This window comes from Arthrobacter sp. 01N444 (genome assembly GCF_056399305.1).
On record NZ_JBFTRB010000021.1, the window covers coordinates 1 to 57340 of the forward strand.

Below are 57340 nucleotides of genomic sequence, written 5' to 3' on the forward strand. Positions count from 1 at the left end.
CGGGGCATCACCGCCAACACCGAACACCTTCGCCTCACCGTGGAACAATCCATCGGCCTCGTCACCGCCCTGAACCCGCAACTGGGCTACGCCACAGCCACGGCCATCGCCCAGGAAGCCCTCGCCACCGGCAAGGGCGTCGCGGAACTCGTGCTCGAACACGGCCTGCTCACCGACGAGCAGCTCACCGAGCTCCTCAGCCCGCACCGCCTGGCCAACCTCACCCAATAGCCTCCGCAGACCGACGACCCCGCCCGACCAGGGAGCAAGGGGCACGCCGTCGTGCCCAAAATCCCGACCGACTACAGAGAAAACGGAACTCGATGACGAGGACCGTTCCAGCACCGGGCCACCAACCCGGCCTCTACCCAAGGACTGACTATGAAAAACAAATCAACGATGTGGATCCTGGCAGCGCTCCTGTTCGGAATCCTCAGCGGTCTGCTCTTCCACTGGCTGCTGCCGGTGGACACACGCGAATCCGTCGTGGCGGTCCTCGACACCGTGACGCACATGTTCCTGAACCTCATCAAAATGATCATTGCCCCTCTGATCTTCGCCACCCTCGTCTCCGGCATCGCAGGAGCAGCCAAATCCGCCGGGGTGGGCAAGCTCTTTGGCCGCTCAATGATCTGGTTCCTGACCGCCTCCGTCCTGGTGGGCGCGTTCGGCTTCATCACGGCCCATGTACTCAACGTCGGTGACGGGCTCCACCTGATGCCGGGAGGCGACGCGGGGATGGAAACGAAGCCCCTCGATTACCAGGCGTTCATCACCCACATCATCCCCACGAGCGTCTTCGCCGCACTGACCGAAAACAACCCCCTTCAGATCCTCGTATTCGGCGCCCTCTTCGGCATCGCCCTGCTGAACCTCCGGAAGAAGGGCCGCTCCTCCATAGCCGATGCCATCGACGAACTGATGGGCGTCATGCTGAAGGTCACCGGGTATGTGATGCTGGCGGCACCCGTCGGCGTTTTCGCCGGCATCGCAGCGGCCTTCACCTCCCAAGGTCTCGATGCGTTTGCCACCTACGCGTCGTTCATCGGCGGGTTCTATGTGTCTCTCTCGGCCCTGTGGGTCATCATGGTCGGCGTCGCCGTCGCCTTCCTCGGACGGGCCGCCTTCCGACTGGTACGGATAGTGCGCGAACCCATGGTCATCGCGTTCGCCACCTCCAGCAGTGAAGCCGCCCTGCCCAAGCTCATTGAAGGCCTGACCAAGTTCGGCATCGAGAAGCGCACCACCGGTTTCGTGCTGCCCCTGGGTTACTCGTTCAACGTGGACGGTTCCATGATGTACATGACCTTCGCGTCGGTCTTCCTGATCAACGCCTACGGCATCGACATGGACCTTGGCCAGCAGATCGCGATGACCGCAATGCTCCTGCTCAGCAGCAAGGGCATGGCCGGCGTTCCACGCGGGTCACTCGTCGTCGTAGCCGCCGTGGTCCCTGCCTTCGGCATCCCGGCCGCCGGAATTGGTGTCCTGCTGGTGATCGACCAACTCCTTGACATGGGACGCACCGCCACCAACATCCTGGGAAATGCCATCGCCACCGCGGTCATCGGCCGGAACCACGACAAGTCCACGTCCCTCCTCGAAGCGTCACGCCCGGAAGCCTCCCAGGATGCGCAGGTCACTGAAGACAGCAGGGAGTTTGAGCGTGTTCCGATGCACTGACCGGATCCCGCTCGGCCAAATTTTCAAACCTGCGAACCTACCCTCACACCGGATGAAAGGCCATGGCCAATGACCGCTGACTTTGACCTCCAGAGCCCGATGGACGTGCACCGCATTCAGCGGACGAAAAGAGCGAGAAACACTCCGATCAGATCAAAAATCATCGACTACCTGGCAAGCCATGGGGCAAGCAAAGTAGCTGACATCAGCGACGGCATCGCGTCCTCGCGCGGCGCAGTCAGATATCATCTGGCAGCGCTGGAGAGCGCTTCGATCGTCCGTTCCAACATTTCCCCCGGTGCCAGGAGTCGTTTCACGCCCTTCTACGGTCTCGCCCCTGGAAAGACGGAGCCCGCCTCCTAGCCGGACAGCGCTGACTGCAACTCTTGAGGACGACGGCGGAACCTCCCGCCGTCGTCCGCCGTGTCCTTACGGCCGGAATCTCATGTCCTCGCCCCCAACCAACCTCGCAGTTTGGGCGGGCGCCACGTCCTGGGCGAACACCCGGACGCCCCCGGCGAAGACTGGCACCTTCCCAACGACCCGAAACCCGCAGCACCAAGAACTGGTTGACGCTATATACCGCCAAGCCGGACAGCAGCACACCAAGCTTCGCTCCGTCCCGGCACTGCTCCTGCTCGCCATGGCACTCACCCACCCCGTCGTGTGTGAACTCCTCCAAATGAGCGCGCTGCTCTGGGGCTTTCCCTTGATGTTTCGGCCGCCGGGGTATGGACGAGCTGAAGGGATTGTGCCCGGTGCAATACCGGGCGCAATCCCTTCAGTTCCAGCTCCTTGGGGAGCCCGTCAGGCGGCGGGTGGGGTCACTTCTTTTCAGCCAGGAACATTGCCTTTTCAAGCGGTGTCACGGTGAGTGATTTGAGTTGGGCGGTACCGCCTTCTGCAAAGAGGGCCATCTTGTCGGCTCCGGCGTTGGGGAATACCTGGTCGGTGATGGTCCGCAGACCGTCCTGGGCGAAGACCTCTACTGAGGAGCGGTCGAGGTAGACCCGAAGGGTGACGTAGCCCTTCTTGTCCAGGGTGACGGGGGCGTCCTCTATGGAAGCGAAGGACGGGTGGAACGCGGTGTTGCCGGAGTTAGTGCGGTCAACGAAGAGCTTCCCGGTCGTGGCGTCGTAGCCGATGACGGTGGATGCGGCTCCATCGCCCAGCACGGTGATGCCGGATTTCTTGGCCGTGCCCGGCGCGAAGGTGATGTCGACTCGTTGGACCTGGCCGGAGGCGGCCGCGGGCAGCGGGGTTGTTCCCTCCTCGATCGGGATGCCCTTCGTCGTTGAGTAGCTTGGCTCTTGGGCCAGCTTGTCGACCTGCTTGACGGCGCTTTGGGTGAGCCGGGGCCCTTCCGGGGTCTGGGTCAATTTCACTTCGCGCGGCAGGGCCATGGCGCTGCGCCACGGGTTGGTGGGGATGTTGTTGGCGTAGTCCCAGTTGTTCATCCAGCCCAGCATGACCCGTTTGTTTTCGGGCATGTTGGCGAAGGACACGGAGGCGTAGTAGTCGCGTCCGTAGTCCAGCCAGTCATAGGTGTCCAGGGCCGACTGTGCCGGTTTCGAGGAGAGCATGAAGTCGTCCGCGAGAATGTGGCCCCAACCGAATCGGTTATTGTCGACCACTGTGATATGTGCTTGTTGGCCAACGAATTCTTTGACATTCCATGATGCCCAGTCGAGCTTTTCACTGTCGTTTCCGGTGGCCGTGCGGACCACTTGTCCGTTGACCACGAGGTTTACCGATTCCTCGTCAGACCGGGGAACGGCCGGGCCGTCAGTCAGCATGACGTGGTCAAGGGTCAGGTGTCCCCACCCGCCGGTGGCCTGGTCAACTACACGCAACTGTGCATTCTGTCCCGCGAACTCGGCGACATCCCAGCCTTTCCAGTTCAGGATTCCGGAATTGTCTCCTGCGAGGGAGCGGACCACCTTGCCGTTGACGAGCAACTGGGCGGCCAGGATCTGTCCGGAGTCCGCGGAGCGGTTGCCGCCGCCGACCAGCATGCTCATGAAATTCTTGGTGATGGGGAATTCCGGTGATGTCAGGGTGCCCTGCCGGTCATCGCCCGGCGCCGTGCCGGTCTCGAAGGTGTTGATCCGTTTGGCCCCGAGGTAGAAGTCCCCGCCGCTGGTGGAGGGCTGGAAGTTGGGGGTGAGGTCGCCGGTCCCGGTCCAGCCGGTGTCGGCCAGCGATGTCCCGGCGGGAACCTCGAAGCCGTCAAACTTGAGCTCCCCTTCGGGCGGGGTGTTGTCCAGCTTGTCGGAGACGCGGGGGTGCTTGCCACCGCCCACGAGGAAGTTCAGGTAGTCGTCGGTCACGGTGAAGTTAGGTGACTGCATGGACCCGAGCGGCCAGTCGCCGTCGTTGAAGGAGTTGATCAGGCCACTGCCGTCAAAGCCGGTCACGGGGCTCTGGCCGGGAAGGGCTCCGTTTGCCGGAGTGCTGCCGAATGGGCCGTTCTTCCAGTTTCCTGGCTCGTTGTTGACGGTCCAGCCGTTGTAAGTTCCGTCGTTGAATCCGGCCAGGACCGTCCCGGGAGGGGGCGTGGCCACGGGTTTGGTGGTTTCGGAGGTGAAGGTGGTGCCGTCGAAGTTGCCCACGAAGTACTGGCCAGCGGAGCCGCCGGCCACGCCTCCGGGGTTGATGTTGACGACCATGACCCATTTAACGTTCTTCGGGTCGCCGTCCACGGCGAGGGGAAACAGGTCGGGGCATTCCCACTGCCCGCCGGTGGCATTGGCTGGTCCGAATTCACTCAGGGCGGTCCAGTCCTTGAGATTGGCGGACTTGTAGAGGACGACCTTGTGATCCTGGGCTTCGACCGCGGTCATGAGCCAGTAGCCTCCGCCGCCGGGTTTGTTGTACCAGGAGACCTTAGGGTCACGGAAGTTGGCGGAGTTTCGGTTCAGTACAGGATTGCCGGAGTACTTGGTCCAGGTCTGGCCGTCATCGAGGCTGTAGGCCAGGGACTGCGCCTGCAGGCCGCGGTGGGGCGAGGCGTCCTTGTAGGCGCTGGTGAAGATCGCGATCAGCGGTGGGTTCTCTTTCGTACCGAAACCGGTCGTGTTGTCCTTGTCCACGACGACGCTGCCGGAGAAGATGTCCTGCTCTGCATCGGTGGAGATCGCCAGCGGCTGCTCCTGCCAGTGAACAAGGTCCTTCGATGTGGCGTGGCCCCAGGACATGTTCCCCCAGGTGTTACCGGAGGGGTTGTGCTGGTAGTACATATGGTAGACGCCCTTGTAGAAGACGAGCCCGTTGGGGTCGTTCATCCAGTTCTTTGCCGGCGTGTAGTGAATGGCCGGCCGGTAGGGTTCGTCCCCGGGGCCCGTCGCGGCCGACGCCGGCAGGGAACCTGCCAGTGCCGCGGCCAGCGTCAGTCCCGCGAGCGTCAGTGCAGAAACGGCATGCGTCCTGCGGGTGGTCGTGTTCTTCATTCGTTTGATTCGCCCTTCGTTGCGCGCGTCGTCGGTAGACAACGTTGTCAGTGCGAAGGACACTAAGTGATGTCCGTCAGACAAGTCAACGGTTTTGGCGGCGCGGGAATGAGGCCGCCCGCCGCGCGGCTGAGCCGGGCGAAGCGATGGGCGGGCAGCAGAAAATTCCCTCCCAGCGGCAGGGCTGGAAGGGTTATTTCCGGCAGGCGGCTCCGTTCAGCCGTCTCCGTGGGTCCTGGACGCAGCAGCTCCCGCCGACCGTGGATCTGCTGGATTTGGCTGAGGGCTATTCCAGCGGCAGAAGCCAGGTCAGTTCCGAGGCGTCGCCTTCGATATGGCGGGCCAGTTCCTCGTTGAATCTGGCGCCGTAATCGGCGCCGATGTGTTCCTGGAACGCGGCTTCATCGCGGTAGACCTCAAAGACAAAGTACTCCCGGGGGTTCTCTTCCCGGGTGCAGGGAAGGAACAGCTCGTTGCCCGGTTCACGGCGCACATGCCGGGTCAGTTCGAGCATCATTTCAGCAACGCGGGCTTCGCTGCCGGGCTTGACGGTGAACTCGGCATACAGGGTCTTGGTCATCATGATCCCTTTCAGGTCGATGTGTTTGGCAGATTATTCAGGAAGGTCCCCCGGCGTCAGGCCGGAGGGCGGAGTTCCCCGGAGCCTCTTTGTATCAGCTCAGACGGGACAACATAGGTATGCGGGGGCTGCTGGTCGCCATCGATCCTGGCCAGGAGCCGCTCTGCTGCCAGCTTCCCGATTCGCTCGGGGTGCTGGGCGATGACTGTCACGCCGGGATCCATCATGTCGGCAAGCGTGAAGTCATCGAATCCGATTAAGGCCACGCGTTTGCTCAGCCCGAGCTCTCTCAGAGCGCGCATGGCGCCGAAAGTGATGAGGTTCTGGCTGGAGAAAATCGCCGTCGGTGGTTCGGCAGCGGTGAGAAGTTCCAACACGGCCAATCTGGCCGATTCCTCATCGTGCAGGTTTTCACGGACGGGAATCGTGGAAGTGGGAATTCCCTGCCGGCCGATCTCCTCAATGAACCCCCGCCGGCGTTCCCGGGCGGTCTGGATGTCGGTGCGGTCCCCCAGATAGGCGAGCCTGGTGTGGCCGCGGCTGATCAGGTGAGCAGCTGCCCTCGCGGAGCCTGCGGCGTTGTCGGTCACGACGGCATCTGCTTCCACTCCTACCGGTTCACGGTCAATGAAGACCAAAGGCAGGTCACGGGAATGCTCCGGGATCACATACGCCTGGCTCCTGGCGATGGGCGTGAGGATGAGCCCGTCGACACGCCGCCCAAGAAATGCCGCCACGATGTCCTGCTCCCGCTGGGGGTCATCATCCAGGCTCGCCGCAAAGACCGCGATTCCCCTGGCCCCAAGAGCATCTTCTATGGCCCGGTTGATCTCGCCGCTGAACGGGTTGGAAACACTCGGCAGCAACAGCCCGACCGAGAGCGTCCTTCTGCCCGCGCGGCGCAGGCTGCCGGCGGCCATGTCCAGCTGATAGTTGAGTTGCCGTGAAGCGCTGAGCACCTTTTCCCGGGTGGCGTCCGACACGCCAGGTTCGTCGTTGATCACGCGGGAGACGGTCTTTATTCCGACGCCGGCAAGGGCAGCCACGTGGCGCATTGTCGGACGACTGGCGGAAATGGTCGGCTGGCTACGATCGGACATCGTTGTCAAATATATCGCTCCTTCTAAGTTGCATCTATTGACTCTCTGGTGTGATGCTGATTACATCGTACATGACATCGTTGTCGAGGCCAGTGAGGGCCTCAAACACCAGGAGATTCAATGTTGAGTTCCAAAGCACCCCGTTCAACGGCCACCCGCCTGTTCGCTGCAGGAGCAGTGCTGACTCTGGGAGCGCTCAGTCTTTCTGCCTGTGGTGGCAGTTCCCCGTCCACCTCATCAACCGGTAGCTCGTCAGGGGACAAGGTCGGTGTCTCCCTGATCGTGAAGACGACGACCAACCCGTTCTTCGTCGCCATGGAGGACGGGGCGAAGAAGGCGGCCGAGGCCGGCGGCGTGGACCTCAAGCTCGCTGCGGGCAAGGCTGACGGCGACGAGGACACCCAGATCCAGGCCATTGAGAACGCGATCTCCAAGGGTGACAAGGGCATCCTGATCACCCCCAACGGCCCCTCCGTAGTGGACGCCCTGAAAAAGGCCAAGGACGCCGGGCTCTTCGTCATCGCTCTGGACACCCCGCCGGATCCCGCCGACGCAGCCGACATCACGTTCGCCACTGACAACTTCGCCGCCGGGGAGCTGATCGGCAAATGGACCGCAGCTCAGCTGGACGGGAAAAAAGCGACGATTGCCCTCGTCGATCTCTTTGATGACAAGGTCGTCTCGGTTGACTACAACCGGGACCAGGGCTTCCTGACCGGCCTCGGTATCGACACCGCGGATAAAAAGAAGAACGGCGACGAAGCCAAGACCGGCAAGTACACCGGCGGCAAGGGCGGCGACTACGAGATCGTCGGTAGCCAGGCCTCGCAGGGCGCCGAAGACGGCGGACGCACCGCCATGGAAACCCTCCTGGCCAAGAACCCGAACATCAACGTCGTCTACACCATCAACGAACCTGCGGCAGCGGGTGCCTTCGAGGCACTGAAGGCCGCCGGCAAGGAAAAGGACGTGCTGGTCGTCTCGGTGGACGGCGGTTGCACCGGCGTGAACAACGTCAAGTCCGGCGTCATCGGCGCCACGGCCCAGCAGTACCCGGTCAAGATGGCCGAACTGGGCGTCAAGGCCATCGTTGACCTCGCCAAGACCGGCCAGAAGCCGGCCAACTCACCGGGGCTGGACTTCTACAACACCGGCGTCGAGCTCGTCACAGACAAGCCGGCCGACGGCGTCAAGAGCATCACCACCACCCAAGCCTCCGACATCTGCTGGGGAAAGTAACCCACCCAGCTTCACTGCGGGGCGGGGACCCGGCGCCCGCTATCGGCCTCCCCGCCCCGCATCTCCCGAGCTAGGGCCTCCCCTAGCAACCATCACGGAAGATCAGGACCAATCGTGACCCAGCAACAGACCGCCGGCCCGCCCAGCGCCGGGCATGCCGACCTGGCGGAGGAATTCCTTGACCGCCAGACACCGCTCAGCCGGATACGCAATACCCTCCACCGCTACCCCGCCCTCAGTCCCGCCCTCGTACTTCTCATCGCGGTGGTGGTGTTCGGCCTCCTCAATGACAGGTTCCTGCGGGTTGAAAACCTCTCGCTGATTACCCAGCAGGTCTCCGTCGTCGGCACCCTGGCCATCGCCCAGACCCTCATCATCCTCACCGCTGGCATCGACCTCTCCGTCGGCGCCGTCATGATCCTCTCCTCCATGGTCATGGCCCAGCTCGCCGTCAACAACGGACTGCCCGCACCTGTTGCCCTGCTCGCAGGCCTGGTGGTCGGACTCGCCGCCGGAGCCCTGAACGGATTCCTGGTCACCAGGTTCCGGCTCCCGCCGTTCATCGTCACCCTGGGCACGCTCAACATCTTCATCGCCCTGACACTGCTCTACTCCAACGGAGCGACAGTGCGCGGCTCGGCCATGCCGCCCCTGCTGACCTGGACAGGAACCACCTTCCCGGTGGGCCCGGTCAGGATCTCCACGGGCGTCGTCATGATGCTCCTGCTCTACATCGCGGTCGCCTTCATCCTGGGCAAGACGGCCTGGGGCCGGCACGTCTACGCCGTCGGAGATGACAAGGAAGCCGCCCGCCTGGCCGGCATCCCGGTAAACCGTGTCCTCATGAGCGTCTACCTCGCAGCCGGCGCCGTCCTGGCCGTCGGCGCCTGGATCCAGATCGGACGCACCAACGCAGCCAGCCCCAACGGCGGCGTGGACCTGAACCTGGACTCCATCACAGCCGTCGTCATCGGCGGAACCAGCCTCTTCGGCGGCCGCGGCTCCATCTGGGGTTCACTGCTTGGAGCGCTGATCGTGGGTGTCTTCCGCAACGGCCTCTCGCTCGCCGGGCTGGACGTGCTGTACCAGACGCTCGCCGTGGGCGTCCTGATCATTGTTGCTGTGTCCGTCGATCAGTGGATCCGAAAGGTCAAGTCATGACCACGACAGAATTTGAAGCCCCCCACGTCGCCACGCGCGAGCCCATCCTGCAGGCCCGGAACCTCGTCAAGACTTTCGGCCGTGTCGTGGGACTGGACGGGGTCAGTCTCGACCTCTACCCGGGCGAAGTCCTCGCGATCATCGGCGACAACGGCGCAGGCAAGTCAACCCTGATCAAATGCCTCACCGGAGCAGAAGTCCCAGACTCCGGCGAGCTCTTCATGTCAGGACAGCCCGTGCACTTCAAGCGGCCGCAGGACGCCAGGGTCCACGGCATCGAAACCGTGTACCAGAACCTCGCTGTCTCACCGGCCCTCGACGTCGCCTCGAACTTGTTCCTGGGTCGGGAGGAAAGGCGTGCGGGACTCCTCGGGAGCGTGTTCCGGATGCTTGACACCAAAGGTATGCGCCGGAAGGCCAAGGAAGAGCTGACCCGGTTGGGCATCTCCACCCTGCAGGACGTGACAGTGCCGGTGGAGAACCTCTCGGGCGGCCAGCGCCAGGCTGTCGCCGTGGCCCGCGCCGCAGCGTTCGGTTCAAAGGTCGTTGTGCTGGATGAACCGACGGCGGCACTTGGCGTCCGGGAATCGAACCAGGTGCTCCAGCTGGTCAGGGACCTTCGCGACCGCGGCCTGCCGGTCATCTTGATCAGCCACAACATGCCCCACGTCTTTGACGTAGCGGATAGGATCCACATCCAGCGCCTGGGCAAGTGCGCTGCCACCATCACTCCGCAATCACACACAATGACCGACGCAGTGGCGATCATGACCGGCGCAGCCACCGCCTGATGGCCGGCTAGTACCCTCCCGCTCTACCGGAGCTCCCTTCTCCGTCCGCGGACCTCCCCCAGGTCCGCGGACGGATCCATACCGGGAGTTCCCATCATCACCATCCCACGAGAGACAGACCATGGATTACCTCACAACAGCCCGGAACGACGCTCACCAGACGCTCGACGTCATGGTCATAGGCGAAGCGCTGATCGACGTGGTCACCACGTCGCACGACACGGTGGAGCACCCCGGCGGCTCACCGGCCAACGTCGCTTACGGACTTGGCCGCCTCGCCGTCACCACAGGTCTGCTCACGGCCATCGCCCCGGACGCGCGTGGGATTTCCATCGAAAACCACCTCAGCAGTGCAGGCGTCATACTTCTGCCCGGATCAAAATCCCTCACCAAAACGGCATCGGCCACAGCAACCCTTGGACCCGACGGCTCCGCTAAGTACGACTTCGACATCTCCTGGGACCTTGCCCCGACAGCCCCCGCCTACTTCCCAAAAATCCTGCACACCGGATCCATCGCCACTTTCCTTAATCCCGGTGCCGGCGCCGTGAAATCCCTGCTCGAACAAGCCCGCACACACTGCATGATCACCTATGACCCGAATATCCGTCCAGCCCTGCTCGGCAGCCACAGGGAAGCTTTGGCCACCTTCGAAGAGCTCGTGCCCCTAACCGACGTCGTCAAACTCAGCGACGAAGATGCCTACTGGCTGTACCCCCAAAAAAGCCTGGACGAAACCGCAGCACACATCCTCGGTCTGGGCGCCGGACTTACCGTCATCACCAAAGGCGCCGACGGCTCACAATTCACCACCCCCGCCGCTAACATCAGCATTCCCGCCGTGAAGTCCAAAGTTGCCGACACCATCGGCGCCGGGGACTCCTACATGTCCGCCCTGATCCTGGGTTTTCTCACCCGAGGAACCGAAGGTTTCGCCCCAGCTGTCTTGGAGCAGCTTGGACACACCGCAGCTGCAGCCGCGGCCATCACCGTGCAGCGCCCGGGAGCAAACCCCCCGACCCTGGAAGAACTCAACATCGCAATCGAAGCCCATTCCGGTGCCCAATACGGGGGTTCCTGAACCACCTAATCAAATGACGGTTGTCCCGGATACCGCTCCTTCAGCGCCACCCTCGCCCGCCTCCCAGACCGGAAAATCCTCTACTGACGCCGGGATTCCGGATTCGCTTATGCCCCGCCGGCCAAACTGTTCCGCTTAGGCAGCTCAACCGAAACGCAAAAACGGATACTTCGTGTGTGGCAGTCCGACCAGGTCAGCTCCCCCGAGGCCCTAGGCAGACACCCGGTCGGCACCGGAACGAATCAAAAAGCACAGGACGTCCGACGCCGGATATCTCCGAAGACGGCGACCGGCGCCCTCGCCTCCGACCACTCACGCCCGGCCGCTCATCGCCCTCGATGCCACTGTCTGACGACACGCCAGAGAAATAGAGACGAGCCGGGGTGGTGGTAGAGCACGCTCTGGCAGTCATGTCGAAAACCGCGAATCCAGGGATGGATGAACACTGGACTCCCCCGGGAACATGCGAGGTCCGGCCCGATCCGACCCACATACGACTCGATCCGAAGGCGGAAGTGTGGACAATGTACACACACCGCAAGTTCGCCGTTTCAGAGCGTTCCGGCCACCAGCCACATCCCAGACCGCAGGGGGGCGTGGCCCTTCTTTGCGCGCCTCGGGAGCTGCGCAACTGCCCGTCAGACGTGTCCGCAAGCCGGTCCTGAAGCGCGACACGTTCCGTCCGCTCCCCCGCCGCGAGAACTTCCCTAGGTGTGAATCTGTGACTGTGGGCTGAGAATGGCGGATTAATACACAGTTGGGATGGCGGTTTCGGTGCTCCGTGGGGGGAAGCATCGGTGCTGCTGCACAGATCCCGTTACATCGTTACTCAATAGGGGACATCGCCACTCAGGTTAACTGCGTAGAGGCCAAGTTCGTGACGCGTCAGAAGTTCCTTGCGCCAGCAGCACCAACCGGTCGATATCCAGGTTTGTAACTTTCTGACAGCGCCGTCACGGCGGCAATATCCTGGGGGGTCGTTCGACAGCACCCGCCAACGAGCCGGGCACCAAGTTCACGCCAGATTGGCGTTCCCTCCGCAAGGCTTGCGGGCTGTTTACTATCGGGGCCCGACGGGCTCGCCGCGGCCGGCCCCCACGTTTTGGTGACTGCGTCATAGCTTTCGCCCGAATTCGGATATGCGATCAGGGGCGTATCAGTGGCTCTGCCCAGGGCCTTCAGCGATGGGGAGACCAGCTCCAGCGGCACGCAGTTCACGCCGATAGCCGCCACGAGCGGCTCCGCCGTCAAGAGCTTTGCCGCCTGAGCCAGCGGCGTACCGTCGCTGATGTGGCCGCCATCCCGTAGCGTGAAGGAGAGCCAGGCTTCGACGTCGAACTCTTTCATGAGTGCCAACAGGGCCCCGGCCTCCGGCAATGAAGGCAGCGTCTCACAGGCAAGAAAGTCCGCTCCGGCCTCCACCAGCGCTGCGATTCGAGGCCGGTGGAACTCCAAAAACTCGTTTCGGCTGAGGACATAGTCGCCGCGGTATTCCGATCCATCGGCAAGGTACGCGCCGTAGGGCCCGACCGATCCTGCAACAAGCAGGGGGCCCGCATCCGGGTTTTCCGCCAGGTACTCGCGGCGTGCCTCGTCGGCCAGGCGCACACTCAATGCCACCCGTTCCAAGGCCGCTTCCTCGCCGATGCCGCGGCGCGCGAATCCCAGGGGTGTGGCTTGATAGCTAGCCGTGATGGCGACAGTGGCTCCGGCGCGGAAGTAATCGTGGTGTACGCGCTTGACCAGTTCCGGTTGCTCCAGAAGGACTTTAGCCGACCACAAAGGGTCTTCCAGATCGCAGCCGTGCGCTTCAAGCTCGGTGGCGAGTGCACCGTCCACGGTCAGGTTCGCTCCGGCGTCGAGCATGCGGGAAAGGATGGTACTGGGCATCGTTCAGGGCTCCAAGCATTTCGGTTTGTTCTTTCCTGCGGGGCAGTTGCGGCGCCTCGTGGCCCGGCAATGCAAGGTAGCACAACGTGGAGTGCCAAAAAGAGCAGTGCAGCCCAGGGCTTGCAGATGACGGTCAGCAGCCGCTTGCAGCAACCGGTGTTCCGCAGCTCAGTCACGCCCAAAGTCTGGCGGATGTGCCGAGTGAACGCGAACACCTCTCAAAATTGTGCGTAATAAGCATATATTCATGCTTGTAATGAACATCACTCTCTGCCAATATGGCATTCTGACACCTTTTGCGAACTGCCCAGGAAGAGGCTTCCCTTGAAAATTGCAATGAAATCAGTCCGCAAGCTGCGCGTGCATTGGCCTATAGCTTCGGAAACCTTCTCGCGGCTCGCCACGGGGGACGCAGAAGCGTTCAAAGATGAAGCCGGCATCGCGGCCCTGCTCCAGGCTTCGTCGGAATCCACCGACTTAGGGGATTTTGGCAACTACAGGCATGTATTTGAATCCGGCCTGGGTTTCGAGGGTTTCACCTGCACTGAAGGCGCTAACCCTACGTTGGGGCAGGTGGGGCAGCGGACAATTTCGCCTACCTTTGTCTTCACGACGTATTTCGATGCGGCGCTCCCTGACGCCGCCGTGGAACGCTTCCTGCAGCACATCGTGGATATCCATCCCTGGGAGGTACCGGTCATCGAACTGACAGGCCCGGTCAGCGTCTCCAGCACAGCCCTTCCCGCACTCTTTGAGAGCGAGGCCGCATCATGATTGAAGCCACCACAGCTGGACTTTGGGACGGTCTGCAGGCGTTGCTGGCGGGCAGGTCATTCACCGACCTGACGCACGCCTTCCACCCCGGCCAGCCGCATTTCCCGGCCTTCCCCGACGAAATCAGGGAGGCGGTCTTCGACCTGGAGAAAGGCGACGGTTTCACCGCTCACCGGTATTCGATCATCGGCCAATGGGGTACGCACGTTGACCCTCCCTCGCATTTCATCCGCGGGGGACGGACCTTGGACCAGATTCCTGTGGAGGACATGGTCCTCCCACTGGTCATCCTCGACATCACCGCCCGGGTCACCGTAAATGCGGACGCCACTCCCACGATGGAGGACATTCAGGCATGGGAGCGCCGCAATGGTGCCATCGCACCGGGGTCCTTTGTGGCGTTGCGGACAGGGTGGAGCCATCGTTGGCCCGACGCCGACGCCATGGCAAACAGGGACGATGAGGGTGTCAGCCACACACCTGGCTGGTCGCAGGAAGTCCTCTCCTTCCTGATCGAGGAGCGGTCGGTAACTGCCGTCGGCCATGAGCAGACGGACACAGACCCGGGGCGGGCTACGTCCTGCCAGGATTTCACCTTGGAGACCTATGTCCTGGCGCGGAACCGGTGGCAGATCGAGCTGATGGCGAACCTGGACGGACTTCCAGAAGCCGGCGCGATCCTCATTGCAAGCTGGCCTAAGCCACTGCAAGGCAGCGGCTTTCCAGCCCGTGTCTTCGCCATCCACTAAGACACGTTCGTGCAGTGACTAGAATCGGATCCATGTCTAAGACGTCCAGCATGGGCCGGGGAATCATGGCTGTCCTCGCTGTGGGCTCCCGCAACGCAGAAGGCCTGTCTGGCGGAACGGTCGCTGATATAGCAGCCGATCTGGGCAGGGACCGCAGCCAGGTTTCGCGCAGTCTCCGGACCGCCGAGCAGGAGGGGTTTCTGGCACGCGGAGACCATCGGTCCTACACAATGAACTGGTCGCTCCTGACAGACGCACAGCTGTTGACAGAGCAACGGCTGCAGACCGACGGCGTAACCGCTCTGGAAGGCTTGGCCGGTGAAACCAACGAAGGATGCTTCCTTGGAGTTATGAGCGGAAACAGTACTGTCACCATCGGTGAGCGTGTTCCGGCAAGTAGCAACATGGTCGGTTCGTGGCTGGGCCGGCCCTACCCGGCGTTTTGTAGCGATGCCGGCCAGGCCCTGCTGTGGGAAGCCTCGGACGCCGAGGTCCGAACCATTTTCTCCGGCGTACCTTTCGTGCGCCATGGCCCCAAGACACCGCTTGACGTCGAGGACTTCCTGTCACGACTGCGCGGGGCGCGGGCACGGGGGTACTCCATTGTCGACGAGGAAGCCGAACCAGGACTTTACTCGCTGGCCGTTCCGATTCGCGACTTCAAGGGCGATGTGGTGGCAGCGCTTCAGGTCGTCGGCGCCAAGACACGCTTGGAGCCGCGCCTGGAGCTATGCGCCACGGCTCTCGTGTCCTGGGGAAAGTGGCTTGAGTCAACGCTGGGTCACGCGGCGCCGCAGAACCGGCTCTAGCTGGCAAGGCCCTTCCGGACCGCGTTGTCCCGGGGACGGCCCTCAAAGGACCCCAGCCGCTCGGCTGCTGCCGTAAGGGCCTTTGCAATGCCATTGGTGCTGGGTTTGATCTCGGCCCGGCTGCCGAGGACGCTGAGCGCGGCAAGAATCGATCCTTCAGCGTTGCGGACCGGAACGGCCAGTTCGTAGATTCCGTGCTCGAATTCTTCCTCCGCGACAATGAAGCCCCGCGCCCTGTCCCGGTCCATCAGTTCGGCGACTTCTTGCGGCGAATGGGCCGCCCCCGGACCGCCTACGCCGATAAAGTTGACATCCTGGAGAAGGACTTCCACGGCTGGCTGTTGGTCGTCCCACAGCAAGGCCCGTCCGGAGCCGGTGCACCACACGGGCGTCACCATGCCGGGTTTCACGAAGCTGCCGGGTACCGCATCGTTACTGGAGGCCCGCAGTAGAACGACCCGGAAGCCATCACGGACGGAAACTCTGGATCTAAGGCCGAAAGAAGCCACTAAAGCCTCAAGTTCGGTTTTTGATTCGCGGACCCAGCCGGTATTCAGCGCTGCGGCCAGGCTGAAAAAACGTGGACCGGTTCGGAAGGGACCGCGTTCGACTCGCTCCAGCAGTCCCAGCTCACACAATTCCTGCGTCAGCCGTGAGACGCGGCTTTGTTCCATATCCAGCTCGGATGCGAGCTGGGAAACGCCGAGAAGCCGCCTGCCCTGCTTCTCCCGGTCTGCGACCAGCCGAACTATTCGAAGTCCTTGGGCCATGGACGACGCTTCCGAGGAAGAATCCATGCTCCGTGCTCCTTCCGCCCGATGACTACGCCTATTCTCACATGTCTTCATTGTTGACCAGGACGCGGTTTCCTTGCGCCCACACAGTGTAGAGGTCAGCGAGTATCGCTGAATTCGCTGCTTCCAGTTCTGCGGGAGCGATTTCTGCCCGTCCCTGCCGCCCGAACAGCACGACTTCGTCTCCAGGGGAAACTCCCGCCACGTCGGTGACGTCGACAACCATGGAATTCATCGAAACGATGTCGACTATGGCAGCGCGTCGGCCGCGGACAAGTACGCTGCCTTGGCTGGCCAGTGCCCGCCGGTAGCCATCTCCGTAACCCGCTGTCACTGAAGCCAGCCTGGAGTTGCGGTCCAAGGTGTGGGTGAGCCCATAGCCGACCTTAGTGCCTGCTGCATAGCTATTAATGGACGCAATCCGGGCTTTGAAGGCCAAACACCGTTGGAAGTGCGCTGTTGAAGGTTCCGAATCGCCGTAGAGGACTGCCCCGGCACGGACCATGTCCAGCCACGAGCCGCGGACGTGCAGGGCGGCGTATGAATTGGCGCAGTGGAGCAGCACTTCATCCCGGGGAGTTCGGGTCAATTGAAGCAGTGTCAACGCCTGGCTTTGGAACCGCAGAAGAGTCGTTTCGATATGGCCGTCGTCGTCCTTGGGAAAATGCGTCATGATCCCGGCCAGTTGAAGCCCCGGGTGGCTCACGATTCCTACCGCGGATGCCCGGCCAAGCGAGGATGAGACGTCGAGGCTGTGCCTGCTGATCCCGGAAGAGTTGATATCGAGGTGGATGCGGACCACCTTCCCAGCCACGGCAGCGATCTTGTGTATCTCCCACGCGCTCTGCGGGTCGGCGACAAGTTCCTCGATGTCGTGACGCAGGCCTGCTCTGATCTCCTGCGGCGCCGCGGCACGGACACGCAGGATCCGGCCCTCAAAACCGCAGCGGCGTGCAATGGCTGCCTCCTCGTTGCTTCCTACTCCGATGAATGGAACGCCCAGACGAACAAGGGACGGGAGTAAGAGGTCAGCTCCGTGCCCGTAGGCATGGGACTTGACCACTGCGCACAACAGCGCGCGGTCATCGATCATGGACAGGAGGGTCCGGACGTTTGATTCGAAAGCGGCGGCGTCAATCTCCAGCCAGCTGCCGGCGTCCTGGACCGAACTGCGCACGTGTTGCATCAGGCCTTGTGAGTTCATGGTTTATCCCTTGAACAGCCTCGTGGCCGGGAAAGAAAGACCCCGGCCACGAAGCTGAGAAGACGATGGTTGATGATGGCGTCAGGACAGCTGGTCTGCGCGCGCCTTGCGCCCGTATTTGAAGTAGAAGAAGGCGTAGCAGGCACCAACAAAAGAGATTCCGAAATAGAGGGCTGCCACCTGATTCGGGTCAAAGGCGATGCCGATGAGCGATATTAGGCAGAGCGAAAAGGCCAGGATGGGCACCAGCGGGAACAGCGGGGCCTTGTAGGCAAGGGCGGCGACATCGCCGCCGTTCTTGACAAAGGATCTCCTGTGGAAGAAGTGCGAGGCGGTGATGGACATCCAGACCCCGACGACGGCGAAACCTGCCACTGAAACGAGAGCCAGGTAGACCGTTTCGGGCGCAACGACGCTGCTGATGAGCGACGCAAGGCCTCCGAGCATGCTGACTGAAAGCGCGATTAGGGGGATACCGCCCCGGGTCAGTTTCTTCAGCGCCCGGGGGGCGTGCCCCTCGTCGGCAAGGGAGTAGAGCATCCGTGCGCAGGAGAAGAGGCCGCTGTTTCCGGCGGAGAGGAGGGCGGTGATGATGACGAAGTTCATGATGTCGGCGGCAAAAGGAATGCCTATGGATGAGAAGACAGTCACGAACGGGCTTTCATCCAGGCCTACCTGATCAAAAGGGATGGTAGCTGCGATGACAGCGATTGCCCCGACGAAGAAGATCAGCAGGCGGATCACTGTGCTGCGCATCGCTTTGGGGATGCTGGTGGCGGGGTCAGCTGTTTCGCCCGCTGCCACACCGATGAGTTCCGAGCCGGAGAAGGCGTAGAACACTGCAAGTGCAGTGACGAGGACGCCGCTGAAACCGTTGGGGAAGAGGCCGCTGGAGGTGTTGAAATTCTCAAACATGAACGGGTGGCTGCCTCCCTCACTGAGCGGGTGGATGCCGAACAACGCCGCGCCACCAAGAACGATGAGGACCACGATGGCGCCGACTTTGACGATGGCAAACCAGAACTCGGACTCGCCGAAGAACTTCGAGGAAACTGCATTGAATCCGAAGAGGACCGAGGCGAAGATGACGCACCAGACCCAGACGTCAACATCCGGGAACCAGCGCTGCATGAGGAGACCGGAGGCAGTGAACTCCGATCCGATGGCCACTGCCCAGCAGAGCCAGTAGAGCCAGGCCGTGGCGAACCCTGTGGCCGGCCCGATCGACCTCGCCGCGTAAATGTGAAAGGCGCCTGAGACCGGATACGCGATGGCAAGCTCGCCGAGGCAGGCCATAACCAAGTACACAACGAAGGCGCCGATCAGATAGGCGATGACCGCGCCGAGCGGTCCGGCCTGGGAAATGGTGTAGCCCGAGCTCAGGAACAGCCCTGAGCCGATCACCCCGCCCATGGCGATCATGACCAGATGGCGTGCCCCCATGGACCGCCGGAGCCCGGAGTCGGTCGACGGGGGCAACGTGGGTTGTGTGTCTAGCTGGACAGGTGATGAGGGTTCCATGGTTTCTCCCCGGTGAGTGGATAGGTCTGATGCGAAAGATGCGCACATCGCCCCGGCTTGGGGGACAGGGCGCCTCGGGCTGTGCAGTGGCGGTAGTGATGAAAGTAACACGAAAACGGCCTTTGGGTCATTAAAAACATTTCAACATGCTTATGTTGCACCTAAGTTACTTCGAGGCGCTGCTGCCGAATCGGCGTACAGATGGTCAGTTCGCCCTGCTGTTCGGTCACAATGACATGCGCTGACGGACATGGAATGCGGTGAGCATTGGAGGACCGATGTATCTGACTTAAGGAGCACCATGACCACCTATGACATTGCGCTGATCGGCTTCGGCGGCGTCAACAGGACGCTGGCCGAACTGGTCGCAACACGCGGTGACACACTCCGTTCCGAGCTGGGCTTCGGCCTGCGTGTCGTCGCCATCACCGACCTGCGTCTCGGTTCGCTGGTCCAGCCCGAGGGGATCGACCTCGGCATCGCACTCAATTTGGACGGTGGAAGCGAAACCTTCGCCGCCCATGGCGGGTCCGCGGACACTAATAACGAATCAGTTATCCGTGACTGCACCGCCGACATCATCTGCGAGGCCACGTTCACGAATCCCGACGACGGCGAGCCAGCAGTTTCGCACGTACGCTGGGCCCTCGAATCCGGCAAGAGCGTTTGCACGACGAACAAGGGCCCGGTTGCCCTCCGCGGCGCCGAACTGACCGCCCTGGCCGAACAGAACGGCGTGCACTTCGAATTCGAGGGTGCCGTCATGAGCGGCACTCCTGTCATCCGTCTGGCCAAGAAAATGTTCGCGGGGCTGAAGCTGAACGGGTTCGAAGGCATCCTCAACGGCACCAGCAACTATGTGCTCGGGCGGATGGAATCCGGACTGGACTTCGAAGAGGCCATCAGCGAGGCACAGGAACGCGGCTACGCCGAAGCCAATCCCGCAGCAGACATCGAGGGATACGACGTTCAGCTCAAGGTACTGATCCTCGCCAACGAGCTGCTCGACGCAGGAATCGAACTAAAGGACGTTCAGCGGGCGGGGATTTCGACAGTGACGCCGGAGAATATCCAGAAGGCAACCCGCGAGGGACGCCGCTGGAAGCTCGTGGGTTCAGCGCGGCGGAACCCGGACGGGTCAGTGACCGCAGGCGTCTCCCCCGTAGCGCTCCCCCTCGGCCATGGGCTGGCCGGCGTTTCCGGCGCAACCAATGCCGTGTCCTTCGACACCGACCTTCTGGGCCCGGTAACCGTCTCCGGACCGGGAGCCGGCCGTGTGGAGACCGCCTACGCCCTGCTTTCTGACATCATCGCAATGCACGCAGCCAGGACGGAAGTAGCCGCAAATGTCTGAATCAACGCTGTGCTCGACGGAAACGGCGCTGCCGCAGTTCCGCGACGTGATGAGCCCCTACGACGGCAGAGTGGTCGGCGCGGTTTCGCTGACCGAGGCCACCGCCGGCAAAGCCGTGATCGAAACGGCCCGCGTCGGCGCCCGGAAGGCACGGGCACTGTCCCGCAACGCCCGCGGGAAGATACTGGACGGCGCCGCAACGGAGATCGAGCAGCGCAGCGAGGAGTTCGCGCAAACGATTGTGTCCGAGGCCGGGAAAACGATCCGCCAGGCACGGAAGGAAGTGATGCGCGCGGTCAACACGCTCCGCCTCTCCGCTACCGAAGCGCGCCGGAACGCAGGCGAAGTCATACCCTTTGACTCGTACGAGGGCTCAGAGGACCGCACCGGCTGGTACTCGCGCGAACCACTGGGCATCATTGCCGCGATCACTCCTTTCAACGACCCCCTCAACCTGGTGGCACACAAGATCGGCCCGGCAATCGCCGGAGGAAACGCCGTGATCCTCAAACCCTCTGCATTGACTCCCCTGTCAGCCCAGCTGCTCACGGACGCCCTCGTGAGCTCCGGCCTCCCGCCGGAAGCCCTCACGATTGTTCACGGCGACCGGGACGTGGCCGAAAAAATCATTCGGTCCCGGGACGTACGAATGGTGTCCTTCACCGGGGGGTTCTCCACTGGGGAGAGTATCGCCCGCACCGCAGGCCTGAAGAAGCTTTCCATGGATCTCGGCGGAAACGCACCCGTGATCGTCCTGGACGATGCCCACATCGAGAAGGCCGTGGAATCCTGCGTCTCCGGAGCGTTTTGGGCTGCCGGCCAGAACTGCGTGGGGGTGCAGCGGATCCTCGTAGCCGCCCCAGTGTACGGCGCGTTCCGCCAGCGCTTCCTGGAGGCAACGGCGCGGTTGGTTGCCGGGGATCCAATGGATGAACAGACGGATGTCGGACCCATGATCAGCCCCACAGCATTGCAGGAGCTCCAGTCCAAACTGGACGTGGCCCTCGACGCCGGCGCCGTCCTGCTCTCAGGCAACGTCACGGACGGCAATGTGCTTCAGCCGACCGTCCTGGAAGCCGTCCCGGCGGACAGCAGCCTGTGGAGGGAGGAGGTTTTCGGCCCTGTGGTCATGCTTCGTAAATTCAACACCTTCGAAGAGGCCATCGACGTCGCCAATGCCATCGAGTTCAGTCTTCATGCGGGCATATTCACCGACTCCCTGGCCAGGGCCATGGATGCGGCCCGCCAGCTCGAAGCAGGCGGCGTCATGATCAATGATTCCTCTGATTACCGGTTCGACGGCATGCCATTCGGCGGGGCTAAGTACGGGAGCATGGGCAGGGAGGGCGTCCATTTCGCGTATGAGGAGATGACCCAGCCCAAAGTCATCTGCATCAAGAACTGATCGAACTGGAGGGGCGCGGCCGAGGGCCCGCGCCCCTCCAGTTCCTCCGGGCAGCCGGCACAAAACTGCGCACCACCCAAACTTCCACACGGAGGACAGAAAACCATGGCCACCCGCATCGAGACGGATTCGCTCGGGAGCGTTCCTTTTCCGGCCACAGCCTATTGGGGAGCACACACCGCCCGGGCCTTGGAGAACTTCACCATCAGCGGGATCACTTTCACTCCGTGGCGCGGGCACCTCCGGCGCCCCGCCTGATGAAACTGGAAAGCGTCATGGCTGTCACCGTGTCCGTGACTCCGGGAATAGCAGCGATCTGCTCCCAGATCTCCTGCACCCTCTCCAGCGACCGGGCCTCGAGCCTCACCAGAAGATCAAAGTCACCGCTCACGACATCGCACAGAACCACCTCGGGAATCGACCGCAACACGGAGATGACGTCCGCCCCCCGAACCCGGTCCTTCCTGTAAACCATCAGGAAGGCGGACACCGGGCCCTGGCCCGGAGGGCCGGCAACAATCGTGTACCCCTGGATATACCCTTGCCGTTCCATCCGCTCGATGCGCTGGCGCACAGCGTTCCTCGAAAGGAGGACTTTGGTCGCCAGCTCTGCATGGCTCATGCGAGCGTTCTTCGTAAGCTCCGCAAGAATCCTCTGATCAATCTGATCAAGACTCACTCGATCCATGCCTGCCCTTCACAGCAATAATCCCCCGGACCCAACCGGAACGGAAACAACTTCAAGACCGAAAGCCTCGAAAAAATGACACTTCATCAAGCCCGGCCGTCTCTCACTGGCATTAGCTGCATCTTGTTCGACATGGACGGCACGCTCCTGGATTCAGCGCCGGGCGTTACAACAAGTGCTGCACAGGCATTGGCAGCTGTGGGCGCGCCGGTCCCCAGCATGGACATACTGCGCCGATTCGTTGGTCCGCCCATGATCGAGTCCTTCAGAACAGTCTCACAACTGGACGAAAAGACGGCCCAAAAGGCCCTCCAACATTATCGCAAAGCGTACGCCGATCATGGCGCCGAACAGTCCAGCCCCTACGACGGGATCATCGATCTACTCGAACGCCTACATTCGGCCGGCATTCCGATGGCCGTAGCCACATCCAAGGTTGAAGATCAAGCAAAAAGACTGGCACGAATGTTCGGAATTGATTGCCACTTCATCACCGTATGCGGAGCGTCAGATAGTGAGGGAAGAGCGAGCAAGGCAGACGTCATCGCCGAATTGCTGCTTCGGCTCCATTCCACAGGCGTAGACATCTCCAGTCCCGCAATGGTCGGAGACCGAAGCTACGACGTCGCGGGAGCAGCTATACACGGAATCCCCACAATATTCGCACTCTGGGGATACGGCGAGGCCGAGGAAGCCTCGCAGGCCGCCGCCGTTGCTGCCTCCCCTGCGGCCCTTCTGCCACTGATCCTGGAGAACCGCCGGCGGTCAGCCGCGCAGCATCCCTCGTGCGATGAGTCCACGAATGCGACCAGCAGTCATTCACATTCCACTGTTTGACGAGCCGTCGAAGCCGGCGTTTAGGGTTCGCACGCATTCCTCCCCGACTGTGGAGCTCCCGCACTGGCTGGGAGGGCGCAATCGTGCCCTAAATGGGGCCGGAGACTCTCAGGGATGGACGAACTCGAGCGGCGCTAATCGTGATGGTTGTATTCGAACCGTTCGATGATAATGCTGCCGCTGGTTGCCGCCAGTCCGACAACGCGGCCGGTGAACCCGCCGGCGACCTCTGTGGACAGACACCGGCCGTCCATCCGCGCGAGCGTCGTCAGCTCGCCGTGCTCTCGAAAGCCCAATGTGACTTCGTCCGGCCCAGTATTTATGCCCGGTTGGCCCGCCAAGGGTGAGTCGTTGCATGCGATTTCCAGCTGAAATGGTCCAGGTGCTGGGTCGATTTCCGCTGTCGCTACCACCTGCTGAAGGGGTCCGATCTGGGCCACGACCCGGATTTGGCGTCCGGAGGCTTCGATGCCATACCAATGGAAGTCGTCCATCCTCAGGAGGAACCTGACCGCCTCGTCACCCGAGAGAAGAACCGACGCGCGTGCAGCCCAAACGTGTCCGAGGACCCTGGTTGCCAAGATGGGAACGCTGCCCGTCTGGCTCTGCCCGATAAGGAGACCTTCGGGGGTTGCGGCCGTAAACGAAGCGGGGTCCTGGCCGGGTGAAATCCACCGCGGGTGAAGGCTGTCGGAGGAGAAATCATCAATAAACGAAGACCCGACGACGGGAACCTGATAACGGTCCTCATCGAACCGCGGCCAACCCTGGTCCCAGGAGATACCCGCAACATAAGTTTCTCGACCCAGGACGTGAAAGCCAGGAACAACGCCTCGGGGACGAACACCGAGATAGACCGCGGCCCAATCACCATCGACCGTTTCGACCAGGTCCGCGTGGCCGACACTCTGGACGGGCGCCGCCATGCTGCGATGACTGAGGATGGGGTTGTTCGGATGCGGTTCGAAAGGACCTGCGGGACTGCTGCCACGGCTGACAGAGACGGCATGACCGCGTTCCGTGCCGCCTTCGGCCAAAACCAGATACCAGCAGCCGCCCGCCTCATACAGGTGCGGCCCCTCCGGGTAGGCCAGCCCTGTTCCCTGCCACACCTTCCTGGGAGATTCCAAGAGGCGGCCAGCGTCGGGATCCAGCCGCGCCTGGACGATACCGGACTCATGCTCGCCGGGGCCGAACCCCACCCAGGTGAGGTAACAACTTCCGTCGCTGTCCCACGCGATATCCGGGTCGATGCCCAGCGTTCCCGGTATCTGTACCGGGTCACTCCACGGGCCGGCAGCCTCCTTGGACCGCAACAGCAAATGACCGCCACCGAAGTCGCTCATGTTCGTGGTGACGAACCAGAATTCACCGTTGTGATGCCTGAGCGTTGAGCCGAAGATCCCGCCTGAAGGACGCCCGTCCCCAACAGCGAACTGGCTCCGCCGGGTGAGGATGTTCCCGATCTGATCCCAAGTTACGAGGTCCCGGCTGTGGAAGATCGGCGCTCCGGGGAAGTACTCAAAGCTCGACGTTGCCAGGAAATAGTCGAAGCCGACCCGACAGATTGTGGGGTCAGGGTGGAAACCCGGAATGACCGGTGTGATGGCTGCGGGAGATGCTACTTGCCGAACCTGCTCGGCTGCAGTGTCAACCAATGGGGCTCCGTCCGTTGCTGGCATTGACTACCCGGTCTGCGGGAGTAGAGGAATTTCAACCCTAGGATGTCCCGCCTTGCAGTCCCACCTGGACTTTCACTGGTTGGAACACCTTCCCTGCCTCACACCCGCATCACAGCCGGGGACGCCACGTCATTCAGCGCTGCCGCTGCATGGTCCAGAGCGTTGCACCAATTGGCCACGATGCCTTCAAGGGACGCGACGGTACCTGCCCGGCTGCCTTTCGATCACATGGAAACGCCCCGGACCAGCGTGGTCCGGGGCGAAGCAGACGGAATGGAAGATGCCGTGGACGGGGCGATGCGTACCGGCCTGATGGTAGCCAGCCGAATTGGCGAGCAGCTTGCCAGAATGCGCGAACTGGAACAGCGCACCATCGCCGCAGCAGAGGAGGAGAACCCCCTATCCTTGCTGCGGTGGTCCACGTGCCCTAGCCTGTGCATTCAGGCCAACACGGGCATGGGTAACCCGGAGGGCGTGGCTGAAATTAGTGCGGTGCTGGCAGGACTGACGGCAGAAGAACTCGAGGAGATCACCGTCCTGGGGCCGAAGGGACATCTTGGCCGGCATCTGATCGCCGTCATCGACAGAGCTACCGGAGGCCCGGACGCCGGACGGGGGTTTTACATGACGGACGGAACGGTCAACGGCAACGGTGGACAGTTCCACGTCCTCCACAGCGACCTGAGTGACCGCATCTTCCGAGTCGGGACAGGCCAAAGCTAAGCCGGCAGCCCCTTGAGCTATGGTGTGCCATTACTGTCCATTTACTGAGGCCTGGCCTGATTGACCCCAAGCCTGCCAAACGGAACCGTGCAGGCAAACTTCATTTCCGGCGTGGCGCCGGCCTGAATGTCTTTACCAGACTGTAATAATTCAATTTGTTTTACATATTGCTGCTGCAGTCGCGGTCCCATAGAGTCGGGCCATCAGCTGGTCGGGGCAGCGACGCTTCAGCCCAGCGATCATTGGGGGACTATTTCACTTCACTTCGCTGTGCGCCCTGATGTCAGCTAGCGGAGTACTGAAATTGGGGGATTCAATTGAAGAAGATTCTTGGTGCGACACTAGCTGGCATTCTCGTAACGGGGCTGATGACCCTTGCATCTCCGGCCCAGGCTGCCCCGGACACAGGGGGGGGTGGTTAGTCCACAGGGGCTATGTGACAGCTCGACGGTCTACAAGACGGTCACGTCCAAGCAAAACTACTATCAGGCCATCGGCCCGGTGTACCACGCCATTAACGGGACGAGCTATGCGAACACTGTCACGTTTACGAATACCTTGTCTGGCACGATAGGAGCGACAGTGGGCGGTTATATTGAAGGCGGCGTGAGCGGTGGAATCGCGACTGCTAAGGCACAGGTGTCCGGCAGCATCACGGCCTCCGCTTCCTATACGACCTCAATGTCGGTCCAATACACCGTGCCGGCTTTGCGGACCGGCTACGCGCAAATCGGAACCAGCAAATGGAAGGTAAACATCCGCACTTGGAAATACAACACCAATTGCGTTAGTTCGACTATTGGGACGGGGACGCTGGATGCTCCCACCAGCATCGGGTGGAAGACTTGGAATGGCTGATAGATCAGCGGGGATGATGCTGGCCGGGGCCGGGCTTGCTGCAGTGTGCCTTGCCCTGGTGGGATGCGACGCCGTGCCGCCGCCGCCCCCCGGTACTGCCACAGCTACGGCAAGTCCGTCGAGCACGCCGCCCGAGTCAGTAACTTCTCCGACGACCGTGAACCACCACATTCCCAGCGGCGAAAAAGTGGTCGGATCGCTGGACAACCAGACTGCAACGATGAGCCTTGGTCAATTCAGCGTGGAATCTAAGTTCATCAAGGTTTATTTGACGTGCTTTGGCCCGGGGGAAGTACTCATAAACGTCGATGGCGTAGGTAAGTTCCCGCTGCCCTGCAATCAAAACGATGTGGTTCCTTCGGAAAACCAATTCGAGGTCAGCCACCTCAAGTCCTATTCGGTAGGCATCGAATCGGCTGTGGGCCAGCGCTGGGCAGCGACCCTGGCCATACCAAAGGCGTAGCGTTGGGATCAGCCGTTGCGTGGAGGCGGCTGATCCCAAAGGCCGGTCGCCGCAGGGAGATACTCGGATCATGACGCGACTGGAGTTCTGGACCGACTACGGTCCGGGACCGTTAGGACCGATGAAGGCAAACCCGTCGATTTAAACTCGGGTCTCGGTGATTCTGCTCGTGGCCGCAGATCGGCTGCACTCAACTGATTCCAACGCCGATATCGGAGATTATGACGAGCGGCCACTCAGAAGCGGCTACGACGGCAGGTTACGTGAACACTATCGATGAGCCTCGTCGGGCACTTGTGTCCCAGGCAGGGAATAATGCCGGGGCGCCGTGAAGCCGGCGGCTCGGTTTCTGGCCGCTTATTCGTGGCCGGGTGCCGGGACGGTCGCGTGTGTGTGCTTGATGACAAGCGTGCTCCGGAGGCTTCCTGGTGCTACCAGGCGGGCATTGCGTTCGTCATTGCCGGTTGCGCGCCATTCGGCGATGGCGGGGTCGTTGTCGAACCTCAGGTGCCGGGCGGTGAGCCGGCGCAGGCGTTCGCCCTGGTCGAGTTCCACGAACCAGGTTTCATCCAGGAGGGATGCGACCTCGTTCCAGGGGGCCTCGTCCAAGAGCAGGTAGTTGCCCTCGGTGATGATCAGGCGTGTTTCCGGCGGGACGGCGATGGCCCCGGCGATCGCGTCGTTGACTTCGCGGCGGAACACCGGTGCGAAGATCTCCCGCGAGATATCTGAGCGCAGCCGGCGGAGCAACGCGACGAAGCCGGCACCGTCGAAGGTGTCCGGAGCGCCCTTGCGGTGCTCAAGCCCGCGGGCCACGAGCAGCGACTGCGCCAGGTGATATCCGTCCATGGGGACCAGGGCGACCTGCCGGGGATGGTCGGTGAGCAGGCGCTCCAGCAGCCATTCGGAGATGGTGGATTTTCCGGCCCCGGGCGCCCCGGCAATTCCGAGCAGGCACCGGCTTCGCCGCTGGAGCAGCGCTTCAGCCCGGGCGAGGAGCTGCTGCTGGCCTGATTCGTCCCAGCGCAGGTATGGAGGGGTGTTCATCGCTTCTCCTTTCCGGCTCTCGCCTGGACCAGGGCAGGAGGTCACCGGTGTTCTACGGCATCACGTTACATCGGCGTGGACAATGTCCACACAACCTTTGCCGCACAAACGCCCGCTCACCTCTCCCCGGCCAAGAAAAGGAACGAATCGAGGACCAGAAAATCTCCCAGAAACATCCCGCAGGTCATGTCATCACCACAACTCCGGGAGATGAACAGGTACAAGGCCAACCACGTCCGGCACAAACAGCAAGGAACGAGGCCCGAGTGATCCCAAGTCGCAGCAAGTCAGGCCGTTCCAGGCGCTCCCGGCCATGAACGCGTAAGCAGCAACAGCGCTGTCCAAGCCAAGAAAAGGAGCCGCAGACCAGCCGCCACCAACAAATATGGGCCCCGCAGGGGCCCATAAAAAGAGATTTGTACACATTCAGAGGCCCACAAGCCCCTGGACAGGGAAATACTGTGCCCGAGGTGGGACTCGAACCGCATTCGCTCCCCCGCGGAAACATACGGAATCCGGTCTGATCCGGCACCGGTACGACCCAGTCCTAAGCCCAAAGTGCATCGAATCCCACCGGCGGGCAATCCGCCTACACAAAGCCGGTCTGGACGACATCCCAGCAGTCAATGTGGTCGCACCAGTGGCCCGTCGGGTCGTCCCGGGAAGACCGCCGAAGGACCAAAAGGCAGCAGGGCTGAGGCATGGATCGGCCGGCATGACGACACGCGCGGCGCAAGTTCCTCTGATTGTCGATGGCCGGTGCCACCATCGAGATATGAGCACTCCAACAGTGGAAGCAGCGATCAATGAGCTCATGGATTGGGAGTGGCACGCAGTCGAGGAGTTACTCGCGAAACGCGGCCTCCTGGGCGACGGACTCCTCGTTGAGGACTACACCGGACTGATGTCATGGCTCGAATCAGTGACCCGGTACACCGTCGTGCATTCCGCGACAGTGGCCGTCCTGTTCGTGAACTCCTTCCCGGTCGATGCCATCTCCTTCCACCGCGACCTTCTCGGCTCGGACGATCCGAAGTCGTTCTTCACCCTCATGCCGCGGACGTAGAACCTCAGCGGCCCGCGGACAGGCGCGTCGACTGGCACCTTCGGCCGGTCATGCCGTACAAATGATGGCTATGACGACGACCACCGAAGCGCCGGCCTTTCACGCGACAGACGAAACCGTGACCGCTCAAACCCATCGTGTGGTCTTCTCGGACCCCGATGCCGTGACGGCGACAGCGGTACGCGACACTGACACTCGGGGCGCCGCCCAGGCCCCGGTCTTCTCGAGCCCCTACTGATCTCCCCGGCCCGCCATGTCAGAGCTCCGGCCGGCGGACCTTCGCGTGCCTTCCCTGAGCATGGCCAAACCCGTGAACCGAGTCCCCGGCCCGGACGTGCTTCCCGGCGGCTCCGGGTATGAGCCCAAGTGGGACGGCTTTCGGGTATCTGCAGTGGTCGCGGAGACGGGCGTGACGCTGTGCCCTGTCAGGGCAAAGACCTGACCCTGTGGTGCCCTGACCTGGCTGCTGCCCTTGCGGAGCAGGTCCCGCCCGGGTGCGTGATCGACGGCGAGGAGCTCATCTGGGCGGGCGATGGCCGTTATGACGGCAGGGAGCCGCGGACTGAAAGTCCTCACCGGCCAGAGAGCAGCCATCGACACCACGACCGCTTCCGGGAAGCTGGTCTTCGGGATCTTCGCGGGCCTGGCCGAGTTCGAACGCGAACTCATCTCAGAACGAACCATCACAGGACTGGCCTCCGCGCGGGCCCGCGGCGGCCGCCCCTACAAGATGACCCCATCCAAGCTCCTCCTCGCGATGGCGTCAATGGGCAAACCCGAAACCAAAGTCAGCGAACTCTGCACCGAACTCGGCATCACCCGCCAGACCATCCACCGCCCTGTCTCCCGCACGGGTGAGCTCGCCCGGACGGAGCCAACCTGCTACCGCGGCAGCTGGCAACCCACGGCGACAACCAACGAACGCCGCCTCGGGCCCCATCAGCCACTCCCCCGCCATACCGAAGCGGGACGCTTTATCGAGATCCAGGCGCGCATCAAAGTAGCAGCTCAAACGCCTGTGCCAAAGTCTGTAACTGTTCGTTGGGAGTGGCGGTTAAATCACAGCTTGGAATGGGCGGTTCGCCGTTCCTTTTGTGGAACCCTTAGCGGCCATCGGCGCTGGGTGCTGAGTTTCGTGGTCATCGGGCGTCGAGGCTCCCCTGCCGCTCCAGGCGGGAGGAGATTGCTCTTTCCACTGGTCGGCGGGCTGTGCGGCGGGACTTTACGGGCCCGGCCTATCCACTGGACAGATTTGAGCGTACAACGATGTCATGGGTGCCCTGGCTGCTCGGTGGCGGACGCGTTTTTGTCCGCTCGGTGCCGCAGTTTTCTCCGCGGCTTTGGTTCTCCCTGTGAGCGGCTGCGTGGGGGCCCCTCCCGGGCCGGCTCCGTCGAGCCTCTTCGCGACCCAGGCAGTGACCCAGGAAGCGATCCAGGCCGCGACGGATTCTCTGGAAGGCCGGGTCCGGCACTTCATGGAGGGCGGGGCGACGTCCTTGGTTGTGCAGGTGAGATGGCCGGGCGGCGAATGGTCCAAGGCCTACGGGGTGCGAAACCTGGACAGCAAGGACCCGGCCCGGCCCCAGGACCGGGTATCCGTGGCCAGCATTACGAAGTCGATGGTCGCCGTCTCCGTCTTGAAACTCGTCGACCAGGGACTTATCGGGCTCGATGATCCGGTGAACGGTGTCCTGGAGAGTTTCCGGACCACGCTGCGGCCGCCCGGACCGATCACCGTGCGCCAGTTGCTGAACCATAACTCCGGCATGCCCGATTACGTGGATTCCGAATACTCTGCGGGACCACTGAAGCAGGTTGCGAACACACGGCTCAGCATGCAGCGGGCACTCGAACTGGCCGCCACGCTCCCCTGGGAGTCCAAGAACGTGGATCGCTTTTCTTACTCGAGCTCCAATTACATGGCTCTCGGCCAGCTGATCGAAAAGCTGCGCGGACGGCCCGTTGCCGACGTGCTCAATGAAGACATCTTCGGCCCTCTGGGACTTCAGCACACGTCGCTGGCCGAACCGGACCGGCAGGCTCCGGACAACATCCACGCCTACGTCATTGATGGCGGCGAACGGGTCGATCTCACCCAGCCCGAGGTTTGGGTCGGCTCCCCCGCAGGCGGCGTCATCTCCACAACGCAGGACGTCAACACCTTCTACCGGGCCCTCCTGCGCGGCCAGCTCCTGTCCCCCGCCATGCTTGAGGAAATGAAGAAGAAGGCCGGCTTCGCGGACTACGGGCTCGGCCTGGGGCGGTATCCTGACGCGTGTTCCAGCGACTTCCGCTACGGCCATCTAGGGGGCGGATTCGGCTACCTCAGTATTTCCATCACGAGCGCCGACGGCGGCAGCCAGGTCACGATGACCATGACAATGCCGCCGCGGCCTTGGCAGGACCCTGCAACTGCACGCCGCGTCGACCTGCTCCAGACGCAGATGGAACAGGCCGCCCAGGAAACCCTCGACCGCCTCTGCCAGTGAACAGATCGGGGAGCCGGGCCCGGGTGGAGCCCCTCCCGTTGTGAACCCGGCGGCCTTGGCCGGAGACCGCCTGGCTTGCGGGCTTATCCCATCCCGGCAATGCCAGCCCAAGCGCCACTCGCGCCGGTCCCGCCACCGCCACGGTCGTCGTCCTTACCGCAACGCCTGCAGCGCTTGTAGCGGCCGCCATCCTCGGTGAACTCCAGGTGCCAATCATGGCGCATGTTCAACTTACACAACAGGGTCCTGAGCATGACCCTCTCCGAGCTGAGTCACGATCCACGCAAACCGCGATCCCGTCCACGTTGGTCCAAGTACCAGTCCGCCTGATTTCAACAGTGGGTCGGTGAGTGCGGTCACCAGCCGAAGCGGTGCCCGGAGCGTGGGTTATGGTTGCTGCCCGCGTGACAGCTGCCGCTCGGAGGTTTTCATGTGAGGCAACAAGGGGGCAAATCGCTCGACACCGTGATCACGGTGATGAACGCCGTTTTCAGCGTGATCTTCCTTGCAGACTTCATCTACCGGGTCGTCACCGCGCCATCGCCGGGCGGCTATGTCTTCAAGCACTTCGGCTGGGCCGACATCTTGGCCAGCTTGCCTTTCGAACAAGGTAACCCTCCTTGCCGCTGGCCTGCCTGTCCGCGCCCGGCCGCCCACAGGCGGAGATTGGTATGCGAAACGTCCCAATAGCTCCGAAATAGGTATTTCCCCTAACTAATCCGCCCTCCTAAGCTGGTCGGAGTACGGCATATCGCCTGCTTCGAGCTGCCCGGGAGCTTCTTATGGAGACGCGCCACCTCAAGTACTTCATTGCAGTGGCCGAGGAACGTCACTTCGGCCGCGCAGCCCAGCGGCTGCACATGGCCCAGCCGCCGTTGTCCCAACAGATCCGGCAGCTGGAGGAACAGCTCGGCACACCCTTGCTGCTGCGCACTACGCGCAAGGTGGATCTCACCCCAGCCGGACAGGTCCTGTTGGATCGAGGACGGCTGCTGATGCAGGAACTGGAAGCTCTGGAGGAGGACGTCCGGCAGGTCGGCGCAGGTGCCACTGGCGTCCTCCGCGTCGGCTTCACCGGAACAGCCACCTACCGGCTGATGCCCAGCATCGTCCAGGCCGCCCGACGCACTTTTCCCGGGCTCCGCATCACCGTTCAGGGCGAAATGCTGACGCCGCAGATGGAGTCCGCACTCGAGGACGGAAGGCTCGACGTCGCCGTCCTCCGACCCCCAGTCCGCTCCGGAACTGTGGCCCTCAAACTGCTCGAACAGGATCAGCTGGTCGCGGCACTCCCGGCGGATTCGCCGCTGGCGGAAAAGGGCACCCTGGAACTGGCGGAGCTCGCCGGCCGGGACTTCGTCGGTTATCCGAGCTACTCCGCGGTCAGCAGCATCGTCGTGGATGCCTGCCGCAAAGCCGGGTTCCAGCCGCGGCTCGTCCAGGAGGCCAGGGAAACCTCCACCCTGCTCTCGCTCGTCGCGGCGGGGATGGGGATCGCCCTAGTGCCGATGACTTCCCGGATGTTTTCCTTTCAGGGTGTCGTCTTCCGTCCGTTGCATAACCCGCCGCCGGTCGACCTCGCCGTTGCCTGGATCCGCGACGCTGAGACACCCCTGCTGCGCAGCTTCTTGCAGCTCTTCGATTTACCTCCCACATCGGGCCCTGGCCAGCAACAGCCCCCGCTTCGCCCCGCGGAGTCGCCGGCCCAGTCCCTGCCACAGTCACAACCCGCATCCGCAACAAAGGAACCACCCCGTGAAAATTGACCGCATTGAGGCCATTCCCTACGCCATTCCTTACGCGCGGCCGCTGAAGTTCGCCAGCGGCGAGGTGACTTCCGCGGAACACGTGCTGGTCCGGATCTACACGGACACCGGCATCTGCGGTATCGCGGACACCCCGCCGCGGCCCTACACCTACGGCGAAACCCAGGATTCGATCGTCTCGGTGGTGACCAAGGTCTTTGCCCCGCAACTCATCGGGCTGGACCCGCTGGACCGCTCCAAGGTCCAGCAGCTGCTCCGGCGCACGGTCAACAACCCCACGGCCAAGGGGGCCCTGGACATCGCGCTCTGGGATGTCATCGGGATCTCGCTGGGCACCCCGGTGCACAAACTGCTGGGCGGCTTCACCGACAGCATGCGGGTCTCGCACATGTTGGGCTTCAAGCCCGCCGCCGAGCTTCTGGAAGAAGCGCTGCGGTTCCGTGAAAAGTACGGCATCAACACCTTCAAGCTCAAGACCGGGCGGCGGCCCCTCTCCCTCGACGTCGAGGCCTGCCATGTTTTGCGGGAGGGCCTTGGCGAGGACGCCGAGATCTACCTCGACGCCAACCGTGGCTGGACGGCGAACGAGGCCATGGAGGTCCTGCGCAGGACCGAGGGCCTGGGTCTTTCCATGCTGGAGGAGCCGTGCGATGCCGGCGAGGCGATGGGCCGGCGCCGGCTGGTGCAGAGCTCGAGCATCCCGATCGTGGGCGACGAAAGTGTCCCCACCCTGGGCGATGTCTCCCGCGAATTGCTTTCCGGCGGCAGCACCGCGATCTGCATTAAGACTGCGCGCAGCGGTTTCACCGAAGCCCAGCAGATCCTCGGCCTCTGCGTGGGCCTCGGCGTGGACGTCACGATGGGCAACCAGATCGACACCCAGATCGGCAGCCTCGCCACGGTCACCTTTGGTGCGGCGTTCGAGGCCAGCTCCCGGCGGGCCGGGGAGCTCTCCAACTACCTCGACATGACGGACGACTTGCTCGCGGAGCCGCTCGAAATCAACGACGGCGCCATCCGGGTCCGCGAGGTCCCCGGCGTCGGCGCGGCCATCGACGCCGACAAGCTGCAGATATACCGACAGGACTAGGCCGGCCCGGCCCCGCATCCTGCCCTCAGAACGCCCGCATACCGCTCCCCACCCCGCAAGGAGAACCACATGCTGTACCTGGTCCGCATGGACGTCAATATTCCGCTGGACATGCCCAAGGAACGCGCCGACGCCGTCAAGGCGGAAGAGCGGGAGTATTCCCAGCAGCTGCAGCGCGACGGACGCTGGGCGCATTTGTGGCGGGTCGTGGGCGAATACTCCAACTACTCGGTGTTCGACGTCGCGGACAACGACGAGTTGCACACCCTGCTCTCCGGACTGCCGCTCTTCCCCTACATGGACATCAAGGTGACGCCGCTGGCCATGCACCCGTCCGCTGTGGAATAGCCCGGCCCCTCGCTCGAACATTCATATCCAAAAGCTTTCAATGGGCCGGAAATAGGTATTTCCCCTCGATCAATTACGGGCCTACCGTTGAATCAACACCGGTTGTGATGTGCGGCACGGCACTGAGCGAAATTTGCCACTCCGGAACCGCCGACCGTTTTTACCATCGTTCTTTTTTGACAAGGGAGTCACCATGACAATGGAAACCGAAGCCACAGCAGCTTCCTCGGGCGCAGGGGCAACCGCCCGCTTCCGGGAGAACAAGCACCTCGCCGCCGGCACCGGCCAGGAGCGGGTCAGCACGCTTGCCGGCCGCGTCATCAAGGCGATCAACGACACCGTCCTGGACGAGAAGGTCACCTACGACGAATACAACGCTTTCAAGGCCTGGCTCATCCAGGTCGGCGAGGACGGGGAGTGGCCGCTGTTCCTGGACGTATGGGTGGAGCACTCCGTCGAGGAGGTCGCCAACTCCAGCCGCCACGGTTCCAAGGGCAGCATCGAGGGACCGTACTACATCCCGAGCGCCCCCACGCTCAACACCCCGGCCACCCTGCCGATGCGCGACGACGAACCCGGCACACCGCTGCTGTTCCAGGGCCAGGTCACGAACGTCGCCGGCCAGCCGCTCGCCGGAGCACTGATCGAACTCTGGCACGCCGATGACCTCGGTTTCTACTCCCAGTTCGCCCCCGGACTGCCCGAATGGAACCTCCGCGGCTCCATCATCGCCGACGCTCAGGGCAACTTCCAGATCAACACCATGCAGCCCGCGCCGTACCAGATCCCCACCGACGGTGCCTGCGGTGCCCTCATCGCCGCGGCCGGCTGGCACGCCTGGCGGCCGGCCCACCTGCACCTGAAGGTTTCGGCCCCGAAGCACGAGCTCATCACCACCCAGCTCTACTTCGAAGGCGACGAGCACGTCGCCGACGACATCGCCTCGGCCGTGAAGCCCGAACTCGTCCTGGCCCCCACCGAGCGCGCCGACGGCAAGGGCCGCGAAGTCACCTACAACTTCGTGCTCGATCCCCGGGGCTAAACCCCCCTTTTTCAGCGCCGGGGCCGGAGCCGCCCGGCCCCGGCGCTGAACCCCAATATCATCCCACCACCCGCCGTAATGCCGCGTGCCCAAAATGAAGTGGCCGCTGCCGCCCGGCCCCCGGATCGGTCGGGTCAGAACATCACACGAAAGTGAGTTACCGGTGACTAAACTCGCCTATAACGTCCAGGACGTTATCGACAACACGCCCATGGGAATCAAACGATGGTCCATCGTCGTCCTCTGTTTCGTGATCGCACTGCTGGACGGATTCGACACCCAGTCGATTGCATTCATCGGACCGGCAATCGCCGAAGACTTCGGCCTGCAGGCCACTGACATGACCTGGGTGATCACCGCCAGCACCGTTGGCATGTGCGTGGGCGCAATGTCCCTTGGCACCTTCGGGGACAGGATCGGTCGGAAGAAGACCATCCTGCTCGCACTGGCCCTTTTTGGTGTGTTCTCCCTTGCCGGTGCTTTTGCTCAATCCCTGGAGCAGATAGTCATTCTGCGCTTCCTCATTGGCCTCGGCATGGGCGGGGCCACCCCGGCGCTGCTGGCACTGACCGCCGAGTACAGCCCCAAATCGCGCCGCGGCACGTTCATGACATTGGTGTTGCTTGGCCTGCCCGGTGGCGCGCTACTCGGTGGGCTTATGGCGGCGGCATGGCTGCCAGTGATGGGCTGGCGTGGCATCTTCCTGGCCGGCGGCGTGCTGCCACTTGCCATGGTTTTGGTCTGCAGCAAGATTCTCTCCGAATCGCCGATCTTCCTGGCGGCCAAGGGCACCTCCGCAGCCGACGCACAGGCGCGTCAGATCATGGCCTCAATTTCCGGGAGCCCAGTCAGCCCGGACGCCGTGCTCGCAACCAACGACAAAATGCATGAGCGCAGCTCCGTCGCCGCACTTTTCTCCGCTAAGTACCGGATGGTCACCATCGCGGTCTTCGCCACCTACCTGCTCAATTGGATCGCGTGGTTCCTGCTGCTGCTCTGGATGCCAACCGCGCTCAAGATGTTGGGGCTGGCCGGCTCGCAGGCCGCGATGGGAACCGTAACCGTCAACGGCGCCTTTATCCTCTTCGCCATCCCTCTGTCCATCATCCTGCCCAAGGTCAACCCCAGAAAATTGCTGCTGGTCATGTTTGCGGCGGGGATCGTCATCGCGCTGGGCCTGGGCCTGGCCGGCTCCAACTTTGCGCTGGTCTTCGTGCTTATCGGGCTGGCCGGCTTTGGCATTGGCGGCCAGCAGTTGGCCCTGAACTACCTGATCGCCAACGCCTACCCCACTCAACTTCGTGCCACGGCTACCGGCTGGGGCATCGGAATTGGCCGCCTCGGTTCCATCGTGGGCTCCGCCCTCGGCGGGCTCATTCTCACGGGACTGGGCGTCTCCGGCTACTTCATGGCACTCGCGGTACCCCTGGTTCTGGCCGGACTGGCCACCCTGATGGTGCGAAGCTCGACAGTTAAAGCCGAGATTGCTTCGACGGAGCCGGCGCCACGGGAACGTGAAGCCATCAGCTGACGCGGGGGCAGCTACGCAGATATCGAACTGGCCTCAACGGCTGAAAAATCCCAATAAGAGAGGACGCACAGCAATGCGTTTTACCGACAAGGTTGTTGTGGTGACCGGCGCTGCCCAAGGGATTGGTGCCGTCGTCGCCCGTAAGATTGCGGCCGAGGGAGGCACCCTAGTGCTGGCGGACCGGTCCGAGCTGGTCATTGAAGTGTGTGCTGAGCTGACGGCCAGTGATGCACCCGCACGATACTTCCTTTGCGATCTGGAAACTTATGCGGGCGCCGTGAAGCTGATGGCCTACGCCGTGGCAGAGTTCGGACGCATCGACATCCTGATCAACAATGTCGGCGGTACGATCTGGACCAAGCCCTACGAGCACTACGAGGAGGACGAGATCGAGGCCGAAGTGCGGCGCTCCCTCTTCCCCACGCTGTGGTGCTGCCGCGCAGTGCTGCCGCACATGGTCGAACGGACGGCCGGGGTCATCGTGAACGTCTCCTCGATAGCCACCCGAAGCATCAATCGCGTTCCATACGCGTCGTCCAAGGGTGGGGTCAACGCTCTGACCGCGTCGCTGGCGTTCGAAGCCGCTCCGAAGGGCATCCGGGTAGTGGCCACCGCGCCCGGCGGCACCGAAGCTCCGCCGCGGAAGGTCCCGCGCAACCCGAACGCGCAGTCCGCCCAGGAAGAGACGTGGTACCAGCAGATCGTGGAACAGACCACCGAAAGCACCCTCTTCAAGCGGTACGGCACGCTGGAAGAGCAGGCAGCTCCGATCTTGTTCATGGCCTCTGACGACGCCAGCTACATCACTGGCGCGGTGCTGCCGGTGGGCGGCGGGGACCTTGGGTAATTCAGCGGGGCCTGAACAACAGCAGAAAGGAGAAGTCGATGACTCAGGAAGTCATGGGATGCATTGAAGAACGAGAATTGCGCCACGCCTTTGGCACGTTCGCCACCGGTGTCACGGTGGTCACCACCCGGACGGACGACGGCGTTCCGCACGGCGCCACCGTCAGCGCCTTCACCGCGGTATCCCTCGACCCGCCGCTTGCCCAGGTCACACTGACCCGGTCCTCGCGCGGCGCCCGGTATCTGGAAGCTGCGCCGTTCGCTATCAACATCCTGTCGGTAGAACAAAAGGATGTGGCCCTGCACTTCGCTGGCAAAGTCCTTGACGCGGAACCGGAATGGACGCTGGACGGCAACGTCCCGGTGCTGACGGGGAACGCCGCGACGCTTAAGTGCCGGCCGTGGAATATCTACGACGGCGGCGACCACATCATCGTCGTCGGCGAGGTCATCACACTGGACGTCACCAAGCGGGAACCCCTCGTGTTGTTCGGCGGCGAGTTCCACAATCCAGGAGGAAGGATCGAGGGTGCCCGGCGGGATAACTCCGGCGAGGCTCCCGAATCGGACTGGTTCGCCGGCTCCAGTTCCTTCAGGCCGCTTCACGACCGGACACCTGTCTAATCTGACCGGCCCTGCAGGGCGCAGCGATCTACATGTCGGGCTATGCGACTCAGTCTCCCGAGTAAATGACCTCGGCCAAACTCAGGCTCGCCACGGCCTCCCTGGGCAAGCCCGGAACCAAAGTCGGCGATCTCTGCACCGAACTCGGCATCACCCGCCAGACCCTGTACCGGCACGTATCACCGACGGGCGAGTCCGCCCGGATGGCAAAAGTTGCTGGCGAAGAACTAGGCCGGCAGCGGCCGAACGATACCGATTCATGCACCATCCGGATGGAAAGGACAACACATCTTGGACTCGCGCGTATCCACTGGAATACTATGGGGGTCCGGGCGATGGCTCGGGTCTGCGAACTGGCGGGACCGAGTGGCGGCGTAAGCCTCCCTTCCGAATCGCCACTGTGGAAGGAAAGTTGTGTCACCTGGTTCTGAAACGATGCGGCACGACGGGGATTCGATCTACGCCCAGCTGCGCTCTGAAATCCTGGCCGGTGCAATTGCTCCGGCCACTCCCTTGCGGGAAGTTACCTTGGGGGAACGCTTCGGTGTCTCCCGCACGCCGGTGCGCGAGGCTCTTCGCCGCCTCCAGCACGACCGTCTTCTGGATCGCGGCGCCCGTGGACTGCAGGTCCATCAGGCAACACCCCAGGAAGTAATCCAGGTCTATGACGTGCGGATTCTTTTGGAACAGGAGGCGGCCGGGCAGGCGGCCCTGTCCCACGACATCACTGACATTATGCAGCTCGAAGGCCTGGTGGAACGTGACCGCGCACTTTCGGAGCCGGATGACAACACCCGGGCGTCGACGAACCTGGAATTCCACGCAGCCGTCTGGGCGGCTGCGCACAATCCCGTCCTCCAGGATCTCCTGCAGCGGCTGTCCACCCACCTGATCCGCACGCCGCACTCGACTCTGTCTGTGGGAGAGCGTTGGGACGAGGCCCTAGCCGAGCATTCGAAGCTGGTCGCGGCCATCACCGCCGGCGACGAAACTGCTGCGCGGAACACCGCACGCGAACACATGGAGACAGCCCGTCGGATCAGGCTCGACCTGCTGCGGAAATCGGCCTCCCACTAAGATCACCGCCAGGCTCTCCGGCTAGCTCTCCGGGCCTCGATGCGCCAGCTTTTCTGCCTTCTCCCGGGCATCAGCCCGATGCTGCCACCCTTGCGCCCACCGCTGCCGTTGGTAACTGCAGCGGCGGTGGACGAGACCTTCACACCCATCCAAGACTCGTAATGACTTGCCGTGATTGCGGTCACCATGCCACACTGTACTTCACTGTATACAGTCGTATTCCATCAAAGGAGATAGATCATGACAGCCATCACGGAGACGGACACCGTCGTTGAGTTCCGCGGAGTCGGCAAGCGCTTTGGCAGCATGCAGGCCCTGACCGGCATCGATTTGTCGGTGCGCCGTGGCGAGGTGGTCGTCATCCTGGGCCCGTCAGGGTCGGGCAAATCGACGCTGTGCCGGTGCATCAACCGGCTCGAAGCGATCGACGAGGGCCACATTCTCATCGACGGCCACGAACAGCCGGTGGAGGGCAGGGATCTGTACAAGTTCCGTACCGAGGTGGGGATGGTCTTTCAGTCCTTCAACCTCTTCTCCCACAAGACCATCCTGGAGAACATCACCCTCGCCCCACGGAAAATTCTCGGCCTGGCCAAACAGGCGGCAGAGACGCGGGCCCACGAACTGCTCGCCATGGTCGGCATCGCCGACAAGGCACACAGCAGGCCTGCCCAGCTCTCCGGAGGCCAGAAGCAGCGCGCGGCCATCGCCCGCGCACTGGCCATGGATCCCAAGGTCCTGCTCTTTGATGAACCGACGTCGGCGCTCGATCCGGAATCCACCCGCGAGGTTCTGGCGACCATGCGGAGCCTCGCGCAGAGCGGCACGACGATGATCGTCGTGACCCACGAGATGTCGTTCGCGCGGGCCTTCGCGGACCGGATCGTGTTCATGGCCTCCGGAGCCATCGTGGAAATTGCCGACCCTGAAACGTTTTTCACCTCCCCTTCCTCGGACCGGGCCAAAGCCTTCCTCTCCTCGGTCCATTAACAGCACCTGTGCAACGACGCACCCACCCTAAGGAGTCACCATGAAACGCGAGCACTTCCTGCCGGCCCTGGCCATCGCCGGCGCATTGGTCCTGGGCACCACAGCCTGCGGCGGCAGCACCCCGGCCGCCGAGACCCAACCGGCCCGGAGCTTCCCGGCCAACAGCACGATGGACAAGATCCAGAAACGCGGCAAAGTGATCGTCGGGGTCAAATTCGACCAGCCGCTCTTTGGCGTGAAGAATCCGGTCACCGGCAAGATGGAAGGCCTGGACATTGAGATGGCCAGAATCCTGGCCAAGGACCTCACCGGCAGTGCAGAGAATGTCGAGTTCGTTGAGGCGGTCACCAAAAACCGTGAGGCGTTCCTGCAGCAGAACAAGGTCGACGCCGTGATCGCCTCCTACGCAGTGACGGACGAACGGAAGAAAGTCGTCAGTTTCGCCGGACCCTACCTTGAGAGCAACGTGGCCCTGCTGGTACGCAAGGACGACAGCTCAGTGAACAAACCCGAGGACCTCCAGGGAAAGACCGTGTGTTCCACCACCGGCGCCCGCGCGGCCCAGCTCATCGGTGCGGCCGTGCCCGCGGCCAACGTGGTCCTGTTCAGCACCTACAGTGAATGCGCGCAGGCACTGAAGGATAAGAGGGTCGACGCGGTGACCACGACCGAGGCAATCCTGCTCGGTGTCCAGTCCCAGAATCCGGATGCCTACCGCATCGCGGACGGCCATTTGGCCGATGCCGAGGAATTTGCCATCGGCGTGGCCAAGGACGATGCAGCATTTCATGACTACCTCGATCAGCTCCTGACCAAGGCCATCGCGGACGGGGACTGGAAGAAGGCCTACGACGCCACGATCGGCCAGGTCAAGCCCGGCGACGTTACCCCGCCCAAAGTAACGCTGTAGGGATCCGCTGATGTCAGTCCTTCTCAATCACCTCGGCGATTTTGGCCAGGGCGTGATGGTGACTCTGGGACTCGTTCTCCTGGGTGCCGCCGGTTCGGTGCTCCTGGGGACACTGCTCGCCGCACTGCGGACGAGCCCCATCAGGACGGCCCGGGCTGTTTCCTCGGCCTACGTGCTGATTTTCCGGAACGTGCCGCTTCCCGTGCAGATGGTGCTGTTTGTCTTCGGACTGCCGGTCCTGGGCATCCAGTACTCGCTCTACGCCTCGGCCGCCATCGTCCTGGTGCTCTACACCGCGCCGTTCGTAGCCGAAACCCTGCGCGCGGGCCTGAACACCGTGGACCGCGGCGAGCTGGAAGCCGGACGCGCCCTGGGCTTCGGGCCGATGGCCTCACTGAATCACATCGTCCTCCCGCAGGCCTTCGCCACGGTGACCAGACCGCTCGGCAACGTCTTCATCACCATGGTCAAGAACACCTCGGTCGCTGCCCTGGTGGGGGTATCCGAACTGACGTTCCTTTCGGACAAGATCGCGGTGGATGAGGCACAACCGTTCATTATCTTCGGCGGGGCCGCCCTCTGCTACCTCGCCATCGGGCTGGTCATCGGCCGGCTCGTATCCGCAGTCGATCAGAAGGTGGCGTTCAGCCGATGAGTACCGTATCGCTTTTTGACCCGGCCGGTCCGCGCGCCAAACGCCGCCACCTGCTCCTGGAAATCCTCACCGCCCTCATCGTGATCGCCGGCGCCTATCTGGTCTTCCGCGTCCTCTACGACAAAGGCGAGCTGAGCGCCGCGGCGTGGGCCCCGTTCGCCGAGCCCGGACTCTGGGCGCTTCTCGGCCAGGGGCTGTGGAACAACATTGCGGCCGCAGCCGTCGGCATGGTGCTGTCCATGATCACCGGATGCCTCCTGGCCTTCGGACTCGTCTCCACACACGCACCTCTGCGCCGGACCTGCCGGGTCTACACGGACGTATTCAGCAGCATCCCCCTGCTCCTGCTGCTCTACTTCACGTCCCTGGTGCTGCCCAACTACGGCCTCAAACTCGGGGACTTCTGGTTCCTGGTCATCGCGCTGACCCTGTACAGCGGGGCCGTCATCGGTGACCTGCTGCGCTCCGGGATCCTCGCGCTGCCGCCCGGTCAGGCCGAGGCCTCCCTCGCACTGGGTTTCTCCCACGTCGGGACGCTGCGCCTGGTCCTGCTCCCGCAGGCCCTGCGGTCCATGAGTCCTGCCCTCGTGAGCCAGCTCATCATCCTCTTCAAGGGAACAGCGCTGGCCTTTGTGCTCGGCGGCTACATGGAACTCCTGAGGTCCGCCACCGTCATCGGCCAGTACTACACCCGGTCCCTGCTGCAGGCCCAGTTTGTTGCCGCGCTGGGATTCCTGGTCGTCAACATCGCCCTCGGCGCCCTCGCCGTGGCCCTGGAGCGCCGCCAAAACCGCCTGGCCGCCCAGGAACCGCTCCCCGTGACAGCGGCAGAGCCAGCCCCCGTACCGGCCCACCGCTAACACCCCCGGACGCGCTCCTACCCCCAAATCACCCCTATCTAACTGTGTATACAGTCGAATACTTAAGAATTCAACATGAAGGAGACAGAAAACAATGGCTGATCAGAACGAACCTGCAGCGGGAAACCTCACCAAGGCCGACGTGATCGTCGTCGGCGGCGGAAATGCCGGATTCACGGCGGCCCACGCCGCTGCCGTCCGCGGACGAAAAGTCATCCTGCTCGAAAAGGGCACCAAAGACATGGCCGGCGGCAACAGCTTCTACACCGCCGGCGCCACACGCATCGTCCACAACGGCCTGGATGACCTCCAAGGGCTCGTGGAACCGGACGAACGGCACAGCCGGACCGTCGTTCCGCCCTACAGCGCTGAGGAATACGCGTCTGACCTGGAAAAGGTCACCGAAGGCCGCAACGACCCGGCACTGACGGAAGTCCTCATTGCCGAGAGCCAGTCCACCCTTCGGTGGCTCAACAGCCTGGGCCTGAAGTACCGCCTGATGTACGAGCGTCAGGCCTTCGAGCGTGCCGACGGGTCCTACCTCTTCTGGGGCGGCCTGCACGTGGGAAACGTGGGCGGCGGCGAAGGCCTGATCGAAGACCACACCCGGGTCGCTGCAGAGCTGGGGATCGAAGTCAGGTACGGCCACGCGGCCCAAAGCCTCATCGTTGAGAACGGCCGTGTAGCCGGCGTCGTCGTCAACACCGCTGGAGGGGAGCTGCGCCTGAGGGCAGAATCCGTGATCCTCGCCGCCGGAGGCTTCGAGGCGGACCCGAAGCGGCGGCGGGAGTACTTGGGCGAAGGCTGGGAAAACGCCAAGGTACGCGGCACTCCCTACAACACCGGCGACATGATCGCCGCAGCGTTGGAGATCGGCGCCACCAAGGGCGGAGACTGGGGCAGCTGCCACAGCGTCCAGTGGGATGCCTTTACCGCCACTAACGAAAGCAACCGCGAACTCACCAACCGCCTCACCCGGCAAAGCTACCCGTTTGGAATCATCGTCAACACCGACGGCAAGCGTTTCCTGGACGAGGGTGCCGACTTCCGGAACTACACGTACGCCAAGTACGGCAAGGAAATCCTCAAGCAGCCCGGCTCGGTTGCGTACCAGATCTTCGACGCCGGCCTTCGGCCCATGCTGCGCAGCGAAGAATACGAGATGCCCGGCATCTCTGTCGAGGTCGCCGACACCCTCGAGGACCTGGCCGTCAAAATCGGCATAGACCCGGAAAGCTTGTCCAAAACAGTGACGGACTTCAACAGCTCGATCGAGCGCTCCACCCCGTTCGACCCCAACGTTAAGGATGGCCGGAAGGCCGCAACCGAACCGGTCAAGAGCAACTGGGCCGCCCCGATCGAAACCGGACCCTTCTACGCCTACGGCGTCACCTGCGGAATCACGTTCACCTTCGGTGGCATCAAGTCCGACACCCACGGCCGCGTCCTGGACGCAGAGGGCAAGCACATCGAAGGCCTGTTCGTGGCAGGTGAAATGCTCGGCGGACTATTCAGCGTCAACTACCCGGGGGGCACCGGACTTGCTGCCGGGTGCGTCTTTGGGCGGCGGGCGGGCGTCCTGGCGTAGGGCACGGCTCCACTGCACTTCTCCTCAAAACCCGGGCGGGCCACCGCCGGCTTCACTCGCTCCGACGCTCGTCGCAGTGACCGGGACTGAGGGAGAGCCGGCTCGTGACGGCGAAAGCTCCCCGGGAGATTTGCCCTGATGTTCGCGACCAAAACGGGCCTCCCGAGCGGACCATCACCACCGACTGCCGGCCCAATGCCCGGCACAGATGGGCGCTCTTCCCGCACTCCATCGCAACAGGCAGCCCGATAGTCGGGCGTGGGAAGAGAGCCCATATGGAGGAGGCAGGGTGGCGGAAATGCCGCCCTGCCACCTCCCCCGACGCTCAAACGATTCCGACACCGCAGTCGCCCCAACCAAGGACAACCCATGACGCCCCGATCGTCCGGATCTCATACAGAAATCCGGAAACCCGCCCCCATTGCCAACTGGTCCAAGCTCTCACGGGCCGACTACGTGCAAATCCGCCAGCACGGGGAAGTCATCGCTACCGGGCGCATCGACATGCTGGCAGCTGACGGCAGCGTGCTTTGGCTCCATCTCGCGGGCGGCAACGAACGCGCCATCCTTCTCCAGAGTGACGGGCTAAGAATCTACCGAAGCCACCGCAGCGCAGCCAACTGACGGAACAGCTTCATCCCGGGACCGTGCTGGTGCTGCAACGCGCGGCCCGACAACAGCCGAACCGGATCATGGAACCCGGCCACCAGACATTCGGCTAACGTCACGATGACCGGTTCATAGTGCAGAGGACTTCTGACATTCCGTGCCTCGACTGCTGAAAATGACAACCTTCGAAGCCCATGGCTGAAAGACCACGCTGTCTCAGTAATTGATCGTTATTGAGAACGGTGGGACCACCCCTTTGGCTCCTTATGCGCGCTATCGTGTGGCATGAGCTGTGGAGTTGGTCGCTCTGTGGCGGCGTTTTTTGGTCGGTCCGTGTCGCAACAGTGCCCGTAAGGCGAGCACCTATTCCCAATACATCGCAGCCGCACGTGAGCAGAGGCGCATCTCATGACCGCCGACACGAAACGCCGAGGCTAGTCGACGCACCGGATCGCGTCGCAGACGTTCACGGCTGGGCGTGACGCTCCAACGCGTCCAGAGTCGTCTCGGGCGATGTGTTGAAGCAGAAGGTGATTCCGGGCGATTCCGCATTGCACACGTTGATGATCCGTTCGAAGAGCTCGGTGTACTCCGGGATCATCCTGATGCCGCCCCCGATCATCACGAGGCCGAAACGATCACGACCGAACGCCGAGCGAATCTCTGCTTCGGCCTCGTCCGGGGAGGTGCCGATCAGGCAGTTGACGGCGTCGAAGCCGGCGGCCGTAGTGGCCCCGAACCCCGCTTCGATCCGTTCGGTCATCGTGGCCTCGTCGAGGCCAGGAGGCAGCTTGCTATAGTCGAGGGCTCGCGCGTGGATGCCGATCATGAGGATTCGAGTCATGGGCCTCATTGTGGCATGCACCCGAAACACTTGGCTGCGGGCCCGCTGGATCCTTGCTCGACCCGCCCCGCCCCAGATGAGCTGTTCCTGTAGTGCAGAGGACTCGTGACGTTCCGTGCAGACGACTTCGGAAAATGACATTGGTGGGCCGGTTCCGGTTTGCAAACCGCCCGTTAGACGATCCCCCACCGCGACACCGTCCGCCCGCACTGGCGCTGCGAGAAATCAGATACAGATACTGGAAACTTGGATTCGCGCATGCCCCGCCCGCAAAACTGTCCCGCTCAGGTTGGACAATCGCGACAGTTGCACCCCTGCCCGCGCAGATCATCGGGCTACGCCCGGATCTCCACCAACGAACAGGACCTGACAGCGCCACGCTTTGGCTGGGTGTCCCCAGGGGGCCCGATCTATTTCGACAATGGCTGACCGACAGGAAAAAGAAACGGCCAGGACCAAGCGAAAGCCGTGGCGGCTGTTCGAGCCGGCGTCACCAAACGCGATAGGTTGGCCCGGCTCCTGCCCGCTGCTCGAGAACATTGCCGAGGACACAACGAAAATTTCCCAGGAGTTCTGGCTGCCGACAGGGATGACCATAGAGTTTTTGATCCCGAAGTCGCAGCAAGTCAGGCCGTTCCAGGCGCTCCCGGCCATGAAGGAGTACACGGCAACACCGCTGTCCACGCCAAGGGAAGGAGCCGCCAGACCGCAACGGCCACCAACAAAAATAGGCCCCCGCAGGGGCCCATAAAAGGAGATTTGTACACACTCAGCGGCCCACAAGCCCCTGAACAGGGAAAACACGTGCCCGAGGTGGGACTCGAACTGCATTCCCTCCCCCGCAAACACTGGACTTCCGCGGAAACATGCGGAATCCGGCCCGAACCGGCCCCAGTACCACCCAGTCCGAAGCCCAAAGTGTGTACTTTGTACACCCCCTCTTGCTACAAGGGGGCGCGTCATGCCAGCCCGACACTCATTGTCGGGTGTTTTGACGGCTGCCCTTTACAACGAATATTCGTGGCGTCGTGTTTCTCACAGTGCAAACTTGAGCAAACCTTGAGCAAACGTAGGATTGAATCCTGAATCCTGTGCAGCAGGATCAAAGCAACCGGGGACTGCCGGTTCTCGGGTGCCTTCCATGGCCGAAACGCCGGCAGCTGCTTGCGGCGGACAACCGAGGCGGACTCGGAAGTGGGAAGTCCGCGATCTTCCACCATGTGGGGCCGCTGATAGAGAGCAAGGTGAAATGCCATGACCAACGATGATCGTCCGTCGGGAATCTCGGACGAAGACGAGCCAGACCCTGCCATGCCGTCTATGGGCGCGCTAGTCATCTGCACTTGGCACGAGCCAGACCAGACTCCGGGCTTTCGCGCCAGGATAACCTACAGCCAGGCACCGGGCGATGAGCCGAGCACTGTCGCCACGGCTGATCCGGACAAAGTCCTAAGCGTTGTGCGCCAGTGGCTCTCCGCCCAGCCTATCCCTCCCAGCGACGTCTAGATATCTCTCATTCGATTGCGGCTTGGCTGCGACGAAATGTCCGCAACGAGGCGCCGAATGGCCTCCGAAGGGACAAGGCCCATCTCCTGCTTCAGTGTCGCTTGATACTTTTCGAAGGCCCGAAGCGCGGCAGTAATGTTGCCCTGCTGCAGTTCAGCCTGAATGAGAAGTCCAACCGCACTTTCACAAAGCGGTTCGAGTTCCAGTGCTGCCTCCGAGGCTTCCAAGGCAGACTCATAGTCACAGCGCGCCAGCGACTCGCGAGCAATGATGTGGAACGCGTGGAGCCGGTCCTGCCGTAACCTGCTCTGTTCAAAGAGCACCCAGTCCTCATACCAGCCCGGGAGCAATTCGGCGTCCCGTAACTGGCGCAGACAGGAGGCCACATTTCCATTGAGCCCAGCTCGGCTCAGCTCCCGGATCTGAGCCCGGACCCTGTGCAAGTCGACATCCACCAATTCGCTGAGGGACAGCACGGCTCCCCGGTTGACCAACAGGCCTGGGACCTGCCGCGAGACCAGGTGCATGCTCACCCGCAGGCTTTCCAGGGCCCTGGACTCGCGACACTCAGGCCATAACAGACCGACAAGGTAACTTCTGGGACGTGGACCGTTGATCGCCAGCGCAGCAATCAGCCGTTGTTGACGCCCTGCAACGGGCACGACGTCGGTGTCCCGGCGAAGTTGCCACGATTGAAGCAGGCTCAACTGAAAACCATAGCCGTCATTGCCCATGGGTACCCCCAAGTCCAGCGTGGGTCTGAAGAGCTGGAAACCTATGTATCAACGACTTTCCGCAGTTCGGAGTGTGATGTCAATGGCCTGCATCATCTGGCGGTTTTGTGAAGGGAAATAGCTTGAGCGGGGCACCCTGGCATATCGTGCACAACAGTGACCGCCATTAGACCCTAGTGACCGCCAGTGCGGCCCTACGGCAGCGCCTATGCCCGGACCAGAGCTATCTCTTGAACTCGATTCGGACCGAATTGTCGTCCGGGAGCACTATCACCGTTCCGTCCCTCGCTGTCCAGCCGTCATGCAGGAAGAAGAAACGTCCGCCACTGAGCACCAGCAGGCGCAGACCGTCATACCGGTAGAGCGCTGTGTCCCCGCTACCCACTTTCACCTCCTTGACGGCGTCCGACCCGATACCCAGCGGCTTGTGTGAATAAACCTCCGCCCGGGGCATGTACTGGACTCCTTGCTCGAAGTTCATTGCCAGCCGACAGGCCCAGTGCCTGGGCATAGTCCGCCGTGCCCCAGAAGAGCAGCAGCGTCACGATGCTCAGGACCAGGGTGGTTTCCACTGCCCGCTGCTCAGTGGTGAGCGCTGGCAGTTTGCCGTCCCGGCCCAGACGGCGGAGGCGAACGCACCACGTGGCCACGAGCACGCCCAGGGCCATCAGGTACGGCGTGAAGAGCGCCGTCTGCGCAGGCTCGAGGATAGCCAGCAGAAGACTGATGCAGACCAGGAGACCACTGAACAGAGCGGCAATGCCGGCGGTTCGTACGATGATCGCCCGGCCGCGGTCCTCCTCGATCCGGCGGCGCAGCAAACGGTCCAGGGCCACCCAGACTACGCTGGCGACCAGAAGGCAGACGAGCGGCAAAAAGAGCGCGTTGATGCTGATCAGGATGTAGTCCTGCACAGAGTAGCCAAACAGGCTCACGTTCAGGCCCATCTGGGCCGCCTGCGCGTCCGCTCTTGCCCAACCGAAGTAGAACAACAGCGCCGTCGCCACCGTGATTGGCGGGCCGATCGCCGAAATAACCCCAAGCGCCCGGGACCATGTGGATCGCTCGCTCCCGTTGTCCTCCGTCATTGGGTGCTGCCAGGCGACGGTGGGCACGTGCTCTGGTCCGCCGCATACTCGAAGGACGCAGATCCCTTCACGGACCAATCGGCGTCGGCGATAGTAACGTCCACCGTGGTGGGCGCACCCGGCACGGGAGCTGGTGCCTGGAAGTAGAACTCATCGAACGGGTAGTTGTTGTCCTGCGGGCTCCTGCAATGCCGCACCTGTGCCGTGGTGGTGCCTACGTTGACCGTACGGAGGGTTCCCACGGGGAGACCGCCGAGAGTCCCGACCAGGACGATCGCATCACCGGCACAGACGGAAATGGGCGGCGAGTCCCCCGCGTCGTCCTCAAGGAATTGAAGGTCTGGCTGGCAGGCGGTGCCTGAGACGGCGACGAGCTTGAACGGCGCATCCGGCCTTGCCTTCGGAAGGCCGCAACGTCCCGCAACAGTTTGTAGGCGACTACGGACCAGCAATCAGAATTCCCCAGGTTTGGACTTGCCATCCTCTCCAGAGCCGACGCGCCCTTGTCCCAAGCGGCCTGGTCACCCTCCAACCCCAAGCACAGCGACTTCGCCACTTTCTCCATCGTATCCAGGGGTTCGTCGAATCCCTGGAGATTTCCGCAGTCCCTGTCCCTTAACCGCACGTACCAGACCGGATCACCCGGGCCACCGGGCCAATCGGCAGCCAGTTGAGTACGGCGGCCTCCGGCGCGGGGGGCTGGCCGGGGGCCGGCGGACCGGGCGGCAGTACGGGAGGCTTCGCCGGGGGCGGCGGAAAGGGCTGTTCCCCTGCAGTCGGGGATTGCGGCTGATTGGGGCCGTCGCCTGGGCATCACCTGGTCCATTCGAGGCGCCGCCGGCTCCGCCAGGGACCGTCCCATCAGGGGCGCCCGTCCCGGCCGATTTGTCCGCGCCCGCGTCTGCGGAAGTGCCGGGCGTGCTGGAGGCCGAGCCGCCGCGGTCGTCGTTCATCGTCACACACGCGGAGAGACGTAAGGATAAAATCACCGCCCAGACAAAGGCGATTGGACGGGGGCTGTAGGAGTGCATCTCGTACCAGCACTATCTCGGTTTGTGGGCCGCTCAGCACCTGAGGTCAGTGAAATCTGAATGTGCTGCGCCCTCCATGGCCTGTGCGAGGGCACCTTACCCAAGTCGGGTGTCTGAAACCCTTTCCACCCACGTTTCCGGAGTGTTGTTGTATGTGACACCGGTCCCTCAAGCGGCTCCGGCGGCGGCAGAGCCGGGGGTGGATTTGCCGGTGGGCATTGAAGCACCGGGCGCGTGCGGTGGTAAGCGTCCGACTGCGTGTGAACGGTGGCTGAGCCGGCGGGACCCTTTTCATGCAGTACTCGCAGGAGGTCAACCGGTGTCGCGGCAACCCTCAGCCCCCAGAGGACCTCCGCGAGCAATCCACTCCGACTCCGTCGCCATGCTCTCAGAGTGGCATTCGGTCGTTACTGCGTGCGGGTCGACCGTTGTCCGGACCGCCGTTCTGGCCCCTACATGGTGCTTACACCAGCTTTAAGAATTACCCGAGAGCAATAACACTGCTGTAACGGCAGGGATAGTAGTTTGCTCCATGGATCAGGCGTCCGGCCGGATTGGTTCCAAGGGAATGCGCGATAACCGATCTCCCCCGCTGGTGGAGGTTGGCCGTTAGTCCTAACGCTTCGTACGGCGGATTTTGGAGCCTAGTCCGCTTGATTGCGTGATAACGCCTAGATAGATGAATGCCATACCGCAGGGATCCAACTGGCGGCCGCCGAGCGACCCATCCTGGAACACTCTCAGAACACCGGCTCCCGATGGGGGCAACCACACGCACATCAGTCGAAAGCAGGCAGACAATGCCGCGGAATCTCAGCGACCTTCCCTGGGCCGCACTTCTCAAACACAATGGCTATCATCCGTCGCCGCGCGACTGGTCCGACCAAGTCTTCTATTTTTTCCTCATAGACCGCTTCTCGGACGGCAACGAGGAACTGCCGGGAGGAAGTCCGATGTACTCCGCGGGCGATAACGGCAATGCCATTGGAACCGAGGCCGACGCCGCCGGCTGGCGTGCAGCGGGTGCGGTCTGGCAGGGCGGCACGCTTCAGGGCGCGCGGTCAAAGATCGGCTACCTGCAGCGCCTCGGCGTGACCGCACTGTGGGTGAGCCCTGTCCTCCGCCAGCGGCCCGGCGTGAATGACTACCACGGCTATGGGGCACAGAACTTTCTAGAGGTCGATCCGCACTTCGGCACTGACGCCGACCTGAAAGCCCTGGTGGCGGATGCGCACAATGCGGGAATCTACGTCATCCTAGACGTGGTGCTGAACCATGCCGGAGACGTGTTCGACTACGACGCTGCGAACCCGCGCTGGACGGGCAGCCCGATCAAGGTTGCAGGATGGAGGGACAAGGACGGTAACCCGAACCTGCCTTTCCCCAACAAGGTCAACGATCTCGACGCCGCCGTCTGGCCGAGCGAACTGCAGGCGGACGGTATTTTCACCTGCAAGGGACCTATAGGCGACTGGGACCATGATGCGGACCAGTACACCAACGGAGACTTCTACGGGTACAAAGACATCCACCACGGTTCCGGCCCCATCGACCAATACCAGCATTCGGCAGCACTCGAAGCCCTCGCCGAGGCATACCAGTACTGGCTCGTCTACGCAGATCTGGACGGCTTCCGGATCGACACCGTCAAACACATGGACCCCGGCGCCACACGCTACTTCAGCTCGGTGATCCACGAGTTCGCCCAAAGCATCGGAAAGGACTCATTCTTCCTCGTCGGAGAGATTCCCTTCGACAGGGCACAGGCGATCAATCTGGTCGACACCACAGGGCTGGATGCCGCTCTCGGCCTGGACCATCTGCAGGACAGGCTCGAGTTTTCCGTGAAGGGCTGGATCGACCCTGACCAATACTTCTCCCTTTTCAGCAACTCGATTCAGGTCGAGAAAGAAAGCCACGCATGGTTCCGCGCGCACGTGGTCACCTCCTACGGCGACCACGACCATGCACAGCGATGGAACGGGAAGCGGCGCTTCGCCGCCGACCCCGAGGGCCTCGCCCTCGAACTCGCCGCCCTGGCGCTGAACGCTACAACGCTAGGCATCCCCTGCGTCTACTACGGCAGCGAACAGTGCTTCGACGGTTCCGGGGACAACGACCGCTATATACGCGAAACGATGTTCGGCGGAAGCTTCGGCCCTTTCCGCAGCAAGGGCCGGCATTGCTTCAACCCGGAAACCCCCACCTACAAAGCCCTCAGCCAGATACTTGCCATCCGACGCCAGGACATCGCGCTGCGCCGCGGCCGCCAGTTCCTGCGCCCGATCTCCGAGGACGGAAGCTCCTTCTGGTACCCCCGGCGCATCGGCGCCGGCAGGATGACCTCGATCGTGGCCTGGGGCCGGATCATGTCCAACCGGGAAGTCGTCTGCGCGATCAACACCGACACTGACCGGAGCCGGTCGGCCTGGGTGACAATCGATGCCGGACTGCACGCTGCCGGGGACAAGTACCGGTATGTCTATTCCACCGATGCGGCCAAGGTGGGCATTCCAACGGCGGCCGAAGCCCGGAACGGCCTGGCCATCCATATAGAGGTTCCGCCTTCCGGCTTTGTCATCCTGGCACCGTGAGCCGGCGAACCTTGAAGAGCTTAATCAGCCCGACAGCGCCATTAAACGACTCGATCCGCCAGGCTCACGCCGATAGAGTTGAGACAATACAAACCGGCCTTCAAACCGCGTGAAAAACATCATCCCCGAGAGTCAACAAAACTCGACCAGTCCCTCGATGCAGAGGCGTGAGTGAAAGCCGTCCTTGCGAGAGCATGAGTCCTAGTTCGCTGCTGCAAGGTCGGTGTTGGTTAGCCATCGGATCACTGGATTCGATTCCTTGCCGTTGGTCGTCACGAACACGTCGTGACAACCCGCGATGGAACTCATTTCCCGGCGAGCATCCGCGATGACGGCGGTGGGCGGGACGAATCCAATCGCTTCCAGCATTTTCTTGTGCTGCGGGCTGTTGAGCAGTTCCAGCATTGTTTCTGTGAGCGTCATCGGATCCTTCGGCGGTTTAAGGTTGCGGGCGAATGAGTCGATGGTGGTCTTGTGAACGACGTACAGGACGGCTTTTGAATCGTTGAGAATCGGCACGCGAGCGACGCCTGCCGCCGCCATTACGCTATAGAGTTCCCCGAGCTGCACGTCTTTCACATCACCCCCTGCCGGAAGATCATGGGCGGTCATCCGCGCTGCCGGAATCATCACGTCCATGACGGGTGTGCTGGTCAGGCCACCGAGCAGCCGCGCCGTGCTCTCTGCCGCGGCGCTCATGTTTTCCCGGGTGAAGTAGAACGCCAATACGGTCCCTACCCAGGTGCTCAGTACCGGGATCGTGCCGGCGTAAACGAGCCGTGTCATGTCCTTGCGATCAATGCCGTCGGCGGCAACTATTGCTGTCACGGAGACGATAATGATCCCCACCAGGCCCGCTCCCACTATTCCTAGGGCAAGGTATGCCCTGAATCGGGCTTCGTTTTTTTGCCGTGCCATGTTCACTACCTCGCCGTGGGCTCCCACGCGTATCGGATTGCGGTCGATGTAGCGAGAGTTGATGAGGCGGCAACAGATGAAATGAACGGACCACTTGTCAGGAGTCGTTCAAGCCGCCCACGCGCGGAAGCTTTGACTTGGCGGTACACGTCGTGTTCGACATCGATGTGGTAGAGAACTTTCGAACCGTACTCGTTCAGGGCGGTTTGCAGGCTCTCAAGCGGGCCGGGATCCGGGAAAGAATCCGAATAGGTGAATGCCGGGAGCCGGTCGTACAGTACGATCATGTCTAGAAAAGTGATAAGCGAGGTATGATCCTGATTGGTCGCTTTCCAGCGACTTTCGCTCTCGGTGCCGGCGGTCTGCTCGCTCCCGAGGAAGGACTGCCCCATCCGGTATATCAGCGGGTCCGCGACCAGTCCGAGATCGGCTGTCACCAGATCATCCCACTGCGCGAACTTGTGAACTGTCACGTCATGCATGCCGGCGCCGATCAGTCCGCTGACAGTCGTACGATGTGCTTTTCCGGAATCCAGGCGCAGACGGGGATCCTATCTCGAGAGCTGAAGCGGGACGCTCCTTCCATAGGTGCGGAGGATTTCCCCGGGATCCGGTGGCATCAGGGTTGGGGCATGGTCTAGGACGATCAAGAGCGACCGGTGCGCCTGGTCCTGAGAGGCAAAATACGTCGCCCGAAGCTTCCTCCGGTGCGAGCATGTCGAAGTCGTGATTGTCTCTGACCAGCTTCTCCTTGCTCGAGGGCCAATTGGGTTCCATAGGTTCTCTCCGCGAAATCTGCTGAATCCTGGCAGGGACTCCAGTCGATTTGGACGATTTTCGTTCGGCCCTTTCACGGTCTAGGGGTGCACAACGCTATCGTCCATCAGCAGCGTTACTCCGGCGTTACGACCAATTGACCAAAGGGCTCAGGCCACCTCGGCGTCAGCGCCATTTTCCGAAGTCGTTGGCACGGAATGTCCACAATCGTCTGCACCGCGGAGGCCGTTGCCATCCGGTGCGCCCGTTCTGCATGGGCGCCACACTGCGACTGGACCTGCCTTCCAGCCCGGAACATGCCAAGATTCGCGCCCGGAGCGTCGCCGGCCACCGCGGAAGCGGCGCCGACGCGACATCATCAGTATTCGCCGTCTTCGCGGACGCACCCTGGACAGCGCAACGACGGCAATTCCTCCGTCCAATCATCCACGAACTCGCACAACAGCTGGCAGAGTCCGGCATGCCAATCCGTGCAGGCTGGATCGTGGGGCCTTCATCCTTCGCCGAATACCAGCCACACACAGCTTCCTCTGCGCCGGGAAGTCCCGCTCGAGCCTGTCCAGTCGAGCTGCATCAATGCGGAACTCATTTTCCGTGGCAGCCCTGTAGAGGCCAGCCTCACCGTCACCCTCCCCCGACCCGCCGCGTGGGCATTTCACCGATGACGTCCGACGCCGGGAATCCCCGACGACGGCGACTGGCGCCTTCGGTTCAGACCAGTCACGCCGGCCGCCCGTCGACGTTGATGCCGCTGTCCGATGACGCGCCAGAGGAATCTGGTACGACCAAGGTAGACGAGCCAGGGCGGCCGTCTCGCCGCGGGATCAGGAAAGTCATGTCACAACGACTCCATGGGCGCATGACCTCGTATCAGCAGAGATGAAATAAGGACGAAGGGAACCACCACCAGCAACGGCACCTCACGCACACCGGTGTGGACAATGTACACATCACCTTTGGCCGGATAAAAGGCCGCCCACCTTTCCCCAAAGCCCACACGAAGGAGCGAATCGGCCCGAAAAGATCCAAAGAAATTCACATCAGGTCATGTCGTCACCACATCAACACGGCATGAATAGGTACAAGACCAACCACGCCCACGAGAACACGAGAAAGGAGACCCGAATGACGCCACATCCCAGCAGGCGGAGGCCCCACAGCCAGGGCACCTGACCCCGCCACCCACACAATTTCACAGGCCACAGCGGCAGCCAGGCACCAGCCCGGACCAGCGTCAGAGGGTCCCGAGCAGGGTCAATGTCCACACGTTAAAGCAAAATAAGCTCAAAAGCCCCGTGATCATTGGCTGCTCTGCGCCCGAGGCTGGAATCGGGCCCCCCTGTGCAAGAGCGTAAGCTAATTCCTGATTCTTCAGGCCACGGCCTAATGCCCATGCTGTTGTCGGCTGACGCTCCAGGCGGAATCGGGGCAGTGGTAGCCCGCGACTTTCCGTCAAGTCGGCGGAGGGCGACTTAAGTAAGAGTGAAATGCCAGGGCAAGAGATGATCGTCCGTTATGTGCAGAGGCTCCGAAAGGAACAGACCGCGCACTCTTCTGAGCGGCGCCTTCTGGTACTCAATGATTGCTGGCGGTCCCTGCACGCAACCCGGGCGCTCATACCCAGCGGTGATCTCCTCTACCAGAAGGCACCACAAAAGCAGACGGCCAATCACAGAGGCTAAGCAAAACAGGAGGAGATCACCAGGGGAACGCTCCACATCAACACAGCAGCTGACGTGATCGGCCTGACCGGGCCCAGCCTGGGCTATAGGCCTCAAGAGAGTCTGGTCTGCGTAACGCTGCAAACAGCCGGATGGGAGCCACCCTGCGACTAGACCTATCCTCCAGCCCCGACCACGCACAGATGTACGCCCGGCAAGTCGCCAGCCACGTCGGAAGCGACGCAACAGCATCAGTGTTCGCCATCTTTGCAGACGCCACTCTGGAACGCGGGACAACCGGAATTCTTTCGTCCCATCAACCACGAACTCGCGCAAGGACTGGCAGAGATTGGCATGCCCGTCCGTGCCGGCTGGATCGTTGGACCCCATCCTTCGCCGAGTACCAACCACACACAATGTCGTACGACCCGGAAGTCCCGCCTGCGGCTATTCAGTCGAGCTGCATCAACGCCGAACTTATCCTCCGTGGCAGCCAAGCACAGGACAGCCTCACCATCGCTCTCCCCCCGTTCCCGGCCCCGTGGGCCATCGCCGACGACGTCCGACGCCGGGAATCTCCGACGACGGCGACTGTCGCCTTCGCGTCCGACCAAATCACGCCCCGCCGCTCATCGCCCTAGGCACGGAGTGATGGGCCAACATATTTGTCATCGGTGATATTAGTCGATTGTTCCGACCAAGTAATTATCCAAATACGCGAAGCGAAATGGTTGCTCCTAGAAGCACAAGGGCTGGTTTTGTGATCGGTAGTGATCTGGCCGTAACCTTGGACTTCGCCCGCTCGCGGATCGCG

At 62.5% G+C, this 57340-nt stretch carries 50 protein-coding genes and 3 pseudogenes; 36 read left to right on the forward strand and 17 right to left on the reverse strand.

Annotation, left to right across the window (positions count from 1 at the left end):
• The 3 genes and pseudogenes from aspA to AC1DKN_RS18680 all read left to right on the forward strand — a co-directional run.
• Positions 1-231 (forward strand): annotated as a pseudogene (gene aspA, locus AC1DKN_RS18670) (aspartate ammonia-lyase); the annotation flags it as partial.
• 150 nt (positions 232-381) lie between these two features.
• Complete coding sequence (locus AC1DKN_RS18675; protein WP_476858237.1) at positions 382-1683, forward strand: dicarboxylate/amino acid:cation symporter; 1302 nt, start codon at positions 382-384, stop codon at positions 1681-1683.
• Positions 1684-1752: 69 nt separating this feature from the next.
• Positions 1753-2046 carry a winged helix-turn-helix domain-containing protein gene (locus tag AC1DKN_RS18680; RefSeq protein ID WP_374208328.1) on the forward strand — a complete coding sequence of 98 codons (294 nt, stop codon included), beginning with the start codon at positions 1753-1755 and terminating at the stop codon, positions 2044-2046.
• A 461-nt stretch (positions 2047-2507) separates the two neighbouring features.
• On the opposite strand, the gene AC1DKN_RS18685 is transcribed toward AC1DKN_RS18680, so the two are convergent.
• From AC1DKN_RS18685 to AC1DKN_RS18695, 3 genes are all read right to left on the reverse strand, one after another.
• Positions 2508-5132 (reverse strand): GH32 C-terminal domain-containing protein, encoded by a 2625-nt coding sequence (locus AC1DKN_RS18685; RefSeq protein ID WP_476872148.1) that lies wholly within the window; start codon positions 5130-5132, stop codon positions 2508-2510.
• Between the two features lie 286 nt (positions 5133-5418).
• Entirely contained in the window at positions 5419-5712 is a 294-nt protein-coding gene (locus AC1DKN_RS18690; protein WP_028275207.1) for a putative quinol monooxygenase, read from the reverse strand.
• Between the two features lie 56 nt (positions 5713-5768).
• Positions 5769-6767 carry a LacI family DNA-binding transcriptional regulator gene (locus AC1DKN_RS18695; RefSeq protein WP_028275206.1) on the reverse strand — a complete coding sequence of 333 codons (999 nt, stop codon included), beginning with the start codon at positions 6765-6767 and terminating at the stop codon, positions 5769-5771.
• Between the two features lie 165 nt (positions 6768-6932).
• On the opposite strand from AC1DKN_RS18695, the gene AC1DKN_RS18700 reads away from it, so the two are divergent.
• The 4 genes from AC1DKN_RS18700 to AC1DKN_RS18715 all read left to right on the forward strand — a co-directional run bounded on the left by AC1DKN_RS18700 (position 6933) and on the right by AC1DKN_RS18715 (position 11084).
• On the forward strand, positions 6933-8051 hold the full coding sequence (locus tag AC1DKN_RS18700) for a substrate-binding domain-containing protein (RefSeq protein ID WP_223917292.1): 1119 nt from the start codon (positions 6933-6935) through the stop codon (positions 8049-8051).
• Positions 8052-8165: 114 nt separating this feature from the next.
• The gene (locus tag AC1DKN_RS18705) at positions 8166-9212 is read left to right on the forward strand and encodes an ABC transporter permease (RefSeq protein ID WP_476872149.1); all 1047 of its coding nucleotides are present in this window, start codon (positions 8166-8168) and stop codon (positions 9210-9212) included.
• Positions 9209-10003 (forward strand): ATP-binding cassette domain-containing protein, encoded by a 795-nt coding sequence (locus tag AC1DKN_RS18710; protein WP_230011630.1) that lies wholly within the window; start codon positions 9209-9211, stop codon positions 10001-10003. The genes AC1DKN_RS18705 and AC1DKN_RS18710 overlap by 4 nt, the downstream gene beginning before the upstream one ends.
• Before the next feature lie 121 nt (positions 10004-10124).
• Positions 10125-11084 (forward strand): carbohydrate kinase family protein, encoded by a 960-nt coding sequence (locus AC1DKN_RS18715; protein WP_476850805.1) that lies wholly within the window; start codon positions 10125-10127, stop codon positions 11082-11084.
• An 885-nt stretch (positions 11085-11969) separates the two neighbouring features.
• Here AC1DKN_RS18715 and mmuM read toward each other — a convergent pair.
• A complete protein-coding gene (gene mmuM, locus AC1DKN_RS18720; protein WP_476872150.1) occupies positions 11970-12974 on the reverse strand; it encodes a homocysteine S-methyltransferase in 1005 nt (334 codons plus the stop codon).
• A 324-nt stretch (positions 12975-13298) separates the two neighbouring features.
• Between mmuM and AC1DKN_RS18725 the strand changes: the two genes are divergently transcribed.
• The 3 genes from AC1DKN_RS18725 to AC1DKN_RS18735 are packed head-to-tail and all read left to right on the forward strand — an operon-like array spanning position 13299 to position 15306.
• The gene (locus AC1DKN_RS18725) at positions 13299-13748 is read left to right on the forward strand and encodes a hypothetical protein (protein ID WP_476858242.1); all 450 of its coding nucleotides are present in this window, start codon (positions 13299-13301) and stop codon (positions 13746-13748) included.
• Positions 13745-14497 carry a cyclase family protein gene (locus tag AC1DKN_RS18730; protein WP_476860510.1) on the forward strand — a complete coding sequence of 251 codons (753 nt, stop codon included), beginning with the start codon at positions 13745-13747 and terminating at the stop codon, positions 14495-14497. Before AC1DKN_RS18725 ends, AC1DKN_RS18730 begins: the two co-directional genes overlap by 4 nt.
• Before the next feature lie 32 nt (positions 14498-14529).
• Entirely contained in the window at positions 14530-15306 is a 777-nt protein-coding gene (locus tag AC1DKN_RS18735; protein ID WP_476872151.1) for an IclR family transcriptional regulator, read from the forward strand.
• Here AC1DKN_RS18735 and AC1DKN_RS18740 read toward each other — a convergent pair.
• The 3 genes from AC1DKN_RS18740 to AC1DKN_RS18750 form a co-directional block, all read right to left on the reverse strand.
• A complete protein-coding gene (locus AC1DKN_RS18740) occupies positions 15303-16103 on the reverse strand; it encodes an IclR family transcriptional regulator (protein WP_476860512.1) in 801 nt (266 codons plus the stop codon). The genes AC1DKN_RS18735 and AC1DKN_RS18740 overlap by 4 nt on opposite strands.
• A gap of 37 nt (positions 16104-16140) precedes the next feature.
• Positions 16141-17304: an alanine racemase gene (gene alr, locus AC1DKN_RS18745; protein WP_476872152.1), complete on the reverse strand. Its 1164-nt coding sequence runs from the start codon at positions 17302-17304 to the stop codon at positions 16141-16143.
• A gap of 81 nt (positions 17305-17385) precedes the next feature.
• Positions 17386-18825 (reverse strand): amino acid permease, encoded by a 1440-nt coding sequence (locus AC1DKN_RS18750; protein WP_476850812.1) that lies wholly within the window; start codon positions 18823-18825, stop codon positions 17386-17388.
• A 301-nt stretch (positions 18826-19126) separates the two neighbouring features.
• Between AC1DKN_RS18750 and AC1DKN_RS18755 the strand changes: the two genes are divergently transcribed.
• The 3 genes and pseudogenes from AC1DKN_RS18755 to AC1DKN_RS18765 form a co-directional block, all read left to right on the forward strand.
• Positions 19127-20179 carry a homoserine dehydrogenase gene (locus AC1DKN_RS18755; protein WP_476860515.1) on the forward strand — a complete coding sequence of 351 codons (1053 nt, stop codon included), beginning with the start codon at positions 19127-19129 and terminating at the stop codon, positions 20177-20179.
• Entirely contained in the window at positions 20172-21584 is a 1413-nt protein-coding gene (locus AC1DKN_RS18760; protein ID WP_476872153.1) for an aldehyde dehydrogenase family protein, read from the forward strand. The genes AC1DKN_RS18755 and AC1DKN_RS18760 overlap by 8 nt, the downstream gene beginning before the upstream one ends.
• A 105-nt stretch (positions 21585-21689) precedes the next feature.
• A pseudogene (locus tag AC1DKN_RS18765) lies at positions 21690-21794 on the forward strand (lyase family protein); the annotation flags it as partial.
• A 10-nt stretch (positions 21795-21804) separates the two neighbouring features.
• On the opposite strand, the gene AC1DKN_RS18770 reads toward AC1DKN_RS18765, so the two are convergent.
• Complete coding sequence (locus AC1DKN_RS18770) at positions 21805-22272, reverse strand: Lrp/AsnC family transcriptional regulator (RefSeq protein ID WP_476850815.1); 468 nt, start codon at positions 22270-22272, stop codon at positions 21805-21807.
• Between the two features lie 75 nt (positions 22273-22347).
• On the opposite strand from AC1DKN_RS18770, the gene AC1DKN_RS18775 reads away from it, so the two are divergent.
• Positions 22348-23109, forward strand: a complete 762-nt coding sequence (locus tag AC1DKN_RS18775) for an HAD hydrolase-like protein (RefSeq protein WP_476850816.1) — start codon at positions 22348-22350, stop codon at positions 23107-23109.
• Positions 23110-23243: 134 nt separating this feature from the next.
• Here the strand turns inward: AC1DKN_RS18775 and AC1DKN_RS18780 are convergent, their stop codons facing one another.
• On the reverse strand, positions 23244-24767 hold the full coding sequence (locus AC1DKN_RS18780; protein ID WP_476872154.1) for a glycoside hydrolase family 43 protein: 1524 nt from the start codon (positions 24765-24767) through the stop codon (positions 23244-23246).
• A 297-nt stretch (positions 24768-25064) separates the two neighbouring features.
• Between AC1DKN_RS18780 and AC1DKN_RS18785 the strand changes: the two genes are divergently transcribed.
• From AC1DKN_RS18785 to AC1DKN_RS18795, 3 genes are all read left to right on the forward strand, one after another.
• The gene (locus AC1DKN_RS18785) at positions 25065-25514 is read left to right on the forward strand and encodes a hypothetical protein (RefSeq protein WP_476872155.1); all 450 of its coding nucleotides are present in this window, start codon (positions 25065-25067) and stop codon (positions 25512-25514) included.
• Between the two features lie 414 nt (positions 25515-25928).
• Complete coding sequence (locus AC1DKN_RS18790) at positions 25929-26372, forward strand: hypothetical protein (RefSeq protein WP_476872156.1); 444 nt, start codon at positions 25929-25931, stop codon at positions 26370-26372.
• Positions 26365-26835, forward strand: a complete 471-nt coding sequence (locus AC1DKN_RS18795) for a hypothetical protein (RefSeq protein ID WP_476872157.1) — start codon at positions 26365-26367, stop codon at positions 26833-26835. The genes AC1DKN_RS18790 and AC1DKN_RS18795 overlap by 8 nt, the downstream gene beginning before the upstream one ends.
• A gap of 357 nt (positions 26836-27192) precedes the next feature.
• Here AC1DKN_RS18795 and AC1DKN_RS18800 read toward each other — a convergent pair whose 3' ends face one another.
• Positions 27193-27882 (reverse strand): nucleoside/nucleotide kinase family protein, encoded by a 690-nt coding sequence (locus AC1DKN_RS18800; RefSeq protein WP_476872158.1) that lies wholly within the window; start codon positions 27880-27882, stop codon positions 27193-27195.
• 775 nt (positions 27883-28657) lie between these two features.
• Between AC1DKN_RS18800 and AC1DKN_RS18805 the strand changes: the two genes are divergently transcribed.
• The 18 genes and pseudogenes from AC1DKN_RS18805 (at position 28658) to AC1DKN_RS18890 (ending at position 45388) form a co-directional block, all read left to right on the forward strand.
• Entirely contained in the window at positions 28658-28948 is a 291-nt protein-coding gene (locus AC1DKN_RS18805; protein ID WP_476850848.1) for a hypothetical protein, read from the forward strand.
• A gap of 541 nt (positions 28949-29489) precedes the next feature.
• A pseudogene (locus AC1DKN_RS18810) lies at positions 29490-29606 on the forward strand (recombinase family protein); the annotation flags it as partial.
• A 757-nt stretch (positions 29607-30363) separates the two neighbouring features.
• Positions 30364-31437, forward strand: coding sequence for a serine hydrolase domain-containing protein (locus AC1DKN_RS18815; RefSeq protein ID WP_476872193.1), 1074 nt, complete (start codon positions 30364-30366; stop codon positions 31435-31437).
• A 432-nt stretch (positions 31438-31869) separates the two neighbouring features.
• Positions 31870-32127: a hypothetical protein gene (locus tag AC1DKN_RS18820; RefSeq protein ID WP_476872159.1), complete on the forward strand. Its 258-nt coding sequence runs from the start codon at positions 31870-31872 to the stop codon at positions 32125-32127.
• 92 nt (positions 32128-32219) lie between these two features.
• Positions 32220-33203, forward strand: coding sequence for a LysR substrate-binding domain-containing protein (locus AC1DKN_RS18825; RefSeq protein WP_476872160.1), 984 nt, complete (start codon positions 32220-32222; stop codon positions 33201-33203).
• Positions 33193-34293, forward strand: a complete 1101-nt coding sequence (locus AC1DKN_RS18830) for a mandelate racemase/muconate lactonizing enzyme family protein (protein WP_476872161.1) — start codon at positions 33193-33195, stop codon at positions 34291-34293. Before AC1DKN_RS18825 ends, AC1DKN_RS18830 begins: the two co-directional genes overlap by 11 nt.
• Positions 34294-34362: 69 nt before the next feature.
• On the forward strand, positions 34363-34641 hold the full coding sequence (gene catC, locus AC1DKN_RS18835; protein ID WP_476872162.1) for a muconolactone Delta-isomerase: 279 nt from the start codon (positions 34363-34365) through the stop codon (positions 34639-34641).
• 193 nt (positions 34642-34834) lie between these two features.
• Entirely contained in the window at positions 34835-35683 is an 849-nt protein-coding gene (gene catA, locus AC1DKN_RS18840; RefSeq protein ID WP_476872163.1) for a catechol 1,2-dioxygenase, read from the forward strand.
• A gap of 94 nt (positions 35684-35777) precedes the next feature.
• Entirely contained in the window at positions 35778-37214 is a 1437-nt protein-coding gene (locus AC1DKN_RS18845; RefSeq protein WP_476872164.1) for an MFS transporter, read from the forward strand.
• 73 nt (positions 37215-37287) lie between these two features.
• Positions 37288-38061, forward strand: a complete 774-nt coding sequence (locus AC1DKN_RS18850; protein WP_476858157.1) for a 1,6-dihydroxycyclohexa-2,4-diene-1-carboxylate dehydrogenase — start codon at positions 37288-37290, stop codon at positions 38059-38061.
• A 38-nt stretch (positions 38062-38099) separates the two neighbouring features.
• Positions 38100-38684: a flavin reductase family protein gene (locus AC1DKN_RS18855; RefSeq protein ID WP_476872165.1), complete on the forward strand. Its 585-nt coding sequence runs from the start codon at positions 38100-38102 to the stop codon at positions 38682-38684.
• A 414-nt stretch (positions 38685-39098) separates the two neighbouring features.
• Positions 39099-39761: a GntR family transcriptional regulator gene (locus tag AC1DKN_RS18860; RefSeq protein WP_243178471.1), complete on the forward strand. Its 663-nt coding sequence runs from the start codon at positions 39099-39101 to the stop codon at positions 39759-39761.
• A 240-nt stretch (positions 39762-40001) separates the two neighbouring features.
• Positions 40002-40751: an amino acid ABC transporter ATP-binding protein gene (locus AC1DKN_RS18865; protein ID WP_476850859.1), complete on the forward strand. Its 750-nt coding sequence runs from the start codon at positions 40002-40004 to the stop codon at positions 40749-40751.
• A 40-nt stretch (positions 40752-40791) separates the two neighbouring features.
• On the forward strand, positions 40792-41661 hold the full coding sequence (locus AC1DKN_RS18870) for a glutamate ABC transporter substrate-binding protein (protein WP_476850860.1): 870 nt from the start codon (positions 40792-40794) through the stop codon (positions 41659-41661).
• Between the two features lie 10 nt (positions 41662-41671).
• Positions 41672-42316, forward strand: coding sequence for an amino acid ABC transporter permease (locus AC1DKN_RS18875; RefSeq protein ID WP_476872166.1), 645 nt, complete (start codon positions 41672-41674; stop codon positions 42314-42316).
• On the forward strand, positions 42313-43176 hold the full coding sequence (locus tag AC1DKN_RS18880) for an amino acid ABC transporter permease (protein WP_476872167.1): 864 nt from the start codon (positions 42313-42315) through the stop codon (positions 43174-43176). Before AC1DKN_RS18875 ends, AC1DKN_RS18880 begins: the two co-directional genes overlap by 4 nt.
• Positions 43177-43270: 94 nt before the next feature.
• Positions 43271-44764: an FAD-dependent tricarballylate dehydrogenase TcuA gene (tcuA, locus tag AC1DKN_RS18885; RefSeq protein WP_476872168.1), complete on the forward strand. Its 1494-nt coding sequence runs from the start codon at positions 43271-43273 to the stop codon at positions 44762-44764.
• Between the two features lie 369 nt (positions 44765-45133).
• Positions 45134-45388 carry a hypothetical protein gene (locus AC1DKN_RS18890; RefSeq protein WP_476872169.1) on the forward strand — a complete coding sequence of 85 codons (255 nt, stop codon included), beginning with the start codon at positions 45134-45136 and terminating at the stop codon, positions 45386-45388.
• Positions 45389-45839: 451 nt separating this feature from the next.
• Here AC1DKN_RS18890 and AC1DKN_RS18895 read toward each other — a convergent pair whose 3' ends face one another.
• The 5 genes from AC1DKN_RS18895 to AC1DKN_RS18915 all read right to left on the reverse strand — a co-directional run bounded on the left by AC1DKN_RS18895 (position 45840) and on the right by AC1DKN_RS18915 (position 49787).
• Entirely contained in the window at positions 45840-46217 is a 378-nt protein-coding gene (locus AC1DKN_RS18895; RefSeq protein ID WP_028275079.1) for a hypothetical protein, read from the reverse strand.
• Positions 46218-47719: 1502 nt separating this feature from the next.
• Positions 47720-48457: an AfsR/SARP family transcriptional regulator gene (locus tag AC1DKN_RS18900; RefSeq protein WP_476872170.1), complete on the reverse strand. Its 738-nt coding sequence runs from the start codon at positions 48455-48457 to the stop codon at positions 47720-47722.
• Positions 48458-48680: 223 nt separating this feature from the next.
• Entirely contained in the window at positions 48681-48842 is a 162-nt protein-coding gene (locus AC1DKN_RS18905) for a hypothetical protein (RefSeq protein WP_476872171.1), read from the reverse strand.
• Positions 48835-49545, reverse strand: a complete 711-nt coding sequence (locus tag AC1DKN_RS18910; RefSeq protein WP_476872172.1) for a hypothetical protein — start codon at positions 49543-49545, stop codon at positions 48835-48837. Before AC1DKN_RS18910 ends, AC1DKN_RS18905 begins: the two co-directional genes overlap by 8 nt.
• Positions 49542-49787 carry a hypothetical protein gene (locus AC1DKN_RS18915; RefSeq protein ID WP_476872173.1) on the reverse strand — a complete coding sequence of 82 codons (246 nt, stop codon included), beginning with the start codon at positions 49785-49787 and terminating at the stop codon, positions 49542-49544. Before AC1DKN_RS18915 ends, AC1DKN_RS18910 begins: the two co-directional genes overlap by 4 nt.
• A gap of 1589 nt (positions 49788-51376) precedes the next feature.
• Between AC1DKN_RS18915 and AC1DKN_RS18920 the strand changes: the two genes are divergently transcribed.
• A complete protein-coding gene (locus AC1DKN_RS18920; RefSeq protein WP_476872174.1) occupies positions 51377-53170 on the forward strand; it encodes an alpha-amylase family glycosyl hydrolase in 1794 nt (597 codons plus the stop codon).
• 201 nt (positions 53171-53371) lie between these two features.
• Here AC1DKN_RS18920 and AC1DKN_RS18925 read toward each other — a convergent pair whose 3' ends face one another.
• Together AC1DKN_RS18925 and AC1DKN_RS18930 are read right to left on the reverse strand one after the other, a co-directional pair.
• Positions 53372-54088, reverse strand: coding sequence for a hypothetical protein (locus AC1DKN_RS18925; protein WP_476872175.1), 717 nt, complete (start codon positions 54086-54088; stop codon positions 53372-53374).
• A 5-nt stretch (positions 54089-54093) separates the two neighbouring features.
• Positions 54094-54525: a hypothetical protein gene (locus AC1DKN_RS18930; RefSeq protein ID WP_476872176.1), complete on the reverse strand. Its 432-nt coding sequence runs from the start codon at positions 54523-54525 to the stop codon at positions 54094-54096.
• Between the last annotated feature and the right edge of the window lie 2815 nt (positions 54526-57340).

Excerpts from the sequence above, each read along its gene's own strand:
- AC1DKN_RS18675 (WP_476858237.1), top strand. The coding sequence starts at position 382 with ATGAAAAACAAATCAACGATGTGGATCCTGGCAGCGCTCCTGTTCGGA.
- AC1DKN_RS18680 (WP_374208328.1), top strand. The coding sequence starts at position 1,753 with ATGACCGCTGACTTTGACCTCCAGAGCCCGATGGACGTGCACCGCATT.
- AC1DKN_RS18685 (WP_476872148.1), bottom strand. The coding sequence starts at position 5,132 with ATGAAGAACACGACCACCCGCAGGACGCATGCCGTTTCTGCACTGACG.
- AC1DKN_RS18690 (WP_028275207.1), bottom strand. The coding sequence starts at position 5,712 with ATGACCAAGACCCTGTATGCCGAGTTCACCGTCAAGCCCGGCAGCGAA.
- AC1DKN_RS18695 (WP_028275206.1), bottom strand. The coding sequence starts at position 6,767 with ATGCGCCACGTGGCTGCCCTTGCCGGCGTCGGAATAAAGACCGTCTCC.
- AC1DKN_RS18700 (WP_223917292.1), top strand. The coding sequence starts at position 6,933 with ATGTTGAGTTCCAAAGCACCCCGTTCAACGGCCACCCGCCTGTTCGCT.
- AC1DKN_RS18710 (WP_230011630.1), top strand. The coding sequence starts at position 9,209 with ATGACCACGACAGAATTTGAAGCCCCCCACGTCGCCACGCGCGAGCCC.
- AC1DKN_RS18715 (WP_476850805.1), top strand. The coding sequence starts at position 10,125 with ATGGATTACCTCACAACAGCCCGGAACGACGCTCACCAGACGCTCGAC.
- mmuM (WP_476872150.1), bottom strand. The coding sequence starts at position 12,974 with ATGCCCAGTACCATCCTTTCCCGCATGCTCGACGCCGGAGCGAACCTG.
- AC1DKN_RS18730 (WP_476860510.1), top strand. The coding sequence starts at position 13,745 with ATGATTGAAGCCACCACAGCTGGACTTTGGGACGGTCTGCAGGCGTTG.
- AC1DKN_RS18735 (WP_476872151.1), top strand. The coding sequence starts at position 14,530 with ATGTCTAAGACGTCCAGCATGGGCCGGGGAATCATGGCTGTCCTCGCT.
- AC1DKN_RS18740 (WP_476860512.1), bottom strand. The coding sequence starts at position 16,103 with ATGGATTCTTCCTCGGAAGCGTCGTCCATGGCCCAAGGACTTCGAATA.
- alr (WP_476872152.1), bottom strand. The coding sequence starts at position 17,304 with ATGAACTCACAAGGCCTGATGCAACACGTGCGCAGTTCGGTCCAGGAC.
- AC1DKN_RS18750 (WP_476850812.1), bottom strand. The coding sequence starts at position 18,825 with ATGGAACCCTCATCACCTGTCCAGCTAGACACACAACCCACGTTGCCC.
- AC1DKN_RS18755 (WP_476860515.1), top strand. The coding sequence starts at position 19,127 with ATGACCACCTATGACATTGCGCTGATCGGCTTCGGCGGCGTCAACAGG.
- AC1DKN_RS18760 (WP_476872153.1), top strand. The coding sequence starts at position 20,172 with ATGTCTGAATCAACGCTGTGCTCGACGGAAACGGCGCTGCCGCAGTTC.
- AC1DKN_RS18770 (WP_476850815.1), bottom strand. The coding sequence starts at position 22,272 with ATGGATCGAGTGAGTCTTGATCAGATTGATCAGAGGATTCTTGCGGAG.
- AC1DKN_RS18775 (WP_476850816.1), top strand. The coding sequence starts at position 22,348 with ATGACACTTCATCAAGCCCGGCCGTCTCTCACTGGCATTAGCTGCATC.
- AC1DKN_RS18785 (WP_476872155.1), top strand. The coding sequence starts at position 25,065 with ATGGAAGATGCCGTGGACGGGGCGATGCGTACCGGCCTGATGGTAGCC.
- AC1DKN_RS18795 (WP_476872157.1), top strand. The coding sequence starts at position 26,365 with ATGGCTGATAGATCAGCGGGGATGATGCTGGCCGGGGCCGGGCTTGCT.
- AC1DKN_RS18800 (WP_476872158.1), bottom strand. The coding sequence starts at position 27,882 with ATGAACACCCCTCCATACCTGCGCTGGGACGAATCAGGCCAGCAGCAG.
- AC1DKN_RS18805 (WP_476850848.1), top strand. The coding sequence starts at position 28,658 with ATGAGCACTCCAACAGTGGAAGCAGCGATCAATGAGCTCATGGATTGG.
- AC1DKN_RS18825 (WP_476872160.1), top strand. The coding sequence starts at position 32,220 with ATGGAGACGCGCCACCTCAAGTACTTCATTGCAGTGGCCGAGGAACGT.
- catC (WP_476872162.1), top strand. The coding sequence starts at position 34,363 with ATGCTGTACCTGGTCCGCATGGACGTCAATATTCCGCTGGACATGCCC.
- catA (WP_476872163.1), top strand. The coding sequence starts at position 34,835 with ATGACAATGGAAACCGAAGCCACAGCAGCTTCCTCGGGCGCAGGGGCA.
- AC1DKN_RS18845 (WP_476872164.1), top strand. The coding sequence starts at position 35,778 with ATGAAGTGGCCGCTGCCGCCCGGCCCCCGGATCGGTCGGGTCAGAACA.
- AC1DKN_RS18850 (WP_476858157.1), top strand. The coding sequence starts at position 37,288 with ATGCGTTTTACCGACAAGGTTGTTGTGGTGACCGGCGCTGCCCAAGGG.
- AC1DKN_RS18855 (WP_476872165.1), top strand. The coding sequence starts at position 38,100 with ATGACTCAGGAAGTCATGGGATGCATTGAAGAACGAGAATTGCGCCAC.
- AC1DKN_RS18865 (WP_476850859.1), top strand. The coding sequence starts at position 40,002 with ATGACAGCCATCACGGAGACGGACACCGTCGTTGAGTTCCGCGGAGTC.
- AC1DKN_RS18870 (WP_476850860.1), top strand. The coding sequence starts at position 40,792 with ATGAAACGCGAGCACTTCCTGCCGGCCCTGGCCATCGCCGGCGCATTG.
- AC1DKN_RS18875 (WP_476872166.1), top strand. The coding sequence starts at position 41,672 with ATGTCAGTCCTTCTCAATCACCTCGGCGATTTTGGCCAGGGCGTGATG.
- AC1DKN_RS18880 (WP_476872167.1), top strand. The coding sequence starts at position 42,313 with ATGAGTACCGTATCGCTTTTTGACCCGGCCGGTCCGCGCGCCAAACGC.
- tcuA (WP_476872168.1), top strand. The coding sequence starts at position 43,271 with ATGGCTGATCAGAACGAACCTGCAGCGGGAAACCTCACCAAGGCCGAC.
- AC1DKN_RS18890 (WP_476872169.1), top strand. The coding sequence starts at position 45,134 with ATGACGCCCCGATCGTCCGGATCTCATACAGAAATCCGGAAACCCGCC.
- AC1DKN_RS18895 (WP_028275079.1), bottom strand. The coding sequence starts at position 46,217 with ATGACTCGAATCCTCATGATCGGCATCCACGCGCGAGCCCTCGACTAT.
- AC1DKN_RS18900 (WP_476872170.1), bottom strand. The coding sequence starts at position 48,457 with ATGGGCAATGACGGCTATGGTTTTCAGTTGAGCCTGCTTCAATCGTGG.
- AC1DKN_RS18910 (WP_476872172.1), bottom strand. The coding sequence starts at position 49,545 with ATGACGGAGGACAACGGGAGCGAGCGATCCACATGGTCCCGGGCGCTT.
- AC1DKN_RS18920 (WP_476872174.1), top strand. The coding sequence starts at position 51,377 with ATGCCGCGGAATCTCAGCGACCTTCCCTGGGCCGCACTTCTCAAACAC.
- AC1DKN_RS18925 (WP_476872175.1), bottom strand. The coding sequence starts at position 54,088 with ATGGCACGGCAAAAAAACGAAGCCCGATTCAGGGCATACCTTGCCCTA.